Genomic DNA, 55,339 nt, shown 5'->3' on the forward strand with positions numbered 1-55,339 from the left:
CGCGCCGGCCAGCACGACCAGCGCGCCCACGGGGGTGTTCCAGGTGAGCCGCTCGCCCAGCAGCGCGACCCCCGCCGCGGTGGCGATCACCGGGATGAAGTAGGTGACCAGGGTGGCCCTGGTCGGTCCGATCTCGGCCACCAGCCCGTACTGCAGCAGGAAGGCGACCCCGGTGCCCAGTACGCCCAGCGCGGCCACGGCCAGCAGCGGCCCCACCGGGAACGCGGTCGGGAAGGAGGTGAACAGCGGGGTGACGACGGCCAGTTGGGCCGTGCCCAGCAAGAGCTGCGAGGCGGACATCGCCAGGTTCGAACCACCGGTGTTCGCCAGCGTGCGCCGGACGTAGGCCCAGCCGACCGCGTAGCTCGCCGAGGCCACCAGCGCCAGGACCGTTCCGGTGGCGTCGTGCCCGATGCCCTGTCCGGTGAGGCTTCGCCAGGCGCCGAGCACGATCAGGACCCCGGCGAAACCGATGCCGAGTCCGGCGACGCCGCGCCTGGTCGGCCGGTCGTCGGAGAGGGCGGCCAGCGAGAGCAGCATGCTCCACAGCGGGGTGGTGGCGTTGCAGATGCCCGCCAGCGTGGAGGAGACGGTCAGCTCGGCGTAGGCGAAGAGGGTGAACGGCAGCGCGTTCAGCAGGAAGGCGGCGACGGTCAGGTGCCCCCAGGTCCGTGCCCCGCGCGGCAGCCGCTCCCGGCGCAGCAGCAGTACCGCGCCGAGGACCGCCGTGCCGAACACCATCCGGCCCAGGGTGACCTGGAGCGGGGCGTACCCCTGGGTGCCGACCTTGATCAGCAGGAAGCTGAAGCCCCAGATCAGGCAGAGGGTGGTGAAGCGGAGGCGCCAGTCGAGGGCGGGACGGCGGACGGGAGCGGCGGACGAGCGCGCGGGGTGGGCGGGAGGGCCGGCGGCCGGGGCGCCGCGAAGGGGAGCGGTGGCGGACATGTGGCTACGATCGCGCGCTCAACGGTTAAGGACAAGCGAGATTCTCTGCACCCAACCGAGTAGCATCGCTTACATGTTGAACCTGGAGCGGCTCCGTATCCTCTGCGCCGTCGCACGCCACGGATCGGTGAGCGGCGCGGCCGAGGGGCTGCACGTCACCACCTCGGCGGTCTCCCAGCAGATGGCCAAGCTGGAACGGGAGACCGGGCAGCAGCTCCTGGCCAGGAACGGCCGCGGCATCCGGCTCACCGACGCCGGACGGCTGCTGGCCGACCACGCCCGGCGCGTCCTCTCCCAGCTCGAACTCGCCGAGGCCGAGCTGGAGGCCCACCGCGGCCAGGCCGTCGGCGAACTGGTGCTGGGTGCCTTCCCCACCGCCGCCCGCGGGCTGTTCCCCACCGCCCTGGCCGCGCTGCGCGCCGACCACCCCCGGCTGCGTGTCCGTCTGCGGGAGTTGGAGCCCGAGGACTCGGTGCGGACGCTGGTGCGCGGGGACATCGACCTCGCGGTCGTCCTGGACTGGTACAACCGTCCGCTCTCCCTGCCGGGCGGGCTGGCCAAGGCACCGCTGCTGGACGACCTCGCCGATGTGGCCATGCCCGCCGGCCACCCCCGGGCCGGAGCCGAGTGGGTGGAACTGGCGGACTTCGCGGACGACGAGTGGATCTCCTGGCCCGGCGGGGAGTTCTGCCACGACTGGCTGCTGTTCACCCTGCGCGGCCAGGGCATCGAGCCCAAGCTGTGCCACACGGCCGGGGAGCACTCCACCCAGCTCGCCCTGGTGGGCGCCGGGCTCGGCGTCGCCGTCGCCCCGCGGCTGGGCCGCGGACCGCTTCCCCGCGGCATCGCGGTCGCCCCGGTGCGGCACCCGATGAAGCGGCACGTCTACGCGGTCTGGCGCGAGGACGCCGACCGCAGGCCGTCCATCCGGGCCGCGGTGCGGGCGCTGCGCGACGCCGCGGACGGCATCATCGAGGACCGGCTTCCGGTCCGGGGGGAGGGTGCCCGGCTTCCGGTCCGGGGGGAGGGTGCCCGGCTTCCGGCCCGGGGGGAGGGTGCCCGGCTTCCGGTCCCGGAAGAGGGGGACCGGCCGGCGGCCGGCCGGTGAGCGGACCGCCGCCCGCCCGGGTCAGGACGGGCGGGCGGCGGAGCGGGAGCGAAGAGGAGAGACAGGACGGACAGGACGGACAGGACGGACGGGACGGGGAAGCGGCGGCTCAGCCGAGCCGTACGGAACCGCCCTCGACCGAGACGTTCGCCTGCGCCAGCGGCTGGGTGGCGGGGCCGCCCTGCACCGAGCCGTCCGCGATGCTGAACCTGCTGTTGTGGCAGGAGCAGACGATGGCGCCGTCGGCCACCGAACTCACCAGGCACCCCTGGTGCGTGCAGACCGCGGAGAACGCCTTGTACTCACCCGGATTCGGCTGGGTCACCACCACCTTCTGGTCCTTGAACACCGCGCCGCCGCCCTCGGGGATCTCGGAGGCCTGGGCGAGCTCCTGGCCGCCGCCGTCGCCACCGGCCTCGTCGGACCGGTCCTGTCCCGACTGGCCGGACTGCTGGTCGGCGGAGCCTGAGTCGCCGTAACCCGAGCCGTCGTCGGAGTCCGAGCAGGCGGTGAGCGTGGTGGCGAGCGAGACCGCGCCGGCCGCCGCGAGGACGGAGCGCCTGGAGGTCAGTGGAGTTGGTGCGTCGGTCATCTGGGCACTTCCCTGCTTCCTGCTGTGCGAGGACTGTGGGGATGAGGTCACAGGGCCATACGCACCGCGGGGCCGCCGCGTTCAACCGCCGCCGCACGGCGGGGAACACGGTGACGGGCAGGGTGGCGGACGGCCCGGTGAAGCACGCGGCCGAGTGGTGCTCGGCCGCCCATGCACGCCGCCCACCGGGGACACCCGGCCACCGGGTGTCACGGGCGGCGCAACATGCGGCACAGCGGTACCGGGTGCTCGTACCTTTCGGCCATCCGGGCCGAAAGGGCACTCTTCCCCGGTGTCCTGTCGTCCACCGACCCTGAAGGGGAGGGAAGCAGCGCGGGCAGCATGGAGGGGCCGCGATGTCCGAACCGCTCTACGTTCCCGTCCTGCCGGTCCGGCAGCACGCCAGGATGGCCTACGAGCGCATCCGGCCGGACGTACAGGCCGCAACGGCCCCCTTGTGGAACCTCCCGCCGTGCTCCGGGCCGCCCCCGGCGGGGCCGGGGAGAGCTCACTGGCAGAAGGAACTGAGTCGGGTGAGGGGAGCACACCGACGTCATCCCGGCTGGATCGACGCCCCGTTCGCCGAGGAAGCATGTTTACCGGAGCTTTCGGAGATCCTGTCCGAGTGCGCCGGGCTCTCCCGGCTGCTCCGCCCGGTGACCGGTCCCGACCGGAGCGGAGCCCAGCAGTCCGCCGCCCTGGAGACGGCTCGCCGGTACGGCTGCGGGGCCGGCGTCCGGGTGCGTGTACCGGGTGAGTGGGACGGTCGTACCACCGAAGCCGTCGACCATCTCCTGGGCGGAGGCCGCCCCGATGTCCCCGTTGATCTCCTGCTGGACCTGGGCGCCGTCCTGCCGGGCCGTCCCGGCGCGGGCAAGGAGGCGCTGCGGGCCCTGGACGCCCTGCTTCCGCTGGTGGCCTGGCGGACCGTCGCCGTTCTCGGCGGCGGTTTTCCCCAGCTCACGGGCGGCATGCTGGAAACGGGGGAACTCCACGAGGAACCCCGCGGTGACTGGTGCATGTGGCAGGAGGCGCGCGCGAGCGGCCGCGACTACCTGCCGCGGCTGACGTACGGTGACTACGGCGTACAACCCGTCACCGCGCTCGCCCGGGAACAAGGCCGCGGAGGCCCGCCCTGGGGCATCCTCCGCTACACGACCGAGGACTGGTTCGTGCTGTGCAAGGTGCCGAACACCGGGCCCGACCGTACGGCGGGAATCCGGACGGCGGCCCGCCGGATCCGTGAGCTGCCCGGCTTCAGGGGAGCGGCGGCGAGCGCCGGGGAGACCTGGCTGCGTGACTGCGCGGAGGGCCCTCTCACGGCAGGCAGGGGCACAGGACAGGCGGCGGACTGGCTGCGGGCCGGGAACGTCCAGCACATGACATACGTCGTTCGGTGCTCCCGTCCGTACTGACCTGTCCGTGTCCCTCCGGCCGGGCGGTGGCGCCGGTGCGCCCTGTGTCTTCCCGTACTGTCCGGTGCGCCTCGCAGAGGCCGCCATCGTCGGCGGACCACCGGTTTCCGGACCGGCTGAACCGACGACGGCGCGCGGTCCCGCGATGACCTCGCGGTGCTGATCCGGCCGGGGGCCGAGCGCCCGCGCTGCGCGCGGCGTACCCGCGGTCCCAGGCTGCCCGCCTCCGCCCGGGGCCGGGGGAGCGGGGCGCCGGACGGAACTTTCCGAGAGGGATCACGGGTTCTCCCCGGAGCGCGGGGAGCCGGTGGAAAACCGTGCATCGCAAGGCACCTGTGCCGTATAGCCTGGGAAAATGCTCCCCGAAGTCACCGCCACGCGCTATGTGACGCCGCTGCGCGAGGGCGGCTCGCTGCCCGGGCTCGTCGAGGCCGACGACCTGGGCACCTATGTCGTCAAGTTCACCGGTGCCGGCCAGGGCCGCAAGACCCTGGTGGCCGAGGTGCTGTGCGGGCGGCTGGCCCGGTGGCTGGGGCTGCGGGTGCCCGATCTGGTGGGCATCCAGGTCGACCCGGTCATCGGGCTGGGCGAGCCCGACCAGGAGGTCCAGGAACTGCTCAAGGCCAGTGGCGGGCTGAACCTGGGGATGGACTTCCTGCCCGGCTCGATCGGCTTCGACCCGCTCGCCTACCGGGTGGACGCGGCCGAGGCCGGGCGCGTGGTCTGGTTCGACGCGCTGGTGGGCAACGTCGACCGTTCCTGGCGCAACCCCAACATGCTCGTCTGGCACGGCGACCTGTGGCTCATCGACCACGGCGCGACCCTGATCTGGCACCACAACTGGCCCTCCGCGGCGCAGGCGGCCGGCCGGCCGTACGACGCCTCCGACCACGCCCTGGCGCCGGTGGGACCCGACCTCGCCGCCGCGGCGGCGGAGCTGGCGCCGCGGGTGACGGAGGAACTGCTGGCCGAGTGCGCGGCCGGCATCCCCGACGAGTGGCTGGCCGGCGAGCCGGGGTTCGGCACGCCGGACGCGGTGCGCCGCGCCTATGTCGAGGTGCTGGCGGCCCGGGCCGGTACGGTCCACGAGCGGATCACGCTCGGCGTCCCGAGCCAGGACGGGCCGTCGAGGGCGCCGGGCTGGCTGCGGGACTGGGCGGACGCCGTCAGCGGACTGCGGAAGGGCGGACAGGCGCGGTGAGTGGACGCACGGACGGACGGGACGTCTTCGAGTACGCCGTTCTGCGGGTCGTCCCCCGGGTGGAGCGCGGTGAGCTGATCAACGCCGGGGTCGTCGTGTACTGCCGGGCCCGGTCCTATGTCGCGGCCCGTGTCGAGCTGGACGAGGACCGGCTGCGGGCGCTGGACCGGGGCGTTGACGTCGAGGGCGTGCGGGCCGCGCTGCACGCCGTGGAGCGCGTGTGCCGCGGGGGAGAGGCGGCGGGGCAGGCCGCCGCCGACGACGCCGGACGGCGCTTCCGCTGGCTGGTCGCGCCCCGCTCCACCGTCGTCCAGCCCGGTCCGGTGCACACCGGGCTGACCGCCGACCCCGAGGCGGAGACCGAGCGCCTCCTGGACGTACTGGTGCGCTGAGCGCCGGGCGGCCCCTGCCCCGGCCTCCGGAAGCCCCGCAGGAGGGGTCCGGCGCGGGGCGGGGAGTGGGCTGGGACTCACTCGCGCCGTGGGACGTTGACAGGGCCCGTACCTGCTTCTAGCGTCACGTCCACCACAGGTACTAAGCGGTTGCTCAGGCATCGGGGAGCGAGGGAGTCGGCATGTCCACCACCGAACAGCGGGTCGCGATCGTGACGGGCGCGGCACGGGGCATCGGCGCCGCCACCGCCGTCCGGCTGGCCGCCCGGGGGCGGGCCGTCGCCGTGCTCGACCTGGACGAGGCGGCCTGCCGGGGCACCGTGGAGGAGATCACCGCGGCGGGCGGCAGGGCGCTGGCGGTCGGCTGCGACGTGTCGGACGCCGGGCAGGTCGAGGCCGCCGTGGCCCGGGTCGCCGGGGAGCTGGGCGCACCGGTCGTCCTGGTCAACAACGCCGGGGTGCTCCGCGACAACCTGCTGTTCAAGATGAGCGACTCCGACTGGGACACCGTGCTGAACGTGCATCTGCGCGGTGCCTTCCTGATGTCCCGGGCCTGTCAGAAGCACATGGTCGACGCGGGCTTCGGCCGGATCGTCAATCTCTCCTCCAGCTCCGCGCTGGGCAATCGGGGGCAGGCCAACTACTCCGCCGCCAAGGCCGGTCTGCAGGGCTTCACCAAGACCCTCGCCATCGAGCTGGGCAAGTTCGGCGTCACCGCCAACGCGGTGGCCCCCGGTTTCATCGCCACCGAGATGACCGCCGCCACCGCCGCCCGCGTCGGCATGGACTTCGAGGCGTTCCAGCAGGCCGCCGCCTCCCAGATCCCCGTCCAGCGGGTCGGCAGGCCCGAGGACGTCGCGAACGCCATCGCGTTCTTCACCGGTGACGAGGCGGGCTTCGTCTCCGGCCAGGTGCTGTACGTGGCCGGCGGGCCGCTCGACTGACGGCCGGAAGACCCCTCAACCGGCCCACCGGCCCACCGGCCCACCAGGAAACGGAAGAGACATGTCAGTGCGGGACAACGGCAGGGTCGCCATCGTCACCGGGGCGAGCCGCGGCATCGGCTACGGCATCGCCGAGGCGCTCGTCGCCCGCGGCGACCGGGTGTGCGTCACCGGCCGTGACGAGAAGTCCCTGGAAGAGGCCGTCGCGCGGCTCGGCGCGGACCGGGCCCTCGCAGTGGCCGGGAAGGCGCACGACGCGGCCCACCGGGCGGAGGTGGTCGAGCGCACCATGGAGGCGTTCGGCCGGGTGGACCACCTGGTCAACAACGCCGGCACCAACCCGGTCTTCGGCCCCCTGGCCGAACTGGATCTGGCCGTCGCCCGCAAGATCTTCGAGGTCAACGTGCTCTCGGCGCTCGGCTTCGCCCAGCTCACCTGGGCGGCCTGGCAGAAGGAGCACGGCGGCACCGTCGTCAACATCGCCTCCCTGGCCGGGCTGGGCGCCTCGCCCTTCATCGGCGCCTACGGCATGAGCAAGGCCGCGATGGTCAACCTCACCCTCCAGCTCGCGCACGAGATGTCGCCGGGGGTACGGGTCAACGCCATCGCCCCGGCGGTGGTGAGGACGAGGTTCGCCGCCGCGCTCTACGAGGGGCGCGAGGAGGAGGTCGTCGCCGGCTATCCGATGGGGCGGCTCGGCACGCCCGAGGACGTCGCCGGCGCCGCGGCCTTCCTCACCTCCGACGCCTCCGGCTGGATCACCGGCCAGACCCTCGTGATGGACGGCGGCAAACTCCTCAACGCCGGGATCGGCTGACTGCGGACGCCCGGGAAGCCCAGTACGTCCCGGCGTCCACGGGCGCCGCGCAGCGCGCCCGGCCGGCCTGTACCGCCCCGGTGCCGGGCCGCCCGACCGGCGGCCCGGCACCGGGGTCTCCGCTTCCAGCCGCTCTCTCGCCCTCCGCCGCGGACCCGCGCTGCTCCTTGCTCACAAGGGGTGCCGACTCCGTCACATGCTGCGGTATGGTCTGCGGCGTCGTCGACGCGGCAGACCTCAAGGGCCTGCCGGGGGCCTGCCGTACGTGCGGCCGCACGCGCGCCGAAGGCGCGCGTCCCCACCCTTTCCCGTCGGCGGACCACCCCCGCGCACACCCAGGCACCAGTGGCATCGCCGACCGAGGAGCGTTACGAGTGTTCAGCCAGGACAGGCCTCTTCTGAAGGGCACGGCCGCGGTGGCGGCGGCGGCCCTGCTCGCCGGATGCGGCTCGCTGGTCGAGGGAGGCGGACGTGCCGGTGGTGCCGGCAGCGCGCTCACGGTCGGCACCACCGGCGCGCCCACCTCCCTCGACCCGGCCGGTGCCTGGGACGGTTCATGGGAGCTGTTCCGCAACGTCTACCAGACGCTGCTGTACTTCCCCGACTCCAGCGGCACCCCGGAACCCGACGCCGCCCAGCGCTGCGCCTTCACCGACAAGGCCAGCAGCGTCTACCGCTGCGTCCTCAGGGAGGGCCTGACCTTCTCCAACGGCAGCCCGCTGGACGCCGAGGCGGTGAAGTACTCCCTGGAGCGCACCCTCGCCATCAAGGCGGACACCGGTCCCGCCCAGTTGCTGCAGAGCATCGACCGCATCGAGACCTCCGGCGACCGGACGGTCGTCTTCCACCTCAGGCGGCCCGACGCGACCTTCCCGCTGGTGCTCGCCACTCCCGCCGCCTCCCTCGTCGACCCCTCCGCCTATCCGGCCGACCGGCTGCTGGACTCCGCCACGGTCACCGGCTCCGGACCGTACCGGCTGGCGTCGTACGAACGGGGCGAGCGGGCCGAACTGGTCCGGAACAGGGAGTACGAGGGTTCCGCCGAGATCAAGAACGCCGCCGTCACCATCCGGTACTTCGAGGACCCGGCGGAGATGGTCGACGAACTGGGGAAGGGCGGCATCGACCTGACCTACCGGGGGCTGACCCCCGAGCAGATCTCCGACCTCCGGCGGAACCGCGCCGACCACCCGGACATCAAGCTCAGCGAGGTCTACGGCACCGAGATCCGCTACCTGGCGTTCAACCCGGAGCACGAGCCGGCCGGCGAGCGGGCCGTCCGCCGGGCCGTCGCCCAGGTCATCGACCGCGAGGAACTGGTCAGCGAGGTCTACGAGGGCACCGCCGCGCCGCTGTACTCCATGGTCCCCAGCGGGATCACCGGGCACACCAGCGCCTACCACGAGGAGTACGGCGACGAGCCCGGCGCGGAGAAGGCCGAGGCCGCCCTGGAGGAGGCCGGGATCACCGGGAAGGTGCCGCTGACCCTGTGGTACACCACCGACCGCTACGGGGCGGGCACCGAACGGGAGTTCCGCGAGATCGAACGGCAGCTGGAGGAGTCGGGGCTGTTCGAGATCACCCTGGAGGGGCGGAGGTGGCGCGAGTTCCAGAAGGGGGTGGCCGAGGGCGAGTACCAGGTGTTCGGCCGCGGCTGGTTCCCGGACTTCCCGGACGCGGACAACTACATCTCGCCGTTCGTCGGCAAGGAGAACGTCCTGGGCGTGCCGTACGAGGACGCCGACCTGACCGGCGGGCTGCTGCCCCGGTCCCGCAGGCTGGGCGACCGCAGCGCGGCCGGCGACGTCCTGGCCGAGGCCCAGCGGATCCTGGCCGAGGACGCCCGGCTGCTGCCCCTGTGGCAGGGCAAGCTCCACATCGCCGCCCGTGACGACGTCGCCGGTGTGGAGTGGAGCACCGACTCCTCGACGATCATGCGGATGTGGGAGCTCTCCCGCAAGAAGAGCTGGTGACCGCCGGGCTCTCCGTACCGCCGTGCCGTTGTCGGCGGGCCCCGGTACGTTCTGAGGGCGCGTCCGGGAAGGCGCGCGGAACCGACACCGGAGGTTGTCTCACGTGAACGGCATGCTGCCCGAGTCCTGGCACGGGGTCCTCGGTGACGAGCTCGAGAAGCCCTACTTCAAGGAGCTCGTCGAGTTCGTCGAGGAGGAGCGGGCACGCGGACCGGTCTACCCGCCCCGGGAGGAGGTCTTCGCGGCGCTGGACGCCACCCCCTACGACCGGGTCAAGGTGGTGATCCTCGGCCAGGACCCGTACCACGGCGAGGGCCAGGGGCACGGGCTGGCGTTCTCGGTGCGCCCCGGGGTGCGGATCCCGCCGTCCCTGCGGAACATCTACAAGGAACTGCACGCGGAGCTGGGCTGTCCCGTCCCCGACAACGGCTATCTGATGCCCTGGGCCGAGCAGGGCGTGCTGCTGCTCAACGCGGTCCTGACGGTCCGGGCCGGGGAGGCCAACTCCCACAAGGGCAAGGGATGGGAGAGGTTCACGGACGAGGTGATCCGCGCCGTGGCCGCCCGGCCCGACCCGGCCGTCTTCGTGCTGTGGGGGGCCTACGCCAGGAAGAAGCTGCCGCTGATCGACACCGGGCGGCACGCGGTGGTCCAGGGAGCCCACCCCTCGCCGCTGTCCGCGAAGAAGTTCTTCGGCTCCCGCCCCTTCACCCAGATCAACGAGGCGATCACGGCGCAGGGGCACACCCCGGTCGACTGGTGCGTCCCCGACCTCGGGGCCTGACGGCGGCCGGGCCGGCCCGCGGAGCCGGACCGGGGTGGCCCGGCCGGCGCCACGGGGCCGGTCCTCAGGCCAGCTCGTACTCGAAGCTGTAGGGGACGGACGGTTCGCCGTGCACGGCGGTGAAGCCGCCCGTCCCCCGCAGCCCGGCCAGCTCTCCGGTGCCGGAGCCGGGCACCACCTCGAAGACGCAGCGCACGGTCGCCCGCTCGTCGAAGGTGCCGCGCTCGGCGAGGACGAAGCTGCCCTTGCGGCCGCCGACGGTGCCGGTGAGCAGTTCGTGGCCGCTGAAGGACCCGGCCGAAGCCGGATTCCCGGTGGTGTACACGGTGGTGTAGGCGCACGCCGTCCCGGCGGCCTCGATACCGCCGGTGAAGTGGTTGGTGACGGTGGTGGTGGTCAGCCTCGGGCCGTCCTCGGCCGCGGAGAGGACGGTCTCCCGCCAGTCGGCGAAGGTGAAACTGCCGGTGGTGTGCGTGGGCATGGAACTTCCTCCGTAACCGGTGGCGCGGGTCCGTCCCGCGCCCGGTGCCCCCACCCTCGCGCCCGTACCTGACATCTTCTGTCAGGTACGGGCGGCAGACTGGTGCCATGCGCGCCGACCGCCTGCTGCGGATGCTCCTGCTGCTCCAGAACCGGGGCCGGATGACCGCCCCCGAGCTCGCCGCCGAACTGGAGGTCTCGGTCCGGACCGTCTACCGCGACGCGGAGGCGCTCATCGCCTCCGGCGTGCCGCTGGCCGCCGACCGGGGACCGGAGGGCGGCTACCGCCTCATGACGGGCTACCGCACCCGGCTGACCGGGCTCACCGGGGAGGAGGCCGACTCCCTCTGGCTGGCCGGCATGCCCGCCGCCGCGGCCGAGCTCGGGCTGGGCGCCGGACTGGCCACCGCCCAGCTCAAGCTGCGTGCCGCGCTCCCGGACCGGCTGGCCGAGCGCACCCGGCGGATCTCCGAGCGCTTCCACCTCGACGCTCCCGCCTGGTTCCGGGACGCCGACCCGGTACCGCAGTTGGCGCGGGTGGCGGAGGCCGTCTGGGAGCAGCTGGCGGTACGCGTCCACTACCGCCGCTGGCGCGGTGAGGTGCACCGCGAGCTGCACCCGCTCGGGCTCGTGCTCAAGGGAGGCATCTGGTACCTGGTCGCCCGTGCCGCCGCTGCCGCCGCTGCCGCCGCTGCCGCCGCTGCCGCCGCTGCCGCCGGAGTTTCCGGGGACGCCGGGGACTCCGGAGCGGGGGAGCGGGCCGTGCGCACCTACCGGGTCTCGCGCATCCTCGCACTGGACATCCCCGGCGAGCGCTTCGAGAGGCCCGCGGATTTCGACCTCGCGGCGTACTGGGCGGAGGTCTCCGGCCGGATGGAGACCGGGCGCCACCGGGGCGAGGCGCTGCTGCGCCTGTCACCGCGCGGTCTGCGGCTGCTGCCCATGCAGTTCGGCGCGGTGGGCGCGCGGGCGGCGGCGGAGGCGGACGGACCGGACGAGGACGGCTGGGTGCGGGTGCTCCTCCCGGTGGAGAGCACCCCCATGGCGGTGGGCGATCTGCTCCGGCTGGGCACGGAGGCCGAGGTGCTCGGCCCCGCCGAACTGCGCTCGGCGGTGGCGGACGCGGTGGGAACGCTGGCGCGCCGGTACGGGCGCGGCGACGGTGGCGGCCGGCCCCGGGACGGCGGCTGACCGGGCTCCGCCCGGGAGCCCGCCGGTGCCCGCGCCGGAGGCGTCAGCGGAGACTCCGGCAGAACCCGTCCTCCAGCCCGTGCGGGTCCCAGCCGGCGACGGAACCGGCCACATCGCACATGCCGGGGCCGGCGGGGCCGGAGCGCGCCGGTGGCGTGCCGCCTCCGGGAGCGGGTGCAGGCGTGTGGGAGGGGGCACCGCCGGGGGTGCGCCCGGGGGTGTGCGCAGGTGCGGGAAGGGACCGGGGGGTGCGGGAGGGCGTCCGCCCGGCCGGTGGGCGCCGCCGCTCGGGTGCCGGTGCGGCGGTTCGGGCGGGTGGCCCGGTGCGGCGGGCGGGCGGCGCCGCCGAGGTCCCGGGCACGGCCCGCGGACCGGAGGCGGGGCGCGCCGCCCGGCGGGGAGTGTGGGCGGCCCTCCCGCGCGGTGCGGGAGCCGGCCGCACGGCGGAGGGCCCCGGAGCGGACCGGCGGACCGGCTCGGTCCGCCCCGGCTCCCGGCTTCTCACTCCGCTCCCTCCGGCTCCCGTCCCGGCGGCCCGGTCCTTCCGGTCCTTCCCGCGCCTCTCGTCCTTCTTGCCCTTACGGCCCTTCCCGTGGTGCCCGGCCCGCTCCCGTTCCCCCGGGACCTGGGCCAGGTTCTCCCGCGCCGGGCCCGGGCTCTCCCGGGGCCCGGCGTGCCGCTCGGCGGGAAGGGAGGTGGCGGGCCGGGGCGGCGGCGTGCCGCCCGCCGCCCGGGAGCCGCCGGCCACCGTCGTACAGCCCGCCAACGTCACCGCCGTCAGGCAGGCCCCGATCAGTACCAGGGCACCGGTTCCGGTCCTCATGTCTCGCACCTGGACAACTCTGCCGACCGCGGCCGCCACCGGGAAACCTCCACCGGAGTGACACCGGCGGCCCGGCGGCACCCGTACGGCCTACGGAGCGGGGCGTACGGGTGAGCGGGCGGGCGGCGGGCGGTGTCTCATCGCCGCAGCATCCCCGCCAGCAGCTCGCCCAGCCCGGCCCGCAGCTCCTCCAGGGCGGGCACCGTCGAGTGGTAGGAGCCCGCGGTGCAGGAGAACATCATCCCGTCGCACCAGGCGATCAGCGACAGCGCGTGCCGCTCGGGCTCGGCCGACCCGGCGGCGGTCATCATCGCCACCAGCGGCTCCCGGAAGGCGTTGCCGCCCGTCCGGTCGTAGACGGCCCGCAGGGCGGGGCGACGGGTCGCCTCCAGGGCCAGTTCGTAGCGGGCGACCGTCAGGTGGCGGTGGTGGGTCAGATAACGGTGCAGGGTCCGGGCCAGGGCCTCGGCCAGGGCGCCGGCCGGGTCCCCGGAGCCGCCGGGCACCGGTGTCCGCCGCGGTTCCAGCACGCTCGCCTCGCGCACCGCCAGCCGCCGCACCGTCAGCTCCAGCAGTGCCTCGCGGGTGCGGGCGTGGTTGGAGGTGGAGCCCTGCGGCAGGCCGGCCGCCTCGTCCACCGCGCGGTGGGTGAGCCCGCGCAGTCCCCGCTCGGCAAGCAGGCCGATCGCGGTGTCGGCGATCAGTTCGGTACGGGCGGGAGGGCGGGCGGTGCGCGGAGCCATGCGGTCAACCTACCGGCTCCACTACAGCCGTAGTAGGCTGCCGGTGTCACTACAGATGTAGTGACGGTTTCTCCGTAACCGTCCACACCGGGAGGGCACCCCATGCACCAGCCCCGAGCCGTCGTCGTCGGAGCCGGGATCGGAGGCCTTACCGCGGCCGGGGCACTGCACCGGCGCGGCTGGCGGGTCACCGTCCTGGAACGCGCCGCCGAGCTGGAGCCGGTCGGCGCGGGAATCGCGCTGGCCCCCAACGCCCAGCGGGCCCTGGACGTCATCGGGCTCGGCGACGCCGTCCGCGCGATGTCCGCCTGGCAGGGCGAGGGAGGACTGCGCACCCCCTCGGGCCGCTGGCTCTCCCGCACCACCCAGGACGCGGCGGCCGAGCGCTTCGGCGGCCCGGTCGTCGTGGCCCACCGCGCCGACCTCGTCACGCTGCTCGCCGCCCGGCTGCCCCAGGGCGCCGTCCGCACCGGCACCCCCGCCCGGATCACGGACCCGGGGACGGCGGAGCGGCCCGCGACCGTGCGCACCGGGGGCGGCGAGGAACTCGCCGCCGACCTCGTCGTCGCCGCGGACGGCATCCACTCCGCCGCCCGGGAAGTCCTCTTCCCCGGCCACCCCGCGCCCCGCTACGCGGGATTCACCGCCTGGCGGTTCGTCGCCCCCGCGCCCGGGCGGCCCTTCGCCCCCCACGAGACCTGGGGCCGCGGCGCGCTGTGGGGGACCGTCCCGCTGCACGACGGCCGGGTGTACGTCTACGCCACCGCAACCGTCCCCGCCGGGACACGTTTCCCGGCGGGCGAGCGGGCCGAGCTGCTGCGCCGGTTCGGCACCTGGCACCATCCCGTGCCCGAACTCCTCGCCGCCGTACCGCCGGACGCCATCCTGCGCAACGACGTGTACCGCACCGCCGCCGCGCCGCCCGCCTACCACCTGGGCCGCACCGCCCTGCTCGGCGACGCCGCGCACGCCATGGCGCCCAGCCTCGGCCAGGGCGGCTGCCAGGCGATCGAGGACGCCGTCGTCCTGGCCCACCACGCCGCCTCCGCCGACGGAGGCGGCGCGGGGACGGTACGCGCCCTGGCCGCGTACACCCGTGACCGGCTGCCCCGCACCATGGACGTCGTACGCCGCTCCACCCGGGTCGGCCGGCTGTTCACCCTGTCGTCGGCGCCCGCCTGCGCCCTGCGCGACGCCGTGGTCACCGCCGCCAACCGGGTCGGCCCGCGACTGGCCCTGCGCAGCCTCGACGGCATCGCCGACTGGCGGCCGCCGCGGGAGTCGTATGCTGCCGGGACACGGCGGTCGCGCACCGCGCCGGAGTGACGGCGACGGCGGCGGCAGCGGCGGTGAACGACGGCGAGACCGGGGAGGCCCTGTGCGGATCGGTGTGATCGGGCTCGGTGACATCGCACGGAAGGCCTACCTCCCGGTGCTCACCGCCCAGCCGGGCCTGGAGCTCCACCTCAACACCCGCACCCGCGCCACCCTGGACCGGATCGCAGACGCCCACCGGATCCCCGCCGCGCAGCGCCACCCGGACCTCGACGCGCTGCTCGCCGCCCGGCCCGACGCGGCCTTCGTCCACGCCCCCACCGAGACCCACCCGCGGATCGTCACCCGGCTGCTGGAGGCCGGGGTGCCCACGTACGTCGACAAGCCGCTCGCCTACGAGCCGGCCGAGGCCGAGCGGCTGGTCCGCCTCGCCGAGGCGCGGCACACCGCGCTGACCGTCGGCTTCAACCGCCGCCACGCCCCCGGCTACACCCAGTGCCTGGAGCATCCGCGCGAGCTGATCCTGATGCAGAAGAACCGGGTCGGCCTGGCCGCCGACCCGCGCGAGGCGGTCTACGACGACTTCATCCACGTCGTCGACACCCTCCGCTTCCTGCTGCCCGGCCCGGCCGTGCACACCGACGTCCGGGCACGCGTCAGCGGGGGACTGCTGCACCACGTGGTGCTCCAGCTCTCGGGCGACGGCTTCACGGCGATCGGCGTCATGAACCGGATGAGCGGCAGCACCGAGGAGATCCTCGAGGTGGCCGGGCAGGACACCAAACGCCAGGTGCTCAACCTGGCGGAGATCGTCGACCACAAGGGCCAGCCCAGCGTCCGCCGCCGCGGGGACTGGGTGCCGGTGGCCCGTCAGCGCGGCATCGAGCAGATCACCCTCGACTTCCTCGACGCGGTGCGCGCCGGACGGCGGCCGGGCGCCGAGGACGCCCTGCGCACCCACGAGCTGTGCGAGCGGATCGTCACCGCCGTACTGGAGCAGTCCCGCTGACGGACGCCCGCCCCGCCCTCCGGCCCCGCACCCGGCCGGCCGCCGCGACGGCGCCGGCCGCCGACAGCGCTCCCAGCGCGGCGGCCGGCACCCAGTCGCCCAGCCGCACGTACGGGCTGGTGCCCGAGGCCAGCGGCACCTCGTACACCGCCGCCCCGCGGTGGCCGGTGCCCAGCCGCCCGCCCACCGGCCCGCCGCGCGGACCGTGCACCGCGCTCACGCCGGTCAAGGTGGCGTGCACCATCGGCCGCCAGGTCTCCGCCGCCCGCAGCGCCGCCAGGGAGGCGTGCTGCTCCGGTGCCCAGCTCTCCTGGAAGGTCGAGGTCGCCGACTGGGCGACCAGCAGTTCGGCCCCGTCGCGCGCCAGCGCCCGGCTCATGTCGGGGAAGGCGGACTCGAAGCACACCAGCAGGCCGGCGGCCGTGCCGTCCGCGTCCGCCACCACCGGGTTCTTCCCGCGCCGGCGGTCCTCCTCGGCGGCCCGGCCCACCGCGGTGGCCCAGCCCAGCAGGGAACGGGCCGGTATGTACTCGCCGAACGGGACCAGCCGCATCTTGTCGTAGCGGCCGGTGGGACCACCGGGACCCACCAGCACCGAACTCTTGAAGATCCCCGGCCGGTCCGAACGCCGCGCGTCGACGTTGACCAGCAGCGGCGCACCGACCCGCGCGGACAGCCCGGCCAGCCGGTCCCGCAGGCCGGGGCGGTCGCCCAGGTCGTAGCCGACGCTGCTCTCGCCCCACACCACCAGGTCCGCGTCCCGGCCCGCCAGTTCGCGGGTCAGCCGGGCACCGGCCTCGAAGCGCACCTCGGGACCCTCGACCACCCCCGGCTGCACCACCGCGACCCGGACGGTGCCGGACGGCCGGGGCAGCGGCCCCCACGCCCAGACCGCGGCCGGCACCAGCGCGCACACCACGGCCGCGGCCACCGCGGCGGTACGCGCCCGGGGGAGCGCGGCCAGCACCACCAGCACGGTGTTCACCGCCACCAGCCACACCGTCACCAGCCACACCCCGCCCAGCGAGGCCAGCCGCAGCGCGGGCGGCACCTGCCACTGGCTCGCCCCGAGCAGCGCCCACGGCCCGCCCAGGTACTCCCAGGAGCGCACCAGCTCGATCACCAGCCACGCCGACGGCAGCAGCACCACGGCCGCCAGTGCCCGCCCCGGCCCCGGCGTACCGCCCAGCAGGCGCCGGGCCAGCCAGCCCCAGGGCGCCCACAGCAGCCCCAGCAGGGCCGCCACCACGAGGAGGAAGACATGCAGACTCGGTGCCAGCCAGTGGTGCGTGGCCAGCAGGAAACCGGTGCCGCCCAGCCAGCCCTCCACGGCGGCACGGCGCCCGCTGTCCGCCGTCCGCAGCAGCAGCAGCCACGGCACCAGCGCCGCGTAGGCCCACCACCACAGCGACGGCTCGGGGAAGGCCGGGGCGGGCAGCGCGCCCGCCGCCACCGCGAGTACCCCGCGCCGCCACCGCCGTACGCCCGAAGCCGCCCGCATGCCGTGCCTCCTCACCCGGTCCGGAACCGGTGTGCGGGGCCGCCGCCGCACGGACAGGAGACCGTGCCACGGACGGGCCCGGGAGAGGAACCGGTCCCTCCGGGTTTCGCCGGTCCGTTTGCGGGTCACCGTTCCCAGGAAACAGCCGGTCATTGCACCCGGACCCGGGAGGACGGCCGGGAGCGGGAGGCGGGAACGGGGCGCGGCCGGGAGAAGGGCGGTGGAGGAGATGACCACGGCGGAACTGCCCCTGCTGGTGGGCGTCGACGGCTCCGAGTCCAGCATGCACGCGGTGGACTGGGCCGCGGACGAGGCGGCCCGGCACTCGGTGCCGCTGTGCCTGCTCCACGCCGTCACGGAGTGGACGGACACGGAGCACGCCCCGGACGCCCTGGTGGCCGCCGCGGCGGAACGCGCCCGCCGGCACGTCCCCGGAGTCCGGCTGACCACCGAGGTCCGCGCCGAGGAGGCCGCCGACGCCCTGGCCCACGCCGGCCGCAACGCGCTCGCCCTGGTCGTCGGCTCCCGGGGACGGGGCCGGATCGCCGAGCTGCTGCTGGGCTCGGTGAGCCTGACGGTCGCGGGCCGGGCCGACTGCCCGGTCGTCGTCGTACGGGGCCGGGAAGCCGCCCGCCGCGGCGGGCGCGGCCGGGTGGTCCTGGGCGTCGGCGACTCCGTCGACGGCTCACCCGCCGCGCGCTTCGCCTTCCGCGCGGCCGCGGCCCGGCGCTGCGCGCTCCACGCGGTGCGGGCCTGGCACCGGCCGGCCCACGAGGAGCGGGAGCACCCACTGCTCCGGGGCCGCCCCTCCGGGGCCCGCCACCGGGAGGCGATGGACCACTTGGACCAGGTCCTGCGCGGCACCGCCCGCGAGTACTCCGGGGTCGACCTGCACCTGCGGGCCGTGGAGGGCCCCACCCGCGCCGTGCTGCTGGACGAGGCACGCGGCGCGGACCTGCTCGTGGTCGGTGCCCACCGCAGACAGGACCACCTCGGCCTCCAGCTGGGCGCGGTCGGCCACACGGTGCTCCACCACGCCGACTGCCCGGTCGCCCTCGTGCCGGAGCACATCTGACCCGACTCACCGGACGGACCGCACATGCCGCATACCGCCGACGCCGAACCGGCCGAGCCGCACGAGGAGGACCCCGGGAGCGCCGGAGCCCGGGACACCGCCGTACCGGCCCGGTGCCTGCGCGCACTGCGGGCCGTGGTCTTCGACACCGACGGGGTGATCACCGACTCCGCCCGGGTCCACGCCGCCGCCTGGAAGGAGGCGTTCGACGCCTGTCTGCGCCACTGGCGCGAGCGCCCGGAGAACGGCGCGGAGGGAACGGAGGGGCCGGCGGAGGACGGCCGGACGGACCGGTTCCGCCCGTTCGACATCGCCGAGGACTACCGGCGCCATGTGGACGGCAGATCCCGCATCGACGGCGCCGCCGCCTTCCTCGCCTCCCGGGGCCTGGACCTGCCGCCGGGCACTCCTTGGGACCCGCCGGGCAACGGCACCGTCCGGGCCGTGGCCGCCCGTAAGGAACAGCTGTTCACCGAGGCGCTCCGGCGGGACGGCGTCGACGCGTGGCCCGGCACGGTGCGGCTGCTGCACGCCCTGCGCCGCGCCGGGACACCCATGGCGGTGATATCGGCCTCCCGGCACGCGAGGGAACTGCTCTCCACGGCCGGGGTGCTGGGGCTGTTCGACGCGGTGGTGGACGGTCACGAGGCGGCCCGGCTCGGCCTGGCCGGCAAACCGGACCCCGCGGTGTTCCTGGAGGCCGCCCGGCGGCTCGGCGTACCCGCGTCCGGGACGGCCGTCGTCGAGGACGCGCTGGCGGGTGTCGAGGCGGGACGCCGGGGCGGCTTCGCCCTGGTCGTCGGGGTGGACCGGACGGCCGGCCCCACCAGCGCGCGGGATCTGCGGGAGCACGGTGCCGACCTGGTCGTACGCGATCTGGCCGAACTGCTGACCGAGCCCGGTGACGGGACCGACGAGGAGGGGGACTGAGCCCGTGGAGCGACCCGAGGAGCAGTGGGAGTGGGGCTACGAGGGCTACGAACCGGCCGAGGAACGGCTGCGCGAGGCCCTGTGCACCCTGGGCAACGGCTACCTCGCGACCCGGGGCGCGGCCCCCGAGACGGACGCCGGCGAGACGCACTACCCGGGCACCTACGTGGCGGGCTGCTACAACCGCCTGGTGTCCGAGGTGGCGGGCCGGCAGGTCGAGAACGAGGACATGGTCAACCTGCCCAACTGGCTGCCCCTGCGCTTCCGGATCCCCGACGGTTCCGACGCGTCCCCCGGCGCGCCCTGGTGGACCCCCGACCAGGACGGGCTGCTGGAGTACCGGCAGGTCCTGGACCTCAGGCAGGGCGTGCTGAACCGGACCCTGCTCCTTCAGGACCCGCGGGGGCGGCGGCTGCGCGTCGAGCAGTCCCGGCTGGTGCACATGGGGCAGCCCCATCTGGCGGCCCTGCGCACCACCTTCACGGCGGAGAACTGGACCGGGACGGTGGAGGTGGAGTCCGCGATCGACGGCTCGGTCACCAACGCGGGCGTCGCCCGCTACCGCGCCCTGAACGGCCGCCACCTGACCGGCCACACCACCGGTGCCGCGGAGCCCGACACCGTCTGGCTGCGCTGCCACACCACCACCTCCGATATCTGCGTGGCCCTGGCCGCCCGCACCCGCCTGGCGGGCACCGGTTCCGAAGGTCCCGAAGGCCCCGACGGGCTCGTCGAGGCCGTCACCGAACCGGCCGGCCCGCGGCCCGCCCGGCGGCTGACCCTGGCGGTACGGCCCGGGGAGCCGGTCACCGTCGACAAGACCGTCGCCCTGCACACCAGCCACGACCTGGCGATCAGCGATCCGCTGCGGGCCGCCCTGGCGGACCTCGCCGACGCGCCCGGCTTCCCCGAACTCCTCGGCTCGCACCGCGCCGCCTGGGCGGAACTGTGGCGGCACGCCGACCTGGAGGTGCCGGGCAAGGCGGGCCACATCCTGCGGGTGCACCTCTTCCACGTCCTGCAGACCCTCTCCCCGCACACCGCGGACCTGGACGTGGGGGTCCCGGCCCGCGGACTGCACGGCGAGGCGTACCGGGGCCACATCTTCTGGGACGAGCTGTTCGTCCTGCCCTACCTCAACGTCCACTTCCCGGAGACCTCCCGCGCCCTGCTGTCCTACCGGCACCGGCGGCTGCCCGAGGCCGTGCGGGCGGCCCGGGAGAAGGGGTACGCCGGGGCGATGTACCCCTGGCAGAGCGGCAGCGACGGCCGGGAGGAGACCCAGACCCTGCACCTGAACCCGCGCTCGGGCCGCTGGCTGCCCGACCACTCCCGGCTCCAGCACCACGTGGGCTCGGCGATCGCCTACAATGTCTGGCAGTACTGCCAGGCCAGCGGCGACACCGACTTCCTGCACACCAGGGGCGCCGAGACGCTGCTGCGGATCGCCCAGTTCTGGGCGAGCAGGGCGGAGTACGACCGCGGACACGAGCGCTACCGCATCCGGGGCGTGGTCGGCCCCGACGAGTACCACGAGGCGTACCCGGGCAGCGACCGGCCCGGTCTGGACGACAACGCCTACACCAACGTCACCGCCGCCTGGGTCCTGGCCCGCGCCCTGGAGCTGCTCGGCACCGTCCCCGAGCCGCGCCGCCGGGAGCTGTGCGAGGACCTGGGCATCGGCGAGGAGGACACCGGGCGCTGGGAGGACGTCTCCCGGCGGCTGCGGGTGCCCTTCCACGACGGGGTCATCAGCCAGTTCGAGGGGTACGGCGACTTGGCCGAACTGGACTGGGAGGGCTACCGGAGGAAGTACGGCGACATCCGGCGGCTGGACCGGATCATGGAGGCCGAGGACGACACCGTCAACCGCTACAAGGCATCCAAGCAGGCCGACGCGCTGATGCTCGGCTACCTGTTCTCACCGGCCGAGCTGGCCGGGCTGTTCCGGCGGCTCGGCCACACCCTGGACGACGAACTGTGGCACCGCACGGTCGACTACTACCTGCGCCGCACCAGCCACGGCTCCACCCTGAGCTCCCTGGTGCACGGCTGGATCCTGGCCCGGGTACGGCGTCCGGACGCCTGGGGCTACGTGCAGGAGGCGCTCGTCAGCGACATCGCCGACATCCAGGGCGGCACCACCGCGGAGGGCATCCACCTGGGCGCCATGGCCGGGACGCTCGACCTCGTACAGCGCGGTCTGACGGGTCTGGAGACCCGTGAGGACGCCCTGTGGCTGGATCCGGTGCCGGTCCCGGAGCTGTCCGAGTTCGGTTTCACCATGCGCTACCGGCACCACTGGGGGGTGGCGGTACGGATGCTGGCGGGCGAGCTGTGCATCGGCCTTCCCGCGTCCGCCGAGGGACCGGTCCGGGTGGTGCTGCCCGACCGGACCGTCACCGTCGACCCCGGGGAGTCGTGCCGGCTGCGGTTGGCCGGAGACTGACCGGAAACCGCCCCGGGGGTGGGAAGACGGGGAACCGTCTTCCCACCCCCGGGGCGGTTTCCGGGTGCCGGACGGATCAGCCGGGTTCCCGGCGGTCCGGGCGGTGGCTGGTCCAGTACGCCGCGCCCATGATCAGGGCGGACAGGAGCAGCAGGGCGCCGACCGCGGGGTGCAGGATCATCAGGACCGGCAGCAGGGCCATGCAGACGGCCGCGAACAACCACGGCCGGGAGGAGCCGCCCGACGGGTCCGGCGGTGGGCCGGGTGGCTGCCCGCCGAAGTCCCGGGCGGTCCACGAGTCCCCGAACTCCCGGAATCGGGCCGTGAGTTCGGCGTCCTCGCGCAGCGCTCGCTCGGTTTCGTTCAGTATGCGGAGTTCTCGGAGGGTGAGGCGGGAATCTTTCATCGTCTCGGTGTCCCGGTTCAACCTGGTGCACGACGGTGGGGTTCGGCTGACGGGTACCCGTTTCCCGCGGGTCATCCTCCTGTTTTCGGCCGGTCCGTGAAGAATTCCCGGGACCGCGGGGCGGAGACGGCCGCGGGCTCGGCGGTCAGCCGCCGCGGTACCGCAGGAGCAGCATGGCCGCGTCGTCGTGCAGCGGCCCTCCGACATGTCTCACCAGGTCACGGCGCAGCGACTCCAGCGCGGAGTCCGGGCTCGCCTCCCGCAGCAGGAAGGAGCGCCGCTGAAGCGGGTAGAAGCGGCCGTCCGGATCGCGGGCCTCGGTGACGCCGTCGGTGTACAGCAGCAGCTGGTCCCCGCGGCCGAGCGCCAGGCAGTACGGCGCGGGCGGCTTGACGTCGAGTCCCAGGCCCAGGGGCGGCGAGGTCTCGGGGGGCTCCGCGAGCCGCGCCGCGCCGTCCGCGCGGACGACCAGCGGTGAGGGGTGGCCGTGGTTGAGCACGGTGACCGTGCGGTCCTCGTGCGTCTCCAGCAGCACGGCCGTGACGAACCGCTCCGCGGGCATGTGCCGGTTGACGGCTCTCTCCAGCCGGGCACTGACCGCCGGCAGGTCCGGCTCGTCGTACGCGGCCTCCCGGAACGCGGCCAGGACCACCGCGGCCGTCTCCACCGCCTCCAGGCCCTTGCCCTGGACGTCCCCCACCAGCACCCGGACGCCGGTGGGCGAGTTGACGACCTCGTACAGGTCCCCGCCGATCCGGGCCTCGGCGACCGCGGAGGTGTAGGACACCGCCACCCGCAGGTGGCCGGCGGCCCGGGGGACCGGGCGCAGCAGCACCCGCTGGGCGACCTCGGCGATGGACCGCACACTGGCCAGCTCGGACTCGTGCCGCTGCCGGACGGCCGCGGCGGCCAGCCCGGCCGCACCCACCCCGATCACCGACACCGTCGCCGTGAAGCCGCGCACCGAGTCCAGCAGACCGTCGAAGGCGGCCAGGGAGAGGCACAGCACCAGGGCCAGCAGCCCGATCAGGGCGGTGCGGCGTATGCCGCCGACGAGGCTGGCGAAGGCGGGACCGAGTGACAGCAGCGGCAGGAAACCCACCTCCGGTCCCGCCGTCAGGTCCACCACGGTGACGAGGGTCATGGCCGCGAAGGGCAGACCGGCCAGCAGTCGGTAGCTGTCGTCGTCGCGCTCGGCCAAGGTGAACTCCGGGATCGGCTGCGGCTGCCCCCTGGCTGCCTCCCCCCAGCTTCCCAGCCGGGGAGAGCACGGGAAAGCGAACGGACCCGGTTGTGCGCACTCCCGCCGTGCGCCCCCGAGCGCGGCCCGCGGGGCGGCGGGCCGCAGTCCGGACCGCCCGGTGTCCCGGCGAGGCGCGGGTACGCCCGCGGTCCCGCCTCACCGCCGGGCCGGCCCGGCCCGGGTCCGCCGGACACGGGCCGGGCGGAGACCACCGGCCCCCGAGGCGTGGGTGCGCCGTCCGGGCGGGCGGCGGCCGCCGGTGCCGGCACCGGATCATCCGGCGGACGCGGCGGCGCGCCGGGCCCGCTGACCCGATCGGCCCAGCCGGACGCCTCCCGTGCTGCCGTCGCGGGCCCGCCGCAGCAGGCTGCGAGCAGGAACCGCCGGCCCCGGACAACCCGGTGGCGGGCAGCCACGTCGGAACAGGTACAGGAGGCAGCCATGAGGCACGGCCGGAGGGGACCAGCGGCACCGCCGCCGGGGGGACAGGGGGAGACCATGCAGGACGGGCGGACGGCGGGCCGCGCACGGGACCGGCGAATACGGGCCGCGCGAATACGGGCCGGGCACATACCGGCCGGGCACATACGGGGCGGGCGGACACCGGCCGCGCACGGCGCACGGCACACGGCCGGCACGGGACCCGGCCGGACCGCGCGAACCCTGGCCGTGGCCCTGCTGGTACTCGGCGCGCTCACGGCGTGCACCGCCCACAGCGGCCCGGAGCCGGGGGAGAGGGACGGGGGAGAGGGGACGGGCGCGCCACGAGCGGCGGCGGAACCGGCCGCCGGCGAGCCGCGCGAGGCGTTCACCGTCGTGGCGACCGGCGACATCATCCCGTACCCGTCGATCATCCGGCAGGCACGGCTGGACGCGGGCGGCGACGGCCACGACTTCACCCGCATCCTGGCGGGCGTGAAACCCGTCGTCGAGACCGCCGGCGTGGCGCTGTGCCACATGGAGACCCCCTACGGCGACAAGGACGGTCCCTTCACCGGCTACCCGCTGTTCCGCTCGCCGCCCGAACTCGCCCGGGCGCTCCGCGCCACCGGCTACGACAGCTGCTCCACCGCCTCCAACCACAGTCTCGACGACGGCTTCGACGGGGTGCGCCGCACCCTCGACGCGCTGGACGCGGCGGGCGTACGGCACTCCGGCACGGCCCGCAGCGCGGCGGAGGCCGCCCGTCCGGCCCGGCTGGCGGCGGGCGGCGCCGAGATCGCCCACCTGTCCTACACCTACGGCACCAACGGCATACCGCTGCCCGGGGACCGTCCGTGGGCGGTCGGCATGCTGGAGGCGGACAAAGTGATCGCCGACGCCCGCGCCGCCCGCCGCGCGGGGGCCGACGTCGTCCTGGTCAGCGTGCACTGGGGCACCGAGTGGCAGCAGGCCCCGGACGCGGAGCAGAAGAGGCTCGCGGAGGAGCTGACCGCCGCGCGCACCGGCGGCCGCAAGGACATCGACCTGGTGATCGGCACCCACAACCACGTACCGCAGCCGTACGAGAAGGTGAACGGCACCTGGGTCGTCTACGGGCTGGGGGACCAGGTCGCCAGCTTCGTCCCGGCGGACAAGCGCAGCGGCAACGAGGGCTCCATGGCGCGCTTCACCTTCACCCCGGAGCCCGCCGGCGGAGGCTGGGACGTCACCCGGGCCGAGTTCCTGGTGAGCCACTCCGACATGGGGCCGCCCTTCCGGGTGGTACGCGCCACCGGGCGGAACTTCCCCGAGGTGCACCGGCGGGTGCGCGAGGCGGTGCTGAGCCGGGGCGCCGCCGAGGACGGTCTCACCGAGGGCCGCTGAGGCGGGACACGAGGCGGGACACGGTACGGGAGCCAGGGAGCCGGGGGGAGCCGCCGGCCGGCGGCTCCCCCCGGTGGTTCAGCGGTTTCTTGCGAGGAACCCCGTGCGTTTACGCATCGGGGGAATCGCATCCTGGGGTTCGCGGCGCGGAGCGCCGCGGTATCACTTCGTGAAGCTCTGCCGTGGTGTCGCACTCAGTCAGGACGCTTCTGGTTCTCGATGTACTCCTTGACCACGGCCGGCGGCGCACCGCCACATGAGCCGGCGAAGTAGGAGGGGGACCAGAGGTGGTTTCCCCACAGGTAGCGGTGGAGGTGGTCGGGGAACTCTCCCCCCTGGCCCTTCGGCCGGGTGGTACCCCCAGGCGGAGGCGTCGGGCGGAGACGCCCTTGAGGCTGCCGACCAGCCGGGACAGCGTGACCTGAGGCGGATAGTGCACCAGAAGGTGCACGTGGTCGGTCTCGCCGTGGAACTCGCGCGGCTCGGCGCCGAAGTCCGTCACACCTCGCGCATGATCTCTTCGCAGCGCTTGAGGATGGTGGCGGTGAAGACGCCGCGCCGGTACTTCGGAGTGAAGGCCAGATGCGGGTGCAGGGGGTGAACGGCGCTTCTTCCCGTGTGTGGCGACCCCCCATTGCAGTGACATACGGTGGTGTTACGATCACTCTGTGAAGCTGGTTGTGCAGGTGAAACTCCTCCCGGACGCGGTGCAGGCACCGGCGCTTGAGTCGACCCTGCACGCGGCCAACAAGGCCGCCACCTGGGTGTCGGCCCTCTCGTTCGAACACTTCGGCCTCACCGGATCGGTCCGTGAGCTGCGGAAGCTGTGCTACGGGGAGCTGAAGGCCCAAGGATTCGGCGCGCAGGCCGCCCAGCACATCATCAAACGCGTCGCCGACGCGTATACGACACTGCGGGCGAACATCAAGGCCGGAAACCTCGGCCCCCCGGGAGCCCAGCGCCGCCGCAAGGCCGAGTCCAGGCCGGTCACCTTCCGCCCCGAGGCGGCGCACACCTACGATGACCGCTGCCTGTCGTGGAACTACGACGCCCAGACGGTGAGCATCTGGACCCTGGACGGCCGCCTCAAACACGTTTCGTTCGCCTGCTCCCCCGGCGCGCTCAAGCAGCTTGCCCAGTCCCGCAAGGGCGAGACGGATTTGATGATGCGGGACGGGAAGCTGTTCCTGGCCGCCACCATCGACGTGCCCGACCCGGAGGTGTCCGAGCCGAAGGGATTCCTCGGGGTGGACCGGGGCCTCACCAACCTCGCCACCACCTCCGACGGAGACAACCACACCGGGCGCCGCCTGGGCCGCTACCGCCGCTGGCAGGCCCGCAAACGGGCCGAACTCCAAGCCAGACAGACCCGCTCCGCCAAGCAACTGCTGAAGAAGCGGGCCCGCCGCGAGGCGCGGCACGCCACCCACATCAACCACATCATCGCCAAGACTGTCGTTGCTGTCGCCCAACGCACCGAGCGCGGCCTTGCCCTGGAGGAACTGCGGGGCATCCGCGAGCGGGTCACGGTTCCGCGCGACCAGCGAGCACGCCAGTCGGCCTGGCCCCCTTCCACCAGCTCGGCGCCTTCGTCGAGTACAAGGCACGCCGAGCCGGCGTGCCGTTCATCGAGGTGGATCCGGCCCACACCTCGCAGCGCTGTCCGCGCTGCGGCCACACCGAGCGCGCCAACCGGCGCACCCGGGACCACTTCTGCTGTCGTCGGTGCGGCCTCGCTGGGCCGGCCGACCACGTCGCCGGGGTCAACATCGCCACGCGAGCGGCCACGGCGTGGGTATTCGTCAACATGCCCGACCCGGCCCCCGCGCAGCGCGGGAACCGGTGGATGTGACCCGTGACCGTCCTGCCGTAGGGGGCAGTCGGGAGCATAAACAGAGCCGCATCGAACCGAGCCAACAAGCCCGGTCGTTCACGGCTGAGTAGTTGACTGCGCCACCTCGCCCGCGTGCGGGGAGACCGCCCCGGCCGCGATGAGCCCGAAGATCAGCAGGCCCAGCAGTATGCGGTAGACCACGAACGGCATGAAGCTCCTGGTGGAGATGAACCTCATGAACCAGGCGATGACCGCGTAGGCCACGAAGAAGGCCAGCACGGTCGCGAAGACCGTCGGGCCCCAGGAGACATGCCCCTCGCCGATCTCCGTCAGCTCGAACAGGCCGGAGGCCAGCACCGCGGGGATGGCCAGCAGGAAGGAGTAGCGGGCGGCGGCCTCCCGACTGTAGTTCATGAACAGCCCGCCGCTGATCGTCGCGCCGGACCGGGAGACCCCCGGGATCAGGGCCATCGCCTGGGCCATGCCGTACAGCAGGCCGTCGCGCACGGTCAGGTGCTCCAGCGTCTTGCGCTCCCGCGCGGCGCGGTGCCGCCCGCCGGCCGTGTCGCGCGCCGCGAGCCGGTCGGCGACGCCGAGCACCACGCCCAGCACGATCAGCGTCGTGGCGATCAGCCGCAGATCACGGAAGGGGCCCTCGATCTGGTCCTTCAGCGTCAGGCCGAGAACGCCGATCGGGATCGAGCCGACGACCACCAGCCAGCCCAGTTTCGCGTCGTGCTCCTGCCGCGCCCGGCGGTCGTACAGCGAGCGGAACCAGGCGGAGACGATCCGCACGATGTCCTTGCGGAAGTAGATCAGCACCGCGGTCTCGGTACCGATCTGGGTCACCGCGGTGAAGGCCGCGCCGGGATCCTCCCAGCCCGCGAAGACCGCGGTCAGCCGCAGATGGGCGCTGGAGGAGATGGGGAGGAACTCGGTCAGCCCCTGGACGAGCCCGAGGATGAACGCTTCGAACCAAGACATGACTGGGGTGTGCTCGTCCCTGTGTTGTTGTGATCATCGGTCAGGTCGGGCAGATGCTATGACCGGTCGGGAAAGGCGGGGGAAACAGCGGACGAACGCAGACTCCCGGTATGTACCGGCCCGGTGACCGTTCCGGCGCATCCGGGCTGTCCGGGCGTCGCCTCCGCCTCCACTCCCGTCTCCACGTCCACCACTGTTCCCCGCAGCCGCGCGCGTCTGCGCCAGGCGACGGCCGCCGCGGTCAGGCCGGGGACCGCTATGAAGGCCGTCGCCGTCAGGAAGACCGGCGAGGTGGGCGTCGCGGCCTGGCTGCCCGCGACGGCGTAGGCGGCGGTGTTGGGCACACAGCCCAGCGCGGTGGCGGCCAGGAAGGCGGGCCAGCGCACCCGGGAGACGGCGGCACCGTAGTTGGAGACGGCGAACGGCATCCCGGGCAGCACCCGTACCACCAGCATCGCCCGGAAACCGTGCCGGCTGAGCTGCCGGTCACCGGCCTTCAGCCAGCGGCCGCGCAGCAGCGGACGCAGCGCCTCCTGCCCCAGCAGCCGCCCCAGTCCGAAGGAGATCCCGGCCCCCAGCACCGTCCCGGCCACCGCCGCGGCCGTGCCCAGGGAGGCGCCGAAGAGCGCGCCCGCCGCCAGGTTCAGCACCGGACGCGGCAGGAGCGCCGCCGTGCACAGCCCGTACGCCGCGGCGAACAGCACCACCGCGGCACCGCCGGAGAGCCGGGGGCGCCAGCCCTCGGTGAGCAGCCGCTGCGGTTCGCAGACCGCCACCGCGGTGGCGGCCGCCACCAGCAGCAGGACGAGCAGGCACAGACGGGACCAGGGGGAGAGCAGCACCGCGGCACACCGGGCGGCGGGGCCGACGGACTGTGGGATGGGGACGGACACCGGTGGAGCGTAACCGACGAAAACGGCCCGTGTCCGGCGTCGCGGGCCGCGCGGAATTCCACGGCACCACCGCCACCAGCGAGAACGACCGGAGAGGCGGGCCCGGAAAACCGTTCGGTGGCGGCCCCCGCCGCGTCCGTTGACCACCGGGTGTTCCCCGGTGCGCCGACCCCGCCCGGTCCGGTGTCCGCGCACCCCGCACAATGGGCGCATGACCGAGCCGGTGGACGAGTCGCTGCCCGTGGTCCGCGCCGTGGACGGGGGCACCGCCCGGTTGCTCCCCGACGTGGACCGCCGCCGGGCCTGGCTGCTCACCGTCGACGACGCGCCCCAGTCGTACGTGGACCTCGACGACCCGACGCACCTGGAGTTCGAGTACGTACGCCGCATCGCCCACGTCCTGGACCATGCCGCGGCGCCCGGCGTCCCGCTGGACGTCCTCCACCTGGGCGGCGGGGGCCTGACCCTGCCCCGCTATCTGGCCGCCACCCGCCCCGGCTCCCGCCAGCGGGTGGTGGACGCCGACCGGGCGCTGCTCGCGCTGGTCGCCGAGCACCTGCCGCTGCCGGAGACCGAAGGAGGCGGGGGGCTCGGCGGGCTCGGCGGAATCACAGTGCGGGCCCAGGACGCCCGCGCCGCCCTGCGGGACCGGCCGCCGGGCTCGCTGGACGTGCTGGTGGCGGACGTCTTCGGCGGCTCCCGCGTCCCGGCGCACCTGACGACCCTGTCCTGCGCGCGGGAGGCCGCCCGGGCGCTGCGCCCCGGCGGGATCTACACCGCCAACCTCGCCGACGCCGCGCCCTTCGCCTTCCTCCGCTCCCAGCTGGCGACCCTCACGGCGGTCTTCGACCGGCTGTGCCTGATCGCCGAGCCCGCCGTGCTGCGCGGCCGCCGCTTCGGCAACACCGTGCTGGTCGCCTCCCGGGCCGAGCTGCCGCTGGCCGAACTGGCGCGGGCGGCGGCGGGCGACCCGTTCCCGGCCCGGGTGGTGCACGGCGGGGAGCTGGCGCGGATCACGGGGGACGCCCGCCCGGTTCAGGAGGCCGACGCGGAGTCCTCGCCGCTGCCGCCGGGCGGTGCCTTCACGGTCGGCTGAGACCCGGCGGCCTCCGGCGGCCCCGCCGCGCCGGGCACTCCGGCGGCCGCCGCCGTCGCGGCGACGGCCGGGGGAGCGGAACCGTCGCGCCGGACCAGGTTCCGTACGTCCGGTACGCACAGCACCGCGGCGGTCAGCAGCACCACCAGGGCCGAGCAGCCCCACAGCGCCGCGGACCGGCCCACCGCCGCCTCCACCGGCCCGGCCGCGGCGGTGGCCACCGGCACCAGCGCCACGGAGCCCAGCCAGTCGTAGGCCGAGACCCGGGAGAACTTCTCCTCCGGCACCTCCTGGTGCAGCGCCAGCATCCAGGTCACCCCGAACACCTCCAGGGCCACCCCGGTGGCGAACATCACCGCGGCCAGCCACCCGGCGGACAGCGGCACCGCCAGCGCCGCCGAGGGCAGCGCCAGCGGGAAGACGCACAGCGCGCCGGTGAGCAGGATGCGGCGCGGCCGCCAGCGGGTCATCAGCAGTCCGCCGAGCACCGTGCCCGCGCCGAAGGCGGCCAGCGCCAGGCCCCAGGGCCGGGCGCCGCCCAGGTGCTCGGCGGCCACCTGCGGTCCGTACACCGCCTCGGCCGCCGCGACCACCGCGTTGACGACGGAGAACTGCGCCACCACCGCCCACAGCCACGGCCGTCCCGCCACCTCGCGCCAGCCGTCCCGCAGATCGCCGAGCAGCCCGCCGCCCGCCTCGCGTTCGGGCATCCCGCGCAGGTCGAGGAAGGCGCGCAGCGCGCCCGCCACCGCGAAGGCGGCGGCGTCCACGGCCAGCACCCAGCCGGGGCCGACGGCGGCGATCAGCGCGCCGCCCAGGGCCGCGCCGCCGATGGCGGCGCCGTTGACACCCATCCGGAACACCGCGAAGGCGCGCGCGGCCTGTCCGCCGCCGACGCTGGCGAGCACCATGCCCTCGGCGGCCGGGGCGAAGAAGGCGTGCCCGGTGCCGCCCAGCGCGGACAGCACCGCCATCTGCCACAGCAGCGCGTCCCCCGAGAGCACCAGCGCCGCGAAGACGCCCTGGGAGGCGCAGTTGAGCACGTTGGCCGCCACCATCACCCGGTGGCGCGGCAGCCGGTCCGCGACGGCCCCGCCGACCAGCAGGAAGGCCACCAGCGGTACGGTGCGGGCCGCGGCCACCAGACCCACGTCGGTGCCGTCGCCGCCCAGGGCGAGCACGGCGAACGCCGCCGCGATCAGCGCCCCGGAGTTGCCCATGCCGGTGACCACGGCGGCGGCCGTCAGCAGGGTGTAGTTGCGACCGGCCCAGGAGGGGCGGGCGGTCATTCCTCCTCGGCGTACGGGCGCAGACTGGCGGTCATCTTGTCGATGACGGCCTGCGGGACCTCGTCCTTGACCCCGGCGTCGCTGACGAGCACCCAGATGCGCAGGTCGTTGGTGCCGTCGATCCAGGACAGGGCCACGGCCTTGCCGTCGGAGTCACACTTGTTGCCCTTCTTCACCCCGGTGGCCGTGGCGGACGCGATGTGCCCCTTGATGCCGTGCGCGTTGGAGAACGGCTTCGCCCTGGTCAGCCTGACGGTGTCCTTCTGCTCGCCGTAGGCGGCGTAGACGAAGTTCTCCGCGGCGAGCTCCGCGCCCTCGACGGTGTCACGGGAGCCCTGGCCGCCCTTGCTGCCGACGACGGACCGGGTGTACTCGCTGTTCCCGGACTTGCACCAGCCCTCCTTGTGGACGGCCGGGGCGCTGAAGGCGACCAGCGGGCCGGAGAAGGGGTCGTCCTTGTCCTTCTGCCCGTAACCGATGATCGTGTCCTCCGACCGCACCTTCCAGTCGGGCGGTACGTCGAAGGCGCTGTGGTGCTTGGCGTTGGTGACCACCTGCCAGCCGGGGACCACCGGATCGGGCTTCTCCGGGGCGAGACCGTCGCGCGGGTTGCTCGGGTCGTCCTCCCGCTTCTCCGGCTCCTCGCTCGGCGTCGCGCCGTCCCCGGTGGAGGGCTCCGCGCTCGGTGACGCGGCCTTGTCGCCGCCCCCGGCGGTCTTCTCCCCGCCGTCGTCCCGCAGGACGAGGACCCCGGTGACCACGGCCGCGGCGATCACCGCGACGGCCACGACGACGGCGATCGCCGCGGTCCTGCCGCCCTTTCCGCCGCCCGGCTGCGGCTGCGGGGCACCGGGCCCGCCGGGCTGCCCCCACGGTCCGCCGGGCTGTGCCTGGTACGGGTTCGGCGCCTGGTACCCGGGCGCCTGGTAGGGGTTCGGCGCCTGGTACCCGGGCGTCTGGTACGGATTGGGCTGCTGCGGGCCCTGCTGGTTCTGCGGGTCGTGCGGGTTCTGCTCGCCCCCGGGCTGCTGTCCTGGCCACATGGCCAGAACCTTAGAGGTGCCCCGCGGCCGCGGCCACGGCCGCCCCCGCTTCGGTACGGAGCCGGTACACGCCGGAGCCGCCCACTCCCTTCACTCCTTGCCGGGCACGTCGGTGAGCGTCTCCCGGTGCGTGCCGGCCAGGTCCTGGTACATGGCCGCGTTCACCCTGATGCCCTCCCGCTCCTCGGCGGTCAGCTCGCGCCTGATCCGGGCGGGCACCCCGGCGACCAGGGAACCGGGCGGGATCACCATGCCCTGCGGGACCAGCGTGTGCGCCGCGACCAGCGAACCGGTGCCGATCCGGGCGCCGTTCAGCACGGTCGCGCCCATCCCGATCAGCACCTCGTCCTCGACCGCACAGCCGTGCAGCACCGCGTTGTGTCCCACCGAGACCCGCTCGCCGACCACGGCGGGGAAGCCCGGATCGGCGTGCACGGTGCAGTTGTCCTGGATGTTGCTGCCCGGGCCGACGGTGATCGCGTCGCAGTCGCCGCGCAGCACCGCGTTGTACCAGACGCTCGCGCCCGCGCCCAGCGACACCTCTCCGACCACCACGGCCGTCGCGGCGAGGTGCGCCTCCGGGTGTACCACCGGTTCCCTGCCGCCCACGCCCGCGACCGTCGCCCGCCGTTCCATCAGCTCTCTCCCGTTCTCCCGGCCCGCTCCGGCTCCCGTCCGCCCCTCCGCCCGCGTGGCGGACGGAGGGCGGGGCAAGGATCACAGCACACTCCGCGGTGCGCCGCACGCCGGGGCGTCTACGGTGAGCGGATGGCCATGCGCAGGAACGTGCTCCCGTCCCCCCTGTCCGGGCTGCCCGCCCGGCTGCTGTCCCGCGCCGTGCACGCGCTGTGGCGCCGGGCGCAGCGGGCCGGCGCCGTCACGGCCGCCCGCCCCGGCCCGTACGCCTTCCGCCGGATCGGCACCGGCACCCGGCTGGCCTTCCCGCAGGGCACGCTGTTCGGCACCCGGTGGATCGAGCTGGGCGACCACTGCGTCATCGGCGCCGAGGTGACGCTGACCGCCGGGATGATGCCGGACCTCGACCTCGGCCCGGAGGCGGTCCTGCGGCTGGGGGACGGTGTGGTCCTCGGCCGCGGCAGCCATGTGGTCGCGGACACCGCCCGGGCGGGCGTGACCATCGGGAACGACGTGTTCTGCGGCCCGTACGTCTACATCACCTCCACCAACCACTCCTACGACGACCCCCACCGGCCGGTCGGCAGGCAGTGGCCGCGCTCGGCCCCCGTGGAGATCGGCGCGGGCAGCTGGCTGGGCACGGGCGCGGTGGTGCTGCCGGGGGCACGGCTGGGCCGGAACACGGTGGTGGCGGCCGGGGCGGTCGTCCGCGGCGAGGTGCCCGACCACGCCGTGGTCGCGGGCGCGCCCGCGCGGGTCGTACGGCGCTGGGACCCCGAGGACGGCTGGTGCCCCCCGCTGCGCACCCCGCCGCCCGTACCGGTCCCCGAGGGCGTCACTTCCGAGCAGTTGCTGGCGCTTGCGGGACCGGACGCGCCGGGGCCCGCGGCGGGCGGACCGGCCGCGGGCCGGGAAACGGGGTAACCGGAGAACGACGGGGAACGAAGGGGAACGACGGAGGAGGTGCGTGGGACCGTGGACAACCGGAATCTCCGACTGCTGCTGCTCATCGCTGTCGCCCTGCACGGCCTGGCACTGGCCCTGTACGTCGCGCGCCGTCACTGGGAACTGTTCTAGTCACTGGGAACTGTTCTAGCGGTCCCCGCCCGGGCTCCGGGACCGGGTCAGCCGGAGGCCAGCAGCAGGGTGCCCGCCATCGCCAGGGCGGCGCCCGCCGTCTGCACCCGGAGCAGCCGCTCCCGCAGCAGACCGCGGGCGGCCAGCGCGGTCACCACGGGGTACAGGGAGGCGAGCACGGCGGCGACGGTGACCGGGCCGGCCCCGGCGGCCAGCGCGTAGGTGCCGTTTGCGGCGACGTCGGCCAGCCCGACGAAGGCGAGCGCGGGCAGTGCGGCGGTCACCGCCGGACGGCCCTGCGGGGGCAGTGCCGCGCCGCCGCGCCGCACCGAGACGTACAGTGCCGCGCCGCCGACGGCGACGTTGCACACCCGCTGGACGAACAGGGCGAGGTACAGCCCGGTGAGGGTGGTGGAGGCCTCCGCGATCAGCGCCAGCACCGTGCCGAAGCCGGCCGCCGCCACCAGGGTGAGCGTCAGGGTCCGCCGCTGCACCGGAGCCCCCTTCAGCTGGGGTCCGCCCGCCAGCACCACCCCGGCGGTGGCGACGGCCATGCCCGCGTACTGCGCCGCGCCGGGCCGTTCGCCGAGTGCCAGCCCGGCCCCGACGGGCACGACGACCGCCAGCGCGGCGAGCGGGGAGACCACCCCCATCGGCCCCAGTGCCAGGGCGCGGTAGAAGCAGAGCATCGCGGCCGGACCCACCACCCCGGCCGCGACGGCGAACCACAGCCGGGCTCCGGCCTCGCTCCAGGCACCGGTGGCCACGACCACCGCCCCCAGCGCGACCGCCGCGAGCGTCTGGGAGACGACCACCACGGTCAGGGCGGGGATGCGCCGGGTCAGCAGTCCGCCGCCGAAGTCGGCCAGTCCCCACAGCAGACTGGTGGTCAGGGCGAACGCGATCATGGCGGGACCTCTCGGTACAGTGTCATGGACTCCCGGGTGCAGTGCACCGTAGTCCATTCCAATGTACTGGGTCATCTCTGATAATGCACCAAGCGGTCCGGGCGGTCCCCGCGGGGGCTCCGGGCCCGGGACAGGAGGCACGTGTGACAGACCTTGACCAGCTCAGCCAGTCACTCGCCCGCAGCCTCAAACGGCTGCGCACCGAGCGCGGCTTCACCCTGGACGCCCTGGCGGCCCGGGCCGGGGTCAGCCGCGGGATGCTCATCCAGATCGAGCAGGCCCGCACCAACCCCAGCCTCGGCACGGTGGTCAAGGTCGCGGACGCGCTCGGCGTGAGCCTGACCGGGCTGCTGGAATCCGACCGGGAACCGGCGGTGAGGCTGGTCCCCGCCGACCGGATGGCGCGGCTGTGGTCCACCGCGGCGGGCAGCCACAGCACCCTGGTGGCCGGGGCGGAGGCGCCCGGCCCGCTGGAGTTGTGGACCTGGCGGCTGATGCCGGGGGAGGGCAGCGCCTCCGATCCCCACCCCACCGGGACCACCGAACTGGTCCATGTCACCGCCGGAGTGCTCACGCTCACCGTCGACGGCACCGACCACGAGGTGCCCGCCGGGGCCTCCGCGGCCTTCGAGTCGAACGTCCCGCACGGCTACCGCAACGACGGCGGCGAGCCCGTGGAGATGACGATGGCGGTCTCGGTACCCCCGGCTCCGCGGGCACCGCACTGAATCGCGCCGGACCGCATTGAATCGCGCCGGACCGCGCCGGATCGCACGGGGCCCCGCCGCACCGGAGCGGTCCCGTGCCCGTGCCCGTACGGCCGGTGGCCGCTAGCGTGTCCGCCATGCGCGCACCCATCGGAGACTTCACCGCCGCCTGGCCGGTCGCGGAGAAACTCGGCCTGCTCGCCCCGCCGGTCGCCGACGCCCTGCGCGGACCCGTGTCCGCGCAGGGCGTCGTCTACGTCGACAGCGACCCGGAGGACGCCGACACCGCCCGCTTCGGCGAGGTCCACGGCATCCCGCCCGAACAGTCCGCCAACTGCGTGGTCGTCGCGGGCCGCCGGGGCCCGGAGACCACCCTCGCCGCCTGTGTCGTCCTCGCCCACACCCGCGCCGACGTCAACCGCCTGGTCCGCCGCGAACTGGGCGCCCGCAAGGCGTCCTTCGCGCCCGTGGAGACCGCCGTCGAGGCCTCGGGCATGGAGTACGGCGGCATCACCCCGGTCGGCCTGCCGGGAAACTGGCCGCTGCTGGTCGACGCGGCCGCCGCCGGCGCTGCGTACGTCGTCGTGGGCAGCGGCCGGCGCCGCGGCAAGCTGCTGGTGCCCGGCGGGCTCCTCGCCCGGCTCCCCGGTGCCCGGGTGCTGGAAGGACTGGGGCTCCCGGCGGACCGGGGCGACTCCCCACCCCCCGGCGGGCGCTAGTCTGCCCGCATGTCGAACCACGATGACCTGCTCGCCGACATCGCCGAGAAGGTGGAGTCCGAGCAGAGCAACCAGATGCCCCTCACCGTGGTGGTGCCCGGCGCCGTGATCACCGGCAGGCTGGCACCCGAGGCCGTCTGGAGGGAACGAGTCGCCGAGGTACTGAGGGACTCCGAGCAGCTCAAGCCGTTCGCCGAACTGTTCGCCGCCACCGGGGCGGACGCCCGGCGCGGAGAGGGCGGCCGTCCTACCCACCTGCACCTGCATGTGGCACGCATCCTCCAGGGGAGCTACGGCCTCCCCGACACCGGGGGGATGTACCGGGTCCCCATCGACCAGGTGTGCGGCTGGACCCTGGGAGAACTCAGCTACTCGGACGCTTAGGGCCTGTCGTCCGGATCAGGTCGCAGGAAAGTGACGGTGCTGTCCAGCGCCGGTGAGCGTGGTCCGGTACGCGCAGCCGCAAGGCGGAGGAGGGAGTCGACGCGGAGCGTCGGCGACCGACGACAACGCCGCAGATGTGCGTACCGGACCACCGGACCACGCGTCTGCGGCGTGAGCCGAACGACAGGCCCTCCAGGTCACGTCCGCTGAGTGACTGGTGCGTCGGTCCGCTCGTGGTGCGTCGTCGAAAGGTGACTGACGCGGGCGGTGATCGAGCCGTTGCGGGCTCCGTCGCGCAGGGGCCTCCCGGTGCGCGATCGCCGGCAGGCGGCCGACCGGGCCGGTTCCGGTGACGGGCCGGCCGCGGAGAGCCACCGTGCCCGCGACGGGCGCGGTCACCCGCCGGCCTCCGGGATCACCGCCGGGATCGTCACCGACTGCACGCACTTCGAGGCTGCGGTGAGCGCTGCCGCAACGAGTTCAAGCACAGCAGAGCCCCGGCCCTCGCCATCGCCTGCCTGCAGCTTCGGCTGCCCCGGCATCGCGAACACCGCCTTGGTGAGGCGCCCAGTAGCCGGGAGAGCGTCCTTTCGGTACGCCGCCGTGGCCGTGCCGCCCGGGCTGGTCAGTCGAGGGCGTGAGCGCGGCAGGTCCGCAGAATCTCGTCGGACAGTTCGGGCTGGACGCGGCGGACCGCTCGGGCGAGCACCATCGCCCCGACCAGCCTGCTGAGCAGCAGCATCGCCCGGTCCCGCGCCTGCTGTGGGGTGATCTCCCCGTCCTGCTCACGGGCGAGTTCCGCGGCGAAGCCCGCGAGGTACCCTTCCACGCCGGCTGCGTACGAGCGCTGGATCGTGTCGTTGTGCCGCCCGGCGTCGGTGACGAGGGAGGCGGAGGGGCAGCCGCCGTCCGGAGCGTCGCGGTGGGCGACCGAGAGATACTCGTCCACCACTCGTCTCAGCGGTGGGCCGGCGGGATCGTCCCCTTCCCCGACGGCCTGCTCCAGGACGCCCAGGGACGCCGCGAACGAGGCGTTGCACACCTCGGCGGCCAGGTCGTCCTTGGACGCGAAGTGGTTGTAGAAGCCGCCGTGGGTCAGGCCCGCTTCCTTCATCAGGTCGGCGATCCCGACGGTGTCGATGCCCTGCGCGCGGAACATGCGCCCGGCCGCCTCGACGATGTTCTGCCGATTCCTGGCCTTGTCTTCCTTGGTGATCCGCGGCATGCCCGCCCTCCCGCCTCGACTGTGATTGACCTTTCCAAGGTTACCCCTCATCATTGTTTTAATGTTGGTCATCATCAATAGGTGAGTGGAGGAGCCATGCGCGCCGTGGTGCACACCCGGCAAGGAGAACCCGCACAGGTACTCACGCTGAGGGAGGAGCCCGGGCGACCGCGTCCCGGCACCGGGCAGGTCCTGGTTCGCATGCGGGTCCGGCCCGTCCATCCGGGCGACCTGGCCGGTGTGGAGGGACTGCCGGGACTCCCGGAACAGCAGTCGGGCGCCCGGACTCCCGGAGTGGAGGGGATGGGCGTCGTCGAGAGCGTCGGGCCGGACGTGCACACACCCGGTCCCGGTCAGCGCGTGGCGGTCTTCCCGGCGCCGGGGACGTGGGCCGAGTACGTCGTGGTCGCGGCCGACCGGGCCGTGCCGGTGCCGGACGAGGTCAGCGACGAGACCGCGGCCCTGATGCTGGTCAATCCCCTGACGCTGCTCATGCTGTACCGCGCGCTGGACAGTGCCCTGCGCGGCCGGCAGGGCTCCGTCCTCCAGACGGCCGCCGGTTCCTCCGTCGGCCGGCTGGTCGGCGCGGCCGCGGTCCGGCACGGCCTGCCCCTGATCAACCTCGTACGCAGCGCATCCGGTGCCCAGAAGATGCGAACGCTGTACCCCACGCTGCCCGTGATCGCGACGTGCGACGACGACTGGCGGGAGCGGGTCCGCCACGAAGCCGGCGAGCAGGGCATCCGGGTCGTCCTCGACTGCGTCGGCGGTGCCATGACCCGGGACCTCGCCGAGCTGCTCGCCGACGGCGGCACCCTCATCTCCTACGGGCAACTGGGCTCCGGCACCACCCCGCTGGAGAGACTGCCACTCATCCAACGGGCGCTGACCGTGCAGGGCGTGACCGTGTTGCAGTGGATGAGCCGCACCCCGAAGGAGCGGGCCCAGGACATCGCCTTCGCCCTGGACCTGGCACGGAACACGCCGGACCTGCTCGAAGTCGCGGCCGGCTACGACCTCGCCGACTTCGAGGCGGCCATCGAACACGCCCGCCGCCCGGCCAGGACCGGGACCGTCCTGCTCACCACACCGCAGGCGGCCGGCCCCGGGCAGGGGGCGGCCTGATGAAGATCGGAACGCTCGGAGCCGGGACCATCGCCCAGGCCATCGCCCGGCACGCGATCCGGCACGGCCACGAGGTCGTGCTCAGCAACAGCCGAGGACCCGACTCCTTGGCTCCGCTGGTGAAGGATCTCGGCGCACGCGCGACGGCCGCAACCCCCGCCGAGGCCGCTGTCGCAGACCTCGTCGTGCTCGCGGTCGGCTGGCCGCAAGTCCCCGACGTCGCCGCCCAACTCCCTCCCCTGGACGGGACCGTCGTCATTGACGCCACCAACCAGTTCGACTCCCCTCCCCCGAACGCGGAGATCGCCGACCTGGGCGATCTCACCGGAAGCGAGTACGTGGCCTCCCTGCTTCCCGGCGCGCGCGTGGTGAAGGCCTTCAACGCCCTCTTCGCGCGGTTCATCGCACCCGATCCCCGCCACGAGGCCGGGCGTCAGGTGCTGTTCCTGGCCGGCGACGACACGGACGCCAAGAACACCGTAATGGGCCTGGCCTCCCAGTTCGGCTTCGCGCCCGTCGACCTCGGAACGCTGCGTGAGGGAGGCCGCCTCACCCAGCTCGGCGGGCCCCTGTCCGGCCTCCACGCCCTCAAGCAGGACTGATCCCACCCAGCCGCTCGTACTCCCCGCGTCCGCGAGGAGCGCCTTCCTTCACGAAAGAGTCCCTCATGTCCGACCCGACTTCGGCATCCGGCACCCAGCCCCTCCTGCAGCCCGTTCGACTGGGCGCGCTCGAACTGCCCAACCGCGTCGTCATGGCTCCCATGACGCGCTCCCGGGCCACCAACGCGGAACTGGCCCCCACCGCCCTGCACGCCACCTACTACACGCAGCGTGCCGGCGCCGGCCTGATCATCAGCGAAGGAACCTGGGTCAGCCCGGACGCGATCGGCTTCATCAACGTCCCCGGCATCTACACGGACGCTCAGACCGCCGGCTGGGCCAAGGTCACCGAATCCGTGCACGCGGCGGGAGGCAGGATCATCTCGCAGATCGGCCACGTCGGCGCCGTCTCCCATCCCGACCACCTCGGTGGCCGCCTCCCCGCCGGTCCCTCGGCGATCAACCCCCGGGATATGTCCTTCACTCCCGACGGCCCGAAGGACACGGTCACGCCCCGCGCCCTGACCGCGGCGGAGATCGCCACCACGATCGACACCTACCGGCGGGCCGCCGCCAACGCTCTGCGCGCCGGCTTCGACGGCCTGGAGATCCACGCGCAGGCATCCCACCTCGTGGCCCAGTTCCTCAACCCCCGCCTGAACCAGCGCACCGACGCCTACGGCGGCAGCAGTGAGAAGCGGGCCCAGTTCCTGTTTGACGTCGTGGACGCCGTCAGCAGCGTGTGGGGCAGCGACCGCGTCGGCGTCAGACTGTCCCCCTACTGGCGTCGCGAGCCGTCCTTCACCGCGGACGACGAGGTGCTGGCCGACTACGACCTGCTCCTCAAGCGCCTCAGCGACACCGACCTGGCCTATCTCCACCTCCTGGGACCGGAACCCCACACGGGCACCGACGACACCTCCACCGCGTTCACCCGCTTCCGAACCCACTACCGCGGTGCCGTCATCGCCAATCTCGGCTTCACGCAGGCGACAGGCAACGAGCTACTCGAACGAGAGTTGGCTGACGCGGTTTCCTTCGGCGCTCCCTTCATCGCCAATCCGGACCTCGTCGATCGGTTCGCCCACGGTCATCCTGTCGCCGCCGGCGACCGCGACACGTACTACGCCGGTGGTGCGGAGGGATACACGGACTACCCCACCGTGACCGGGTCCTAGGTGTACTGACCCGCGAGGTTGGGATCGGCCGGTCGTTGGTCCGGGTGTGCCGTTGAGTGATGCGCAGTGGGCGCGGATCGAGCCGTCGCTCCCGGACCGGACGCCGAGGCGGGGTGGCCGGTGGCGGGACCGTCGTGAGGTGATCGATACGACCGCCTTCGAGTTCCGGACCGGGGCCCGGTGGGTGCGCCTGCCGCAGAAGTACGGCAACTGGCGAGGCGTCTACAACCGGCTGCGGATGTGGGCCGTCGACGGCACGTGGGAGCGGGTGTTCACCGCCCTGGTGGCTCAGGCCGACGCGGACGAGGACGTCGGCTGGGCCGTGTCCGTGGACTGAGACGATCGTGCGGGCTCACCAGCATGCGGCCGGGGCCCGCAGAAAGGGGCCCGGGCCGGCGAGCCGGCCGACCACGCCATCGGCCGGTCCCGCGGCGGACTGACCACGAAGACCCACCTCGCGGCTGACGGCCGGTGCCGGCCACTCGCGTTCGTCCTCACCGCCGGCCAGGCCGGCGACGCACCCGCTTTCACGGACGTCATGGCCCGCTTGCGTGTCCTCCGCCCTCTTGGACAGCCCCGCACCAGGCCGGGCCTGGTCCCGGCCGACAGGGCGTACTCCTCCCGCGCGATCCGCGGCCACCTGCGCAGACGCAGCATCCGCGCGGTGATCCCGGAACGGGCCGGCCAGCAGGCCAACCGGCGGCAGCGCGGACAGGCCGGTGGCAGACCGCCGGCCTTCGACCGCGAGGCACACAAGCAACGCGACACCGCCGAGCGGTGCATCAACCGCCTGAAGCAGTGGCGCGGCATCGCCACCCGCTACGAGAAGACCGCGACCATCCACCTGGCCGGACTCCACATCGCAGGCATCTTCTTCTGGCCCGCCCGCCGACCCGGACGAAACTGCCTGGCACTGTTCCGCATCACCGTTCCGCCCGGCCCACACGGTGTCCGTCCGCCGTGGACCGGGCGGAGCGGCGTCACCCGAATGGCGGTCGCCGAGTGGCCGCTCCCGTGGTGGAGGCCGACCGTGGCAGTCGGGTGGCGTCTTCCGCCACCCGGTCGGCAGAGCACCGATGCGGGAGGATCCCATGCGACTGCGTACCGCCGCCGCGGCATGCGCCCTGGCGGCGCTGACCCCGCTGCCCACGGCCGGGACCGCGTGGTCCCAGCCCGACCTGGACTGTGCGGACTTCGAGTCCCGGGAGGCCGCCCAGCGCGTCCTTGACGGACAGGACGGTGATCCGTACGGCCTGGACGCCGACGACGACGGGCGCGCCTGCGAGTCACTGTCCTCCGAGGGAGGCGACCGGGGCGAGGTCGGTGACCCGCTCACGCCCGAGGACAGGGACGTGGACGAAGACGGAGACGTGGACGGAGACGGAGACGGGGACGGCGGGGCCGGGATCCCGGGCGGTTCCGTCGACGCCGGAGACGGCGGCACGGCCCCCGGCGACATCGGGCCCGCGCTCTCCGTGGCGGCCGGCCTCGGCCTGGCCGCGGGCGGTGCGGTGCTGGTCCGCCGGCGCCGTACGGCGGCCGGCTCCGCGGACCGGGGAGCCTGAGATCCTCCGGCCCACGGGACGGCACCGCCGTCCCCGGCGCCGCCTGGTGCCCCGGCGGGGCGGTGACCTCCGCGCGGCCGCCACAACCGCGGGCACCACCGCCTTCTGCGCACTGGCGCTGACCCTTCCCGGCTGCGGGGACGCCCCGGACTCCGTCCGCGCGGCCGGTACCCGGCCGGAGGCGGGCCGGTTCCCGGACCGGGCCCCGGAGAAGGGGACGAACCGGCCCGGACCGGCGGCGGAGAAAGCCGTTCCGATACGTGTCCGCGTTCCGGCCATCGGTGTGGCGGCGCCCGTCGGGCCCCTGGTGACCGGGCCGGACGGAGTCCTGCCGCCGCCCGAGAGCCCCGGTGCCGCAGGCTGGTGGCGGGACGGCCCCGAACCGGGCGAACCGGGCCCCGCGGTCCTGGTCGGCCACTACGACTCCGCCACCGGCCCGGCCGTCTTCCACCGCCTCGCCGAACTGCGGCCCGGCGACCGGATCGCCGTCGACCGCGCCGACGGCACCACGGTCTCGTTCACCGTGCGCGGTGTGGCCGCGCACCGGCGGGACGCCTTCCCCACCGACCGGGTCTACGGCGGCACCGGTGGCCGTCCGGCCCTCCGGCTGATCACCTGCGCGGGCCGGTACGACCGGGCCGCGGGCCGCTACACCGGGAACCTGGTCGTCCTCGCGGCGACGGTACCGCCGGACGGGCCGCGCGGATGATCAGCCGGACGGCCCGGACGGGCCGTCACCCGGCAGGTGAGGTACGGGAGCCCAGGGCCTCCAGCCGTTGCCGGGCGACGGGCACATGGCGCGGGTCGAGCGCGGGAAGCCGGCCCAGCAGGTCCAGCAGCTCCGGTCCCAGCTCCCGGGCGGCGTCCGGGTCGGTGACATGGTGCCAGCAGTAGTGGGCGCCCTGCGCCGCGGCGAGCAGCTCGGGGGCGTCAGAGGACTGGTGGGCCAGCCGGGAGCGGGCGGCGGCGATCCACAGCCGGGTGGCCTGCGGGTAGTTCTCGGCGATCCGGGCCAGGTCGGCGCGGATCTCCGCCCAGTGGACGGCCTCCGCGGAGTTCGGCCCGTGGCGGCGCATCGCGTGCTGCTCCCAGGCGGCGGCCATGGCCGCCGCCTCGTTGTGCCGTCCGGCCTGTGCGGCCTCCCAGATCACCGGACGGGGATCGGCCTCGGCGGGGAGCTGCCGCGGTACGGCGGGCAGCGTGGCGGCCGGTGCCCGGGCGGGCACCGGGGCCGGCGGCCCCGCCGGAGCGGCCGCGGCCGGCGGGGCCACCGGGGCCGGTCCGGGGTGCGGCGGCGTTCCGGGGGGCCCGGGAGCGTCCGGAGCCGCCGCGGCGGCGGGCGAGGACCGGTCCGCCGCCCGCCGCCGCTGGACCTGGGCGAGCAGGCGCCGGATGTCGGTCCGGGGCTCGCCGGTCCCGGACAGGGCGTCGAGCTGCCCGCTCCGGGGCAGGACCAGGGTGCCCGGCGGCAGAGCGGCGGCGGACACCGCCGCCGAGTGCAGCAGGCTGTTGCCGGGCCGCCCGGCCTCCTGGCGCAACTGCTCGACCAGCTGCCGGGTGTAGGGGCTGACGCCCTCGGTGCCCGCCAGGCCGGGCGGTACGACGACCCCGCACAGCGGCAGTTGCTCGCAGACGGCGTCGGGCCGCTCCTGCAGCCGGGCCCAGGCATGCCGGTCGGCGGCGAGGTCGGCGAACACCACGGTGGTTCCCGCCGGGCGGGTGCGCAGCTCGTTGCGGAGCCAGGACCACGGCAGCGCGCTGTAGCGGACGGTCCCCGGAGTGGTGCCGGTCAGGGCCAGATGCAGCTCACGCCGGCGGCGGTCGGCGGTGAGCCGCCCGGAGAGGTACAGCAGGACCGGCCCGGACGCCGCGACGGCGGCCCGCAGCCGCAGCAGGACCGAGTTGGGGTCGTGGACGCCGTCGAGATGCACCAGGTCGGTGGGGAGGGAGCTGTCCAGCAGCACCGGGGTGGGAACGGTGGCCAGGGCCGCCAGGTTGGCGCTGGGGGTGATCTGCGGGCGCCGCCGGTGCACGGCGCGGTCCCCGGCGACCAGGAGGACGTGTCCGCGCCGCTGATACTGACTTCCGTGTGTCTGCGCCCCGTTGGCATGCATGGATGCACCGTACGCCGGAACCGGGCGGTGTTCTCAGCCGGGCCGCGGATACCGGGGCGAGTGGCCCGGGCGGATGTCCGCAGGGGCAGGTTCCGGGCCTGTCTCCCGCGGTCGCGCGGCTCCGTGTCACGCGTTTCTCCGGCTCTGGCCGGTGAGGCGCCGCAGCAGCCAGGAGGTGCCGTTCAGCCCCCAGATGAGGAGCGCCAGGGCGAGGACGGGCGCGACTGTCAGGCCGATGATGAGAAAGACGCTCTCCGGCATGGTGATCCTCCTGGTCGGACGAGGGGTGCCCGGCCGGGACCGGCCGGATGTTCCACCGTTGCCCCGTCCGGCGCCGGACACTCCTGCCGACCGCGGCACCCGGCCCGTCCGCCCGGTCAGTGGGTGTCGGCGAGTTGTCCGGCGAGTTTGCCGTGCATGGCGGCGCTGGGTTTGTTGAGGCCGATGATGGTGACCTTCTTGCCGCGGGCGGCGTACTTGGTCTCGACGGCGTCCAGGGCGGCGACGGAGGAGGCGTCCCAGATGTGGGCGTCGGTCAGGTCGATGACGACGTCCTCGGGGTCGCCGGTGTAGTCGAACTGGTAGACCAGGTCGTTGGAGGAGGCGAAGAACAGTTCGCCGGTGACGGCGTAGACGACGCTGGTGCCGTCGGGGTCGGTGACGGCGGTGACCTCGGCCAGGTGGGCGACGCGGCGGGCGAAGGCGACCATGGCGGTGAGGACGCCGGTGATGACGCCGATGGCGAGGTTGTGGGTGGCCACCACCACGGCGACGGTGACGGTCATGACGACGGTCTCGCTGAGGGGCAGCCGCTTGAGGGTCCTGGGGTGGACGGAGTGCCAGTCGAAGGTGGCGAAGGCCACCAGGATCATCACCGCGACCAGGGCGGCCATGGGGATGGTGGAGACCACGGGGCCGAGGGTGACGACCAGGATGAGCAGGAAGACGCCGGCCAGGAAGGTGGACAGGCGGGTGCGGGCGCCGGCGGTCTTGACGTTGATCATGGTCTGGCCGATCATGGCGCAGCCGCCCATGCCGCCGAACAGGCCGGTGACGACGTTGGCGATGCCCTGGCCGATGGACTCGCGGGTCTTGCCCGAGTGGGTGTCGGTGATGTCGTCGACCAGCTTGGCCGTCATCAGCGACTCCATCAGCCCCACCAGGGCCAGGGCGAGGGCGTAGGGGGCGATGGTGGTCAGGGTGTCCACGGTGAAGGGAACGTCGGGCAGGCCGGGGGTGGGCAGGGCGGAGGGGAGGTCGCCCTTGTCGCCGACGGTGGGCACCGCGATGCCGGCGGCCACCGTGATCACGGTGAGGATGACGATGGAGACCAGCGGGGCGGGCACCGCCCTGGTCAGGCGGGGGAAGAAGATCATCAGGGCCAGGCCGCCGAGCATGAGCGGGTAGACGGCCCAGGGGACGTCGGTGAACTCGGGCACCTGGGCGAGGAAGATGAGGATGGCCAGGGCGTTGACGAAGCCGACCATCACCGAGCGGGGCACGAAGCGCATCAGCCGGGCCACGCCCAGCGCGCCGAGCGCGATCTGCATCAGGCCGCCCAGGATGACGGCGGCGATCAGGTGGCCCAGGCCGTACTCGTGGTTGAGGGGGGCGATGACCAGGGCGATGGCGCCGGTGGCGGCGGAGATCATCGCGGAGCGGCCGCCGACGACGGCGATGGTCACGGCCATGGTGAAGGAGGCGAACAGGCCCACGGCCGGGTCCACTCCGGCGATGATGGAGAAGGAGATCGCCTCGGGGATCAGGGCCAGGGCGACGACCAGGCCGGCCAGCACCTCGGTGCGGAAGACCTTCGCCGAGGACAGCCACTCGGGGCGGGAGGGGCGGCGGGGCAGGCGCAGCCGCAAGGCTGCGGAGGTGTCAGCGGACATGCATCCGTTTCCATGTCGGGCGCGCGGGCGTTTCGGCGTGCGCGCGCAGTGTGCGTGGCTCCGCGGGGGAGCGGGAGGGACCGGTCGGCCGCGGCCGTCGCCGGTGACGGGGGCGCAACCGGGGATCGGCGGATGTGGGGGGCCGCCGGTCGGGCATCATTGCCCGACGAGGTTCGGGAGGGCGGTGTTCCGCCCATGAACAAAACCCTACCCTGACGTGAGGGATGACTGTGGCCGCTGCCTTGTGAATCGCAGGTGAACCCTGTGTGGGGCCTTGTGATTCATCTCACGCGATAGAGTTTGGTTCAGGAATCCGAAAAGTGTTCGGGCACCGGAGGGGATGGGGCAGTGGCGGAGGAGCAGCGGATGCGGATCGGCGAGGTGGCCGAGCGCACGGGCCTGTCGCTGCGCACCATCCGGCACTACGAGGAGGTCGGCCTGGTGGCCCCCTCCGCCCGCACCAAGGGCGGCTTCCGGCTCTACACCGCCGCCGACGTGGAGCGGCTGATGGTCATCCGCCGGATGAAGCCGCTGGACTTCTCCCTGGAGGAGATGCGCGACCTGCTGGCCATCACCGACCGGCTCTCGGCCGCCGAGCCGCTGGAGGCCGCCGAGCACGAGCGGCTGCGGGAGCGCCTGGACGCCTACCGCAAGGTCGCCGACGCCCGCTGCGAGACCCTGCGCGCCCGGCTGCTGGCCGCCGAGGACTTCGCCGCCACCCTCCGCCGCAAGCTGGATTCCCGGGACTGAACGGGGGCGTCGGGCCACCACCGCCCGGGCGGGGCGGCGCGGGAACGCGACCGGTCCCCCGATCCGGTCGCGTCCCCGCGGGCGAAGGGAGCGGTCACGCGCCGCAGCAGCCGCCGGCCGGGGTCGCGTCGGCGGTCTCGGCCGCCTCGGCCGGGGGGACCGGAGCCTCGGTGCCGAGTCGGATGGGCTGCGGCTCCGGTGCGGCGCAGCAGCCGCCGCCGTCGCCCTCGGCGGCCTCGGGGGCGTCGAACAGTCCGCTGCCGCCGCACACGCCGGTCTCGGGCAGGGTGAGCTCCACGCGGTCGGCGGCGGCGGTGTCGCCGGCGAGGGCGGCGGCCACGGAGCGGACCTGCTCGTAGCCGGTCATGGCCAGGAACGTCGGCGCGCGGCCGTAGGACTTCATCCCCACCAGGTAGACGCCGGTCTCGGGCTGGGACAGCTCGCGGTGGCCGTGCGGGTAGACGGTGCCGCAGGAGTGCTGGTTGGGGTCGATCAGCGGCGCGAGGGCGGCCGGTGCCTGGAGGCGTTCGTCCAGGTTCAGGCGGACCTCGGACAGGAACGACAGGTCGGGGCGGAACCCGGTCAGCACGATGACCTCGTCCACCGGCTCGGTGCGGCGGCCGTCCTCGCCGGTCAGCACCAGGCGTCCGTCGCCGTCGCGTTCGACGGCCGCGGTGCGGAAGCCGGTGACCGCGCTCGCGTGCCCGGCGTCGACGGCCGCCCTGGCCGCCAGGCCGAGGGCGCCGCGGGCGGGGAGCTGGTCGGCCTCTCCACCGCCGAAAGTGGCGCCGGAGATGCCGCGGCGCAGGATCCACAGCGCCTTCGTTCCGGCGCCGTCGGTGGCCCGGGCGAGGTCGGCCAGAGTCGCGAGGGCGGTGAAGGCGGAGGCGCCGGAACCGATGACGGCGGTGCGCCGGCCCGCGTAGCGGGCGCGGACGGCCGGGTCGGACAGGTCGGGGACGCGGTAGGCGATCCGGTCGGCCGCCGCCTGCTCGCCGAGCGCCGGGAGCCCGTCGCCGCCGGCCGGACCTGGGGTGGCCCAGGTGCCGGAGGCGTCGACGACCGCACGCGCCGGGACGCGCTCCTCGTGACCGTCGGTGTGCCGGAGGTGGACGGTGAAGGGCTGGGCGGCGCGGTCGGCGTCCACGACGCGGTCCCGCCCGGCGCGGGCGACGCCGGTGACGGTGGTGCCGTAACGCACCCGGTCGCCCAGGACGCCGGCCAGCGGCTCCAGGTAGTGCTCGGCCCAGTCGGCACCGGAGGGGTAGGTGCCGGGGTCGGGCCGTACCCAGCCGGTGGGGGCCAGCAGCTTCTCGGCGGCCGGGTCGACGACCTCGCCCCAGGTGGAGAACAGCCGTACGTGCGACCACTGGCGCACCGCCGTGCCCGCGCCCGGCCCGGCCTCCACCACCAGCGGCTCCAGGCCGCGTTCGGTCAGGTGCGCGGCGGCGGCCAGGCCGATGGGGCCGGCGCCGATCACGACGACCGGGAGCTGCTGCTCGCTCATGGCGTTCATGGGGATGTTCTCCTTGTGCGGGATGGTCGGCGGCCGTGGGCGGCCGCGGTGCGGCGGGCACGCTCGCGGTACGCGTGGATGCGGAAGGTGACGAGGTGCCCCTTGATTCGATATATGTCGATGTCCGGAGCTTGTCAGTTGCTTCGACGGATGTCAACATAGACGTATGTCGAAGCCAGGAGCCGTGGAACTGCCGGTACTGACGACGTCCGACACCGCGGCGCCGTGCTGCCCGCCGCTGACCGAACGCCCGCTGACCGCCGAGGAGGCGGAGCGGACCGCGGCGATGTTCAAGGCGCTGGGCGACCCGGTCAGACTGCGGCTGTTCTCGCTGGTCGCCTCGCACGCGGGCGGGGAGGCGTGCGTGTGCGACATCTCCGACGTCGGAGTCTCCCAGCCGACCGTCTCCCACCACCTGAAGAAGCTCAGGGAGGCCGGACTGCTCACCTCCGAACGGCGCGGCACCTGGGTCTACTACAAGGTCGCCCCCTCCGTGGTGGCGGCGATGTCCGCCATGCTCGACCCGCGCTGACGGGGCGGCCGGTCACCGTCGCGCCGGCGTCGCCGCATCCGCCGGAGGTTCCGCCCTCACCCGCCGGTGCCGTTCCCTGCCCACTACTTCGATATTCATCGAAATGGAGAATTGACCGAAGGGTCCGGAATCGCATGGATGATCTGATCGTGATCGGTGCCGGGCAGTCCGGCCTGGCCACCGCCGCCCTGGCCCCGCACCACGGCTTCCCCCGCACCCTGGTGCTGGAGGCCGCCGACCGGGCGGGCGGCGCCTGGCCGCACTACTACGACAGCCTCACCCTCTTCTCCCCGGCCCGGTACAGCGCGCTGCCCGGCATGCCCTTCCCCGGCGAGCCCGACCGCTACCCGGGCCGGGACGAGGTGGTGGCCTATCTGCGTGACTGCGCCCGCCGCCTGCCGGTCGAGGTCCGCACCTCCACCACCGTCACCTCCGCCACCCGGCACGACGGCGCCTGGGCGGTGCGCGCGGCGGACGGCAGCCGCTTCACGGCCAGGGCGCTGGTGGCGGCGACCGGCGACTTCGGCACCCCGCACACACCGGAGCTGCCCGGGCGGGCGGAGTACGGCGGACGGCTGCTGCACGCCGCCGGCTACCGCGCCCCCGCACCCTTCGCCGGGCAGCGGATCGTGGTGGTGGGCGGCGGCAACTCCGCCGTCCAGATCGCGGCCGAACTCGGTGCCGTCGCCGAGGTCACCCTCGCCACCCGCCGCCCCCTCAGGTGGCTGCCGCAGCGTCCGCTCGGCAGGGACCTGCACTGGTGGCTGAAGCACACCGGAGGGGACATCGCACCGCTGGGCCGGTGGCTCCACCGGCTGCCTGCCTCGGTGCTTGACGACGGCCACTGGCGCGCCGCCCTGGCCGGACACGGAGTGGACCGGCGGGAGATGTTCACCCGGCTGGCCCCCGACGGCGTGGTGTGGGCGGACGGGACGAAGGAAGCGGTCGACACCGTCGTGCTGGCCACCGGCTACCGCCCCGCCTTCCCCTACCTGGACGGCAGCGGCGCGCTGGACACGGAGGGCCGGCCCCGCCACCGCGGCGGTGTCGCCACCACCGTTCCCGGGCTGGGCTTCGTCGGACTGGAGTTCCAGCGCGGCTTCTCCTCCAAGACCCTGCGCGGGGTCGGCCGCGACGCGCGCCATGTGCTGACCCGGCTGCGCCGGCAACCGTCCTGACGGCCCGGCCGGCCGGGCCGTCAGGACAGGGAAGCGGTGATCTCTGCGGCGGCCCCGCGGGCGGGGCGGGCCCGCTTTCGGCCATGGCCGATCGGCGCCCTTCCCGGCCCGGCCGGCTCCGTCCAGACTGCTGTGCCGGCGAAGAGTGGTGAAGGTGGTGTGGAGGGGGCGGGATGGCTGCTGGGCGTGGGCGCCGACCGACGGCGCGGCGCAGCCGCGAGAGACCGCGCAGGGCGGTCGCGGCAGGCGGCGGAGCGGCGCTGCTCCTGCTGCTGGTGGCATGGTCGGCGGCCCGGCCCTACGTCCTGGGGGCCGCCGTCCTGGCCGGCCTGGGCGTCGCGGGCTGGTGGCTGTGGCGTACGGACCGGGCCGTCCGCGGAGCGGACCGCGGCTGGCGGCAGGCCGAGGCGGTACGGGCGGGGCACCGGACGCTGGCCGAGATCGACACGATGAGCGGCACCGAGTTCGAGGAACTGGTGGCCGCGCTGTGCCGCCGGGACGGCTGCACAGAGGTACGGCGCGTAGGGGGCTCGCACGACAACGGCGCCGATGTGACCGGGCGGCTGCCCGACGGCCGGACGATGGTCGTCCAGTGCAAGCGGTACGCGCCGCGCGGCGCCATCGCCAGCCGTGAAGTGCGCGATCTGCTGGGCGCCCGGGTGCACTTCGGGGCCGAGGTAGCCGTCTTCGTGACGACCACGCGCTTCAGCCGCCCCTCCGAGGCGTTCGTGGTGAAGCACGGCATCCTCGCCGTGCACCGCGACCACCTGGGTCTGTGGAACAACGGCGCATCCCTGCAGTCCCTGCTCGGCGTCAACGGTTCGGGCCAGGGCGACCGGCGGCACCGCACCCGGTGGAAGAAGACCTACGGCACGTGAACAGGGGACGCCCCGGGCGGTGCCTGCCCCGCGCCGCCGCTCAGCCCTCGCCGTCGTAGACGAGCAGGCCGTCCGGGAGGAGGCGCGCTCCCGGAGTCGGGGGGTGCTCCGTCAGGCGGCCGTCGTGCATCAGATGGAGGGCCGGCACCCCGCGGGCGAGGACGGCGAAGTCGGCGATGAGACGGCGGTGGCACCGCCACCACACGGCCTCGCTGCACATCACCGCCGTGCGTTCTCGTGCCGCCCGCGCCAGCAGCTCGTCCATGGCGGCGACGAACTGAGGGGTGCGGGTATGCGCGGCGTAACCGCGGAAGGACGCGTTGCGCCAGACCGTGTCGGGTGAGTCCGGCGCGGGCCTGCGGAAGCCGCCCAGCCGCGGCTCCCAGCGGTAGGCGATGCCCTCCTCCGGCAGCCACCGGGCAAGCCGCTGCCGCGCCAGGTCCGGGTCGCGACGGCTGCCGGGAGCGGTCCTGACGTCCACCACGGCGGCGAGTCCGGCCCGGCGCAGCAACTCCGCCAGCGGTACGCGGCCCGCGGTGCTGTGGCCGAAGGTGAGGAGTTCGAGCCGGGCCATCGGGCACCTCTTCCGGTCTTCCGTGTCATGTCGCCCTCCGCGAGGCCGGCGCCGGCCTCGCGGCCGCGGAACGGAGCCTCGGACCTCGTCTGTCCGCCCACCGCGGACATATTGCCGCCGGTCCGGCGAGGCGCCGCGGGATCTGACCTGTCCGGAAGGGCATCGAAGGAAAAGTGTGCCAAGCGATACGACAAACAGCATGGAACACGCAGATGCGATCCCGGCGCCCCTTCCGGCCGCGATCCCCCGGTGTCGCCGACATGGCCGGGAGACCGCGGCCGAGGCGCCCGTTCCGCCGGGCGGCGGTCGGCGCCGATGTCCTGAGCCGGCCCGCTGACGACCACCCCGGTCGTCAGCGGGCCGTCGCGGGCCGCAGCGCGTCCATGAGGAGGCCGATCAGCCGTCCGGTCCGCTCGGGGGAGTCGTCGACGCTGTCGGCGAGGAAGACTCCCAGCAGCATGACGGTGACATCCCGCGGGTCGACGTCGGCACGGAGTGAGCCGACCTCGGCTCCGGCGGTGAGGATCAGGGCGACGGCGGCGGTGATGCGTTCCCGGGTGGCCGAGGTGGCGATCCGCCCCGAGGCCCAGGCGGCGCGGAGGGTGTCGGCCATACCGCGCTTCGTGGCGACGAAGGCGGCGTAGCGCTCCATCCAGGCGCGGAGCGCCGCGTCCGGCGGAAGCTCCCGGAGCAGGGCGGGAGCGCTACCGGTGATGTCGTCGAACTCGGCGGCGTACACGGCCTCGACCAGGGCCTCCCGGGTCGGGAAGTGGCGGTACAGCGTGCCGATGCCGACGCCGGCCTCGCGGGCGATCCCTTCGAGCGAGACGGCGCCGTCCGAGGTCGCGAACGCGGTGCCGGCGGCCCGGAGGAGCCTGTCCCGGTTGCGCAGCGCGTCGGCGCGGGCGGTGCGCGGCTTCTTCACGGGGCCGGTTCCCGGGGGTGGCGGATCGGTGGGACTCAAAGCGGAGGTTCCTCCGGTAAAGGTGTTACAGTCAGTCAAGCGGAGTGTCCTCCGCTTTCTTTGTCGTCTCATGAGGATAGGGCGTCCCAAATGACCGCGACCAGCAGTCCTTCCCCCCGCCTCACGCCCTCCGGTGTCCCGCACGCAGGAGGGACCGGGACGCTCGGGGACCGCACGGTCTCCCGCATCGGATACGGCGCGATGCAGTTGGAGCGTCCGCACACCGACCGCGACACCGCGATCGCGCTCCTGCGCCGCGCGGTCGAACTCGGCGCCGACCACATCGACACCGCCCAGTTCTACGGAGACGGTTTCGTCAACGGGCTCATTCGCGACGCCTTCCGCCCCGAGGACGGTGTCACGGTCGTCAGCAAGGTCGGTGCCGATCCCAACCCGGGCGGTACCCTTCCGCTGCGTCCGGCCCAGCGGCCCGAGCAGCTGCGGGCGAGTGTCGAGGACAATCTCGGCTCCCTCGGCCTCGACCGGATCCCGGTGGTCAACCTGCGCCGCCTGGATGTCGGGCCGGGTCTGCGGGCCGAGGGCGACCAGGTGGTCGACATCGACGACCAGCTCGCGGTGATGACCGCGCTGCGGGACGAGGGCAAGATCGGCGCGATAGGACTGAGCGGCGTCACCCTCGACGGACTGCGCAGGGCTCTCCCCGCCGATATCGTCTGCGTCCAGAACGCCTACAGCCTGGTCGCACGCGGCGACGAGGAGATGCTCCGGCTCTGCGCCGAGGAGGGGATCGCCTGGGTGCCGTTCTTCCCGCTCGGCGGCGCCTTCCCCGGTCTGCCGAAGGTGACCGGCGAACCGGCCGTCGTCGCCGTCGCCCTGTCCCTTGGCCGTACTCCCGCGCAGGTCGGTCTGGCCTGGCTGCTCCATCACACGCCGAACGTCCTGCTCATCCCAGGGACGGCGGACGCCGCCCACCTGGAGGCGAACATGGCCGTCGGAGCGATCGAACTCGACGAGGCCGCGCTGGCCGCGCTGGCCGCCGTCGAGTCGCGGTCCGTCGACATCGCGCTCGGCTGATCCGTTCGCGGCCGACACGTCCGGGCCGCGCCCACCGTGTGTCACCCGGCCGCGCGGTGCCTGCGTCCGATTCCCGTTCCCGTGCCGCTCTCCCTGTTCCCGGGTCGGCTCCAGGTGACGCGACGACGGGGGAGAGGGGTGTGCCGCCGAACCTGCCGGGCGAAGTGCCGGGCAGGATCCGGCGGTCGTCCGGGCGGGCGGAGCGGCACGCCGACCCGGTGCGCCGGGAACCGTGCGGGCGTGCGCCGGAGCACCGGCGGAGCGGGGCGGGGATCAGCCTCTGTCCAGGCAGAAGGGGTGCCCCGCGGGATCGATGAAGACCCGCCATCTGTCCCCGCCCGGCTGGTGGTACGGCTTGCGGGCGCCCAGCTGCAGCAGCCATGCCTCGGCCTTGTCCAGGTCCTCGACCGCGAAGTCGAGGTGGAACTGCTGGGGGACGGCCGGATCGGGCCAGCTCGGAGCCCGGTAGCCGCCGACCCGCTGGAAGCCGATGAAGAGTCCGTCCGCACGGCGGAGACCGGCGAAGCCGGTGTCCGACTCCGGGTGGAGTTCGAGGCCGGTGATCTGCTGGTAGAACGCCGCCAGAGCCAGCGGATCAGGGCAGTCGAGTGTTATCGCGGTCAGCTTCATCTGCAGGGGCATGGTATCTCCGGGCCGATCGGTGGACCTTCGCGCTCCACACCCTAGTGCCGCGCCGGGCGAGGTTTGCCCGGTGGCGAGGCGTCCTGGTGCGTGTGATCACAAGGCGGCCGGAAGCCGCATGTAGCCGGTCCCACCTGGTTCTTCGGCCGGCGCGGTACTGGACGCGCCGCGGGCCGTCCGAGTGCCGGGCGGCCCGCCGCGACGGCGGCAGCGGTCCCCCGGACACACGGGACGTCCCACGGGCGCCGGTCGTGCTCCGGAGAAGCCCGGAGAGCTCGCGTCACACGGCGCCGCGGCACCGTGCCCGGCGGCCGTGGACCACGCCGTCCCGAGCGGCGGAACGCACAGGGCAGCGGGCGGAACGTCCGAGGCGTCGTGCGTGAGCAGCGCCGGCCCGGCCGGACCGGGCCGGCGCTGCGGTGCCGGTAGGGACCCGGCCTCCGGCACGATCACCGTGTACACGGTCACGGAGCGGCGGTGGCCCGCTGCAGAAGCCCGGCGGGCGGCGGGGGCTCACGGCCGGTTCACGGAGGCGTCGGAGTCCTCGGTGCCGAGGCCGAACAGCCGGCTGTCGCTCCACCACTCCGGTGTCTCGTCGACGACCGGGGTGAGCTCCAACAGCGTCACCTCGTTGCGTCCCAGGACGAGGTCCACGTCGGCGCGCCCGCCGGCGACGGGCACGCTCCGGTGCGAGCGGGCGGGTTCGGCTGCCTCGCGGAGGGCGTCGAGCAGGCGGTTGCCGGGCGCGAGCGGCCGCCCCATCTCGCGCCAGGCGGCCCAGGCGTTGCCGGCGTCCTCGCTCACCCAGCGGCGGCGCGCGAAGGCGGAGCCCCGCGCGTCCGGGGCACCGACGGGCAGGGACAGCCGGACGGTGTGGCCGTCGACGGGCTCGCCGCC

The 55,339-nt window shown here is 74.2% G+C and carries 52 protein-coding genes and 3 pseudogenes (1 of these 55 cut by a window edge); 32 read left to right on the forward strand and 23 right to left on the reverse strand.

Annotation, left to right across the window (positions count from 1 at the left end; translation table 11 throughout):
• Window positions 1-945: DMT family transporter (locus tag CUT44_RS00835; protein WP_100200143.1), on the reverse strand; the 945-nt coding region annotated here is incomplete at its 3' end.
• 73 nt (window positions 946-1,018) lie between these two features.
• Between CUT44_RS00835 and CUT44_RS00840 the strand changes: the two genes are divergently transcribed.
• Window positions 1,019-2,053, forward strand: coding sequence for a LysR family transcriptional regulator (locus tag CUT44_RS00840; RefSeq protein ID WP_100200144.1), 1,035 nt, complete (start codon window positions 1,019-1,021; stop codon window positions 2,051-2,053).
• Between the two features lie 109 nt (window positions 2,054-2,162).
• Here the strand turns inward: CUT44_RS00840 and CUT44_RS00845 are convergent, their stop codons facing one another.
• The gene (locus CUT44_RS00845) at window positions 2,163-2,645 is read right to left on the reverse strand and encodes a Rieske (2Fe-2S) protein (RefSeq protein ID WP_100200145.1); all 483 of its coding nucleotides are present in this window, start codon (window positions 2,643-2,645) and stop codon (window positions 2,163-2,165) included.
• A 356-nt stretch (window positions 2,646-3,001) separates the two neighbouring features.
• On the opposite strand from CUT44_RS00845, the gene CUT44_RS00850 reads away from it, so the two are divergent.
• From CUT44_RS00850 to CUT44_RS00880, 7 genes are all read left to right on the forward strand, one after another.
• Entirely contained in the window at window positions 3,002-4,060 is a 1,059-nt protein-coding gene (locus CUT44_RS00850) for a beta family protein (protein ID WP_100200146.1), read from the forward strand.
• A gap of 355 nt (window positions 4,061-4,415) precedes the next feature.
• Complete coding sequence (locus CUT44_RS00855) at window positions 4,416-5,261, forward strand: HipA family kinase (protein ID WP_100200147.1); 846 nt, start codon at window positions 4,416-4,418, stop codon at window positions 5,259-5,261.
• Window positions 5,258-5,653, forward strand: coding sequence for a DUF3037 domain-containing protein (locus CUT44_RS00860; protein WP_100200148.1), 396 nt, complete (start codon window positions 5,258-5,260; stop codon window positions 5,651-5,653). The genes CUT44_RS00855 and CUT44_RS00860 overlap by 4 nt, the downstream gene beginning before the upstream one ends.
• Before the next feature lie 182 nt (window positions 5,654-5,835).
• On the forward strand, window positions 5,836-6,597 hold the full coding sequence (fabG, locus tag CUT44_RS00865) for a 3-oxoacyl-ACP reductase FabG (RefSeq protein ID WP_100200149.1): 762 nt from the start codon (window positions 5,836-5,838) through the stop codon (window positions 6,595-6,597).
• Between the two features lie 61 nt (window positions 6,598-6,658).
• Window positions 6,659-7,414, forward strand: coding sequence for an SDR family oxidoreductase (locus tag CUT44_RS00870; RefSeq protein ID WP_100200150.1), 756 nt, complete (start codon window positions 6,659-6,661; stop codon window positions 7,412-7,414).
• Window positions 7,415-7,788: 374 nt separating this feature from the next.
• Entirely contained in the window at window positions 7,789-9,387 is a 1,599-nt protein-coding gene (locus CUT44_RS00875) for an ABC transporter substrate-binding protein (protein ID WP_233221061.1), read from the forward strand.
• A gap of 112 nt (window positions 9,388-9,499) precedes the next feature.
• Entirely contained in the window at window positions 9,500-10,171 is a 672-nt protein-coding gene (locus tag CUT44_RS00880) for a uracil-DNA glycosylase (RefSeq protein ID WP_100200363.1), read from the forward strand.
• A gap of 64 nt (window positions 10,172-10,235) precedes the next feature.
• Here CUT44_RS00880 and CUT44_RS00885 read toward each other — a convergent pair whose 3' ends face one another.
• Window positions 10,236-10,652 (reverse strand): DUF3224 domain-containing protein, encoded by a 417-nt coding sequence (locus tag CUT44_RS00885; protein WP_100200152.1) that lies wholly within the window; start codon window positions 10,650-10,652, stop codon window positions 10,236-10,238.
• A gap of 107 nt (window positions 10,653-10,759) precedes the next feature.
• Between CUT44_RS00885 and CUT44_RS00890 the strand changes: the two genes are divergently transcribed.
• Window positions 10,760-11,842: a helix-turn-helix transcriptional regulator gene (locus tag CUT44_RS00890; protein ID WP_100200153.1), complete on the forward strand. Its 1,083-nt coding sequence runs from the start codon at window positions 10,760-10,762 to the stop codon at window positions 11,840-11,842.
• A gap of 960 nt (window positions 11,843-12,802) precedes the next feature.
• Here the strand turns inward: CUT44_RS00890 and CUT44_RS00900 are convergent.
• Complete coding sequence (locus CUT44_RS00900) at window positions 12,803-13,408, reverse strand: TetR/AcrR family transcriptional regulator (RefSeq protein WP_100200155.1); 606 nt, start codon at window positions 13,406-13,408, stop codon at window positions 12,803-12,805.
• A gap of 102 nt (window positions 13,409-13,510) precedes the next feature.
• Between CUT44_RS00900 and CUT44_RS00905 the strand changes: the two genes are divergently transcribed.
• Window positions 13,511-14,734 (forward strand): FAD-dependent monooxygenase, encoded by a 1,224-nt coding sequence (locus CUT44_RS00905; RefSeq protein ID WP_100200156.1) that lies wholly within the window; start codon window positions 13,511-13,513, stop codon window positions 14,732-14,734.
• A gap of 52 nt (window positions 14,735-14,786) precedes the next feature.
• Complete coding sequence (locus CUT44_RS00910) at window positions 14,787-15,692, forward strand: Gfo/Idh/MocA family protein (RefSeq protein WP_100200157.1); 906 nt, start codon at window positions 14,787-14,789, stop codon at window positions 15,690-15,692.
• Here CUT44_RS00910 and lnt read toward each other — a convergent pair.
• Entirely contained in the window at window positions 15,664-17,193 is a 1,530-nt protein-coding gene (gene lnt / locus CUT44_RS00915; RefSeq protein WP_100200158.1) for an apolipoprotein N-acyltransferase, read from the reverse strand. The two genes, CUT44_RS00910 and lnt, sit on opposite strands and share 29 nt — an antisense overlap.
• A gap of 229 nt (window positions 17,194-17,422) precedes the next feature.
• On the opposite strand from lnt, the gene CUT44_RS00920 reads away from it, so the two are divergent.
• From CUT44_RS00920 to CUT44_RS00930, 3 genes are read left to right on the forward strand one after another with little or no spacing between them, the layout of a single operon-like run.
• Complete coding sequence (locus tag CUT44_RS00920) at window positions 17,423-18,268, forward strand: universal stress protein (RefSeq protein WP_100200364.1); 846 nt, start codon at window positions 17,423-17,425, stop codon at window positions 18,266-18,268.
• A gap of 24 nt (window positions 18,269-18,292) precedes the next feature.
• The gene (locus CUT44_RS00925) at window positions 18,293-19,198 is read left to right on the forward strand and encodes an HAD family hydrolase (RefSeq protein ID WP_100200159.1); all 906 of its coding nucleotides are present in this window, start codon (window positions 18,293-18,295) and stop codon (window positions 19,196-19,198) included.
• Window positions 19,199-19,202: 4 nt separating this feature from the next.
• Window positions 19,203-21,647, forward strand: a complete 2,445-nt coding sequence (locus CUT44_RS00930; RefSeq protein ID WP_100200160.1) for a glycoside hydrolase family 65 protein — start codon at window positions 19,203-19,205, stop codon at window positions 21,645-21,647.
• Between the two features lie 76 nt (window positions 21,648-21,723).
• Here CUT44_RS00930 and CUT44_RS00935 read toward each other — a convergent pair whose 3' ends face one another.
• Together CUT44_RS00935 and CUT44_RS00940 are read right to left on the reverse strand one after the other, a co-directional pair.
• Window positions 21,724-22,053 carry a hypothetical protein gene (locus CUT44_RS00935; RefSeq protein WP_146252152.1) on the reverse strand — a complete coding sequence of 110 codons (330 nt, stop codon included), beginning with the start codon at window positions 22,051-22,053 and terminating at the stop codon, window positions 21,724-21,726.
• Window positions 22,054-22,198: 145 nt separating this feature from the next.
• On the reverse strand, window positions 22,199-23,254 hold the full coding sequence (locus tag CUT44_RS00940; protein ID WP_408646692.1) for a PP2C family protein-serine/threonine phosphatase: 1,056 nt from the start codon (window positions 23,252-23,254) through the stop codon (window positions 22,199-22,201).
• Window positions 23,255-23,965: 711 nt separating this feature from the next.
• Here CUT44_RS00940 and CUT44_RS00945 point away from each other — a divergent pair.
• A complete protein-coding gene (locus tag CUT44_RS00945; RefSeq protein WP_233221062.1) occupies window positions 23,966-25,102 on the forward strand; it encodes a CapA family protein in 1,137 nt (378 codons plus the stop codon).
• A gap of 194 nt (window positions 25,103-25,296) precedes the next feature.
• Here the strand turns inward: CUT44_RS00945 and tnpA are convergent.
• Window positions 25,297-25,696: pseudogene (tnpA, locus tag CUT44_RS00950) on the reverse strand (IS200/IS605 family transposase).
• A gap of 86 nt (window positions 25,697-25,782) precedes the next feature.
• Between tnpA and CUT44_RS34785 the strand changes: the two are divergent.
• Window positions 25,783-26,954: pseudogene (locus tag CUT44_RS34785) on the forward strand (RNA-guided endonuclease InsQ/TnpB family protein).
• A 78-nt stretch (window positions 26,955-27,032) separates the two neighbouring features.
• On the opposite strand, the gene CUT44_RS00960 reads toward CUT44_RS34785, so the two are convergent.
• Window positions 27,033-27,920 (reverse strand): undecaprenyl-diphosphate phosphatase, encoded by an 888-nt coding sequence (locus CUT44_RS00960; RefSeq protein WP_100200163.1) that lies wholly within the window; start codon window positions 27,918-27,920, stop codon window positions 27,033-27,035.
• Window positions 27,921-27,976: 56 nt separating this feature from the next.
• Entirely contained in the window at window positions 27,977-28,813 is an 837-nt protein-coding gene (locus CUT44_RS00965; protein ID WP_233221063.1) for a TVP38/TMEM64 family protein, read from the reverse strand.
• Between the two features lie 223 nt (window positions 28,814-29,036).
• Between CUT44_RS00965 and CUT44_RS00970 the strand changes: the two genes are divergently transcribed.
• On the forward strand, window positions 29,037-29,909 hold the full coding sequence (locus tag CUT44_RS00970; RefSeq protein WP_100200367.1) for a spermidine synthase: 873 nt from the start codon (window positions 29,037-29,039) through the stop codon (window positions 29,907-29,909).
• Here CUT44_RS00970 and CUT44_RS00975 read toward each other — a convergent pair.
• From CUT44_RS00975 to CUT44_RS00985, 3 genes are all read right to left on the reverse strand, one after another.
• Window positions 29,849-31,198: an MFS transporter gene (locus CUT44_RS00975; RefSeq protein ID WP_100200164.1), complete on the reverse strand. Its 1,350-nt coding sequence runs from the start codon at window positions 31,196-31,198 to the stop codon at window positions 29,849-29,851. The two genes, CUT44_RS00970 and CUT44_RS00975, sit on opposite strands and share 61 nt — an antisense overlap.
• Window positions 31,195-32,241 carry a hypothetical protein gene (locus CUT44_RS00980; protein WP_100200165.1) on the reverse strand — a complete coding sequence of 349 codons (1,047 nt, stop codon included), beginning with the start codon at window positions 32,239-32,241 and terminating at the stop codon, window positions 31,195-31,197. Before CUT44_RS00980 ends, CUT44_RS00975 begins: the two co-directional genes overlap by 4 nt.
• Before the next feature lie 90 nt (window positions 32,242-32,331).
• A complete protein-coding gene (locus CUT44_RS00985; RefSeq protein WP_100200166.1) occupies window positions 32,332-32,877 on the reverse strand; it encodes a gamma carbonic anhydrase family protein in 546 nt (181 codons plus the stop codon).
• A 132-nt stretch (window positions 32,878-33,009) separates the two neighbouring features.
• Here CUT44_RS00985 and CUT44_RS00990 point away from each other — a divergent pair, with 132 nt between their 5' ends.
• A complete protein-coding gene (locus tag CUT44_RS00990) occupies window positions 33,010-33,801 on the forward strand; it encodes an acyltransferase (RefSeq protein ID WP_100200167.1) in 792 nt (263 codons plus the stop codon).
• Between the two features lie 200 nt (window positions 33,802-34,001).
• Here the strand turns inward: CUT44_RS00990 and CUT44_RS00995 are convergent, their stop codons facing one another.
• The gene (locus CUT44_RS00995; RefSeq protein ID WP_100200168.1) at window positions 34,002-34,862 is read right to left on the reverse strand and encodes an EamA family transporter; all 861 of its coding nucleotides are present in this window, start codon (window positions 34,860-34,862) and stop codon (window positions 34,002-34,004) included.
• Window positions 34,863-35,005: 143 nt separating this feature from the next.
• Here CUT44_RS00995 and CUT44_RS01000 point away from each other — a divergent pair, with 143 nt between their 5' ends.
• The 3 genes from CUT44_RS01000 to CUT44_RS01010 all read left to right on the forward strand — a co-directional run bounded on the left by CUT44_RS01000 (window position 35,006) and on the right by CUT44_RS01010 (window position 36,672).
• Window positions 35,006-35,590 carry a helix-turn-helix domain-containing protein gene (locus tag CUT44_RS01000; protein WP_100200169.1) on the forward strand — a complete coding sequence of 195 codons (585 nt, stop codon included), beginning with the start codon at window positions 35,006-35,008 and terminating at the stop codon, window positions 35,588-35,590.
• A 116-nt stretch (window positions 35,591-35,706) separates the two neighbouring features.
• A complete protein-coding gene (locus tag CUT44_RS01005) occupies window positions 35,707-36,288 on the forward strand; it encodes a YbaK/EbsC family protein (RefSeq protein WP_100200170.1) in 582 nt (193 codons plus the stop codon).
• 9 nt (window positions 36,289-36,297) lie between these two features.
• A complete protein-coding gene (locus CUT44_RS01010) occupies window positions 36,298-36,672 on the forward strand; it encodes a hypothetical protein (RefSeq protein ID WP_100200171.1) in 375 nt (124 codons plus the stop codon).
• Window positions 36,673-37,297: 625 nt separating this feature from the next.
• On the opposite strand, the gene CUT44_RS01015 is transcribed toward CUT44_RS01010, so the two are convergent.
• Window positions 37,298-37,897: a TetR/AcrR family transcriptional regulator gene (locus tag CUT44_RS01015; RefSeq protein ID WP_100200172.1), complete on the reverse strand. Its 600-nt coding sequence runs from the start codon at window positions 37,895-37,897 to the stop codon at window positions 37,298-37,300.
• 81 nt (window positions 37,898-37,978) lie between these two features.
• On the opposite strand from CUT44_RS01015, the gene CUT44_RS01020 reads away from it, so the two are divergent.
• The 6 genes and pseudogenes from CUT44_RS01020 (at window position 37,979) to CUT44_RS34435 (ending at window position 43,076) form a co-directional block, all read left to right on the forward strand.
• Entirely contained in the window at window positions 37,979-39,022 is a 1,044-nt protein-coding gene (locus tag CUT44_RS01020; RefSeq protein WP_233221064.1) for a zinc-binding dehydrogenase, read from the forward strand.
• Entirely contained in the window at window positions 39,022-39,624 is a 603-nt protein-coding gene (locus CUT44_RS01025; protein WP_100200174.1) for an NADPH-dependent F420 reductase, read from the forward strand. The genes CUT44_RS01020 and CUT44_RS01025 overlap by 1 nt, the downstream gene beginning before the upstream one ends.
• Before the next feature lie 65 nt (window positions 39,625-39,689).
• A complete protein-coding gene (locus CUT44_RS01030) occupies window positions 39,690-40,802 on the forward strand; it encodes an alkene reductase (protein WP_100200175.1) in 1,113 nt (370 codons plus the stop codon).
• Window positions 40,803-40,848: 46 nt separating this feature from the next.
• Window positions 40,849-41,697 (forward strand): annotated as a pseudogene (locus tag CUT44_RS01035) (IS5 family transposase); the annotation flags it as partial.
• Between the two features lie 196 nt (window positions 41,698-41,893).
• On the forward strand, window positions 41,894-42,367 hold the full coding sequence (locus CUT44_RS33365) for an LPXTG cell wall anchor domain-containing protein (protein WP_199185578.1): 474 nt from the start codon (window positions 41,894-41,896) through the stop codon (window positions 42,365-42,367).
• Between the two features lie 46 nt (window positions 42,368-42,413).
• Window positions 42,414-43,076 (forward strand): class F sortase, encoded by a 663-nt coding sequence (locus CUT44_RS34435; protein WP_199185535.1) that lies wholly within the window; start codon window positions 42,414-42,416, stop codon window positions 43,074-43,076.
• A gap of 25 nt (window positions 43,077-43,101) precedes the next feature.
• Here the strand turns inward: CUT44_RS34435 and CUT44_RS01050 are convergent, their stop codons facing one another.
• From CUT44_RS01050 to CUT44_RS01055, 3 genes are all read right to left on the reverse strand, one after another.
• Complete coding sequence (locus CUT44_RS01050; protein ID WP_100200177.1) at window positions 43,102-44,481, reverse strand: hypothetical protein; 1,380 nt, start codon at window positions 44,479-44,481, stop codon at window positions 43,102-43,104.
• Window positions 44,482-44,607: 126 nt separating this feature from the next.
• Window positions 44,608-44,742, reverse strand: a complete 135-nt coding sequence (locus CUT44_RS34440; protein WP_269846148.1) for a hypothetical protein — start codon at window positions 44,740-44,742, stop codon at window positions 44,608-44,610.
• Between the two features lie 116 nt (window positions 44,743-44,858).
• Window positions 44,859-46,373, reverse strand: a complete 1,515-nt coding sequence (locus CUT44_RS01055) for a SulP family inorganic anion transporter (RefSeq protein ID WP_100200178.1) — start codon at window positions 46,371-46,373, stop codon at window positions 44,859-44,861.
• Between the two features lie 366 nt (window positions 46,374-46,739).
• Here CUT44_RS01055 and CUT44_RS01060 point away from each other — a divergent pair, with 366 nt between their 5' ends.
• Complete coding sequence (locus CUT44_RS01060; RefSeq protein ID WP_100200369.1) at window positions 46,740-47,123, forward strand: MerR family transcriptional regulator; 384 nt, start codon at window positions 46,740-46,742, stop codon at window positions 47,121-47,123.
• Between the two features lie 94 nt (window positions 47,124-47,217).
• Here CUT44_RS01060 and CUT44_RS01065 read toward each other — a convergent pair whose 3' ends face one another.
• Window positions 47,218-48,630, reverse strand: coding sequence for an FAD-dependent oxidoreductase (locus CUT44_RS01065; RefSeq protein WP_408646698.1), 1,413 nt, complete (start codon window positions 48,628-48,630; stop codon window positions 47,218-47,220).
• A 175-nt stretch (window positions 48,631-48,805) separates the two neighbouring features.
• Between CUT44_RS01065 and CUT44_RS01070 the strand changes: the two genes are divergently transcribed.
• From CUT44_RS01070 to CUT44_RS01080, 3 genes are all read left to right on the forward strand, one after another.
• Window positions 48,806-49,171, forward strand: coding sequence for an ArsR/SmtB family transcription factor (locus CUT44_RS01070; protein ID WP_100200180.1), 366 nt, complete (start codon window positions 48,806-48,808; stop codon window positions 49,169-49,171).
• Window positions 49,172-49,305: 134 nt separating this feature from the next.
• A complete protein-coding gene (locus CUT44_RS01075) occupies window positions 49,306-50,349 on the forward strand; it encodes a flavin-containing monooxygenase (protein ID WP_100200181.1) in 1,044 nt (347 codons plus the stop codon).
• Between the two features lie 173 nt (window positions 50,350-50,522).
• A complete protein-coding gene (locus CUT44_RS01080; protein ID WP_100200182.1) occupies window positions 50,523-51,227 on the forward strand; it encodes a restriction endonuclease in 705 nt (234 codons plus the stop codon).
• Window positions 51,228-51,267: 40 nt separating this feature from the next.
• On the opposite strand, the gene CUT44_RS01085 is transcribed toward CUT44_RS01080, so the two are convergent.
• Together CUT44_RS01085 and CUT44_RS01090 are read right to left on the reverse strand one after the other, a co-directional pair.
• Window positions 51,268-51,801, reverse strand: a complete 534-nt coding sequence (locus CUT44_RS01085) for a DUF488 domain-containing protein (protein ID WP_100200183.1) — start codon at window positions 51,799-51,801, stop codon at window positions 51,268-51,270.
• 352 nt (window positions 51,802-52,153) lie between these two features.
• Window positions 52,154-52,765 (reverse strand): TetR/AcrR family transcriptional regulator, encoded by a 612-nt coding sequence (locus CUT44_RS01090; RefSeq protein ID WP_408646693.1) that lies wholly within the window; start codon window positions 52,763-52,765, stop codon window positions 52,154-52,156.
• A 90-nt stretch (window positions 52,766-52,855) separates the two neighbouring features.
• Here CUT44_RS01090 and CUT44_RS01095 point away from each other — a divergent pair, with 90 nt between their 5' ends.
• Window positions 52,856-53,800 carry an aldo/keto reductase gene (locus CUT44_RS01095; protein WP_100200185.1) on the forward strand — a complete coding sequence of 315 codons (945 nt, stop codon included), beginning with the start codon at window positions 52,856-52,858 and terminating at the stop codon, window positions 53,798-53,800.
• Between the two features lie 273 nt (window positions 53,801-54,073).
• On the opposite strand, the gene CUT44_RS01100 is transcribed toward CUT44_RS01095, so the two are convergent.
• Entirely contained in the window at window positions 54,074-54,442 is a 369-nt protein-coding gene (locus CUT44_RS01100; protein ID WP_100200186.1) for a VOC family protein, read from the reverse strand.
• Between the two features lie 513 nt (window positions 54,443-54,955).
• Window positions 54,956-55,339, reverse strand: the 3' end of a protein-coding gene (locus tag CUT44_RS01105; protein WP_100200187.1) for a GH39 family glycosyl hydrolase. 1,164 nt of this gene lie beyond the right edge of the window; 384 of the gene's 1,548 nt are visible here — the last part of the coding sequence; the start codon falls outside the window, past its right edge; the stop codon is at window positions 54,956-54,958.

This window comes from Streptomyces carminius, from assembly GCF_002794255.1.
Lineage (GTDB): Bacteria > Actinomycetota > Actinomycetes > Streptomycetales > Streptomycetaceae > Streptomyces > Streptomyces carminius.

Bases quoted from the DNA above. Each gene is read 5' to 3' on its own strand.
- CUT44_RS00840 (WP_100200144.1), top strand. From the start codon at position 1,019: ATGTTGAACCTGGAGCGGCTCCGTATCCTCTGCGCCGTCGCACGCCAC.
- CUT44_RS00845 (WP_100200145.1), bottom strand. From the start codon at position 2,645: ATGACCGACGCACCAACTCCACTGACCTCCAGGCGCTCCGTCCTCGCG.
- CUT44_RS00850 (WP_100200146.1), top strand. From the start codon at position 3,002: ATGTCCGAACCGCTCTACGTTCCCGTCCTGCCGGTCCGGCAGCACGCC.
- CUT44_RS00855 (WP_100200147.1), top strand. From the start codon at position 4,416: ATGCTCCCCGAAGTCACCGCCACGCGCTATGTGACGCCGCTGCGCGAG.
- fabG (WP_100200149.1), top strand. From the start codon at position 5,836: ATGTCCACCACCGAACAGCGGGTCGCGATCGTGACGGGCGCGGCACGG.
- CUT44_RS00870 (WP_100200150.1), top strand. From the start codon at position 6,659: ATGTCAGTGCGGGACAACGGCAGGGTCGCCATCGTCACCGGGGCGAGC.
- CUT44_RS00880 (WP_100200363.1), top strand. From the start codon at position 9,500: ATGCTGCCCGAGTCCTGGCACGGGGTCCTCGGTGACGAGCTCGAGAAG.
- CUT44_RS00885 (WP_100200152.1), bottom strand. From the start codon at position 10,652: ATGCCCACGCACACCACCGGCAGTTTCACCTTCGCCGACTGGCGGGAG.
- CUT44_RS00890 (WP_100200153.1), top strand. From the start codon at position 10,760: ATGCGCGCCGACCGCCTGCTGCGGATGCTCCTGCTGCTCCAGAACCGG.
- CUT44_RS00900 (WP_100200155.1), bottom strand. From the start codon at position 13,408: ATGGCTCCGCGCACCGCCCGCCCTCCCGCCCGTACCGAACTGATCGCC.
- CUT44_RS00905 (WP_100200156.1), top strand. From the start codon at position 13,511: ATGCACCAGCCCCGAGCCGTCGTCGTCGGAGCCGGGATCGGAGGCCTT.
- lnt (WP_100200158.1), bottom strand. From the start codon at position 17,193: ATGCGGGCGGCTTCGGGCGTACGGCGGTGGCGGCGCGGGGTACTCGCG.
- CUT44_RS00920 (WP_100200364.1), top strand. From the start codon at position 17,423: ATGACCACGGCGGAACTGCCCCTGCTGGTGGGCGTCGACGGCTCCGAG.
- CUT44_RS00925 (WP_100200159.1), top strand. From the start codon at position 18,293: ATGCCGCATACCGCCGACGCCGAACCGGCCGAGCCGCACGAGGAGGAC.
- CUT44_RS00935 (WP_146252152.1), bottom strand. From the start codon at position 22,053: ATGAAAGATTCCCGCCTCACCCTCCGAGAACTCCGCATACTGAACGAA.
- CUT44_RS00960 (WP_100200163.1), bottom strand. From the start codon at position 27,920: ATGTCTTGGTTCGAAGCGTTCATCCTCGGGCTCGTCCAGGGGCTGACC.
- CUT44_RS00975 (WP_100200164.1), bottom strand. From the start codon at position 31,198: ATGACCGCCCGCCCCTCCTGGGCCGGTCGCAACTACACCCTGCTGACG.
- CUT44_RS00980 (WP_100200165.1), bottom strand. From the start codon at position 32,241: ATGTGGCCAGGACAGCAGCCCGGGGGCGAGCAGAACCCGCACGACCCG.
- CUT44_RS00985 (WP_100200166.1), bottom strand. From the start codon at position 32,877: ATGGAACGGCGGGCGACGGTCGCGGGCGTGGGCGGCAGGGAACCGGTG.
- CUT44_RS00990 (WP_100200167.1), top strand. From the start codon at position 33,010: ATGGCCATGCGCAGGAACGTGCTCCCGTCCCCCCTGTCCGGGCTGCCC.
- CUT44_RS00995 (WP_100200168.1), bottom strand. From the start codon at position 34,862: ATGATCGCGTTCGCCCTGACCACCAGTCTGCTGTGGGGACTGGCCGAC.
- CUT44_RS01005 (WP_100200170.1), top strand. From the start codon at position 35,707: ATGCGCGCACCCATCGGAGACTTCACCGCCGCCTGGCCGGTCGCGGAG.
- CUT44_RS01010 (WP_100200171.1), top strand. From the start codon at position 36,298: ATGTCGAACCACGATGACCTGCTCGCCGACATCGCCGAGAAGGTGGAG.
- CUT44_RS01015 (WP_100200172.1), bottom strand. From the start codon at position 37,897: ATGCCGCGGATCACCAAGGAAGACAAGGCCAGGAATCGGCAGAACATC.
- CUT44_RS01025 (WP_100200174.1), top strand. From the start codon at position 39,022: ATGAAGATCGGAACGCTCGGAGCCGGGACCATCGCCCAGGCCATCGCC.
- CUT44_RS01030 (WP_100200175.1), top strand. From the start codon at position 39,690: ATGTCCGACCCGACTTCGGCATCCGGCACCCAGCCCCTCCTGCAGCCC.
- CUT44_RS33365 (WP_199185578.1), top strand. From the start codon at position 41,894: ATGCGACTGCGTACCGCCGCCGCGGCATGCGCCCTGGCGGCGCTGACC.
- CUT44_RS01050 (WP_100200177.1), bottom strand. From the start codon at position 44,481: ATGCATGCCAACGGGGCGCAGACACACGGAAGTCAGTATCAGCGGCGC.
- CUT44_RS34440 (WP_269846148.1), bottom strand. From the start codon at position 44,742: ATGCCGGAGAGCGTCTTTCTCATCATCGGCCTGACAGTCGCGCCCGTC.
- CUT44_RS01055 (WP_100200178.1), bottom strand. From the start codon at position 46,373: ATGTCCGCTGACACCTCCGCAGCCTTGCGGCTGCGCCTGCCCCGCCGC.
- CUT44_RS01060 (WP_100200369.1), top strand. From the start codon at position 46,740: ATGCGGATCGGCGAGGTGGCCGAGCGCACGGGCCTGTCGCTGCGCACC.
- CUT44_RS01065 (WP_408646698.1), bottom strand. From the start codon at position 48,630: ATGAGCGAGCAGCAGCTCCCGGTCGTCGTGATCGGCGCCGGCCCCATC.
- CUT44_RS01070 (WP_100200180.1), top strand. From the start codon at position 48,806: ATGTCGAAGCCAGGAGCCGTGGAACTGCCGGTACTGACGACGTCCGAC.
- CUT44_RS01075 (WP_100200181.1), top strand. From the start codon at position 49,306: ATGGATGATCTGATCGTGATCGGTGCCGGGCAGTCCGGCCTGGCCACC.
- CUT44_RS01080 (WP_100200182.1), top strand. From the start codon at position 50,523: ATGGCTGCTGGGCGTGGGCGCCGACCGACGGCGCGGCGCAGCCGCGAG.
- CUT44_RS01085 (WP_100200183.1), bottom strand. From the start codon at position 51,801: ATGGCCCGGCTCGAACTCCTCACCTTCGGCCACAGCACCGCGGGCCGC.
- CUT44_RS01095 (WP_100200185.1), top strand. From the start codon at position 52,856: ATGACCGCGACCAGCAGTCCTTCCCCCCGCCTCACGCCCTCCGGTGTC.
- CUT44_RS01100 (WP_100200186.1), bottom strand. From the start codon at position 54,442: ATGCCCCTGCAGATGAAGCTGACCGCGATAACACTCGACTGCCCTGAT.